Origin of the sequence: Nitrosospira sp. Nsp18, assembly GCF_900103145.1 — a bacterium.
In the GTDB taxonomy this organism is placed as follows: Bacteria; Pseudomonadota; Gammaproteobacteria; order Burkholderiales; family Nitrosomonadaceae; genus Nitrosospira.
Genome location: NZ_FMWY01000011.1, coordinates 1 through 57,055, shown reverse-complemented (window position 1 = coordinate 57,055; position 57,055 = coordinate 1). Strand labels below are relative to the sequence as shown.

Here is a 57,055-nt window from a genome sequence, read left to right as displayed (position 1 = left end):
GATATTTTCTATATTGAAGGCTACGCGGCCAGCGCCAGGAAAACCTTAAAAATTATCGTCAGGTTTCGCTACTGGCGCTTTTATGGTCTCGTTCCCGGGCTTCGATACGCTTCAGAAAAACGCCCATCACTTCCCGGTAAAGTACATCCTTGAGCACGCCGTCTTCGTTGCCGGCATCCACATTGGGATTGTCGTTGACTTCGATCACGTAGCAGCGGTTACCGGATTGCTTGATATCCACGCCATAGAAGCCATCACCAATGAGGTTGGCCGATTTGAGTGCAATTCCGACTACTTCTGGTGGTGTTTCGCCCAGCGGGATGGCTTGAGTGGAACCTTCGCTCATTTTGCGTTTCTGCACATCGCGCTTGATGACCTGCCAGTGTCCGGGGGGGAAGTAATATTTGGCAACGAATAATGGTTTCCGGTCGAGTATGCCGACTCGCCAGTCGAATGCGGTAGGCAGCCATTCCTGGGCAATAACGAGTACCGATTTGGCCAGCAGCTCGGTTATCCGGGGCAGCAGTTCGGCTTCTGTTTCGATTTTTACCACCCCGCGCGAGAATGAACTGTCCGGCTGCTTCAGTATGCAGGGGAGACCGAGCTCAGGGATGATTCGGGCGATGTTGTCCCGGTGCGCCAACAACGTTTTGGGGGTGGGTATATTGTGCCGAGCGAGGAGTTCAGCCAGATAGACCTTATTGTTGCACTTGAGGATGGATTCGGGATCGTCTATCACCACCAGCCTTTCCGCAAATGCCAGTCTCGAGAAGTAATAAGTATAGTGATTGACAAAGGTTGTATCGCGGATGAACAGCGCGTCGAATTGAGGCAACCGGCCGATATCGGCGCGGGTAATAAATTTTACGCGCATGCTCAATTCCTCTGCCGCATCCCTGAATTTTTGCAAAGCTTTTGCATTGGAAGGAGGTTCAGGATTATCCGGATCGTGAAGGATTGCGAGATCGAAGCGGGAAATGTGTTTCTTCTGCCATAGCCTGCGGCTTTTGACCTTGAAGTACTCAGTTGCTGCAAGCACCGCAAGCTCCTGGTGGCAGGCGGGAATATCGCTTGCGTCGATCGCCCGTATGCTGCGCAAGCTCCATTGGTTGCGATGGCGTTCGAAGCGGGCGGACAGGAGCGGCACCTGTAACAGATTGAAAAGCTGATGGCTGAGTCTGTTATAGCGACTATCTGTGGTGCGGCCGAAATAGATGTGGAGTTCGAAGTCGTTCATTGCCAGCGGTGCAAGCAAACGCTGAATCAAGGCGCTCAGATCCTCGGTAAGGTGGCGTATCAGATTCTGGGATTGCAAATCCTCGATTGCGCCGACCTTGGGCAGCGGTTTATGCCCACGGGCCTCTGCGAGCAGCGAAACATAATAGCCCGAGCCCTGGTAATGGTAGGATTTGCAAAGGTTGAAAACCCTGGCGGAGCGATTCAGGGAATGGTGGGTTTGGCCGGCGCCATGGTTTATGGCGAACCCTGGATCAGTCAAATATGTTCGCGCCGATATGATCGTTACACCTGGAATCTCGAGAGGCCAAGCATCGGGTTCCTCGACGACAATGAGTATGGACATGGAAAGTCTCTGATCTCCCGATGCTGTTTTGCATCGCATCACGTAATACTCCGAAAATCATATTTCCTGAAATTTACAGGGTAGGCTGACGTGCACTTTTGCTGGTTTCGCCAGGTGGAGTACCGGCGCTGCGCAAATTGACGAATTTGCTTAATGTATCAAACCAAAAGGGGGCCCCCATCGATACGGCAAGTATGGAAACCAGCAGGCCGAACAGCTTGTAAAACGCCCAGCCTGCGTAATCCCATGACAGCTCGGGGTTTCGAAAATGTCCGGCGTCGCTTGGGTTAAATGACCATCCTACCGGCAACTTGACGCTCTCTGCCGTTTTAAGAACCGCTTGCAAACCCGGAGTGTTATTTTTTGCATCGATGGGGGGCGATTGCGCGGGCTGAGATGCTGCCCCTTCCATAGGGGGAGCAGGCAACTCCAAGGCAGGCTGGGCCTTTACGGCATCCTGTGCCGCAGCGACCAGCGATGCGCGCAAAGCATTATCCTTTGAAAGCCGTTGAATGAGCATGACCGTATCGGCATTGGAAATAACAACTACCGCAGTCGCCAAAAAAAGCAGCACGCGCTGGGTCCAGCGCTTGTACCACCCACCAACCCTTTCCATGGCATTGTTGAACCAGCCTTCGAGATTTCTCCGGAATGCTTCCGCCTGGTGCTCGACAGCAGCGACTTCGCGCCGCGTTTTGTCTATAAGGACAAGAAGCGTTTCTTTTGTGTCTCCTTCGGGCAGCCTTTTCAGTCCTTCCTGAATATTGCCCAATGGATCAGGAGACTGGGCAGCGAAAGTACGGGCGAAGGCAAGCGCCTCTTTCAGAGTCGTGCCAGCTGTCAGAAGCAGCTTGGCCTCCTTGGGATTTTTTGCGGATGCAATCGCGGCGCGGCGCGCATCGAGCATTTTAATTGCAGCGTTTATGGTTTCAACGTTATTCCTCGCCTGTGTTGCAAGATGGGCAAGATCTGCGTCTGTTGGAGCGCTGCTGGCGGATTGGATGGCTTTGTCGTATGCCGCCTTTGCCTCGTCCGCAATAGCCTCCAAGGCTGCCCGGGCTCGTTCCTGAGCCGCCTTTGCCTGATTGACGGCTTCGGCGAACTGAGGATTAGCCGGCGTTGCGGCTGCTGCTTCGACGGCTTTTCCGTAGGCGTCGTCCGCGTTTTCTGCGATAGCCAGAAGATCGCCATACTTACCCGCGATAATCCCGCGTGCGCCAAGAATATCGAGCAAAGCCAGCGAGAAGTTCTGCCCCGACATATAGGAGGGCAAGCGGGTTATTTTGTTCGGATTGGAAGCATACTGCGAGATGCCGCCTATCAGTCCGTGGTTGTAGACTTGCTGCGCCAACCCGGTGAACTGCGGATCGTTGAGAAGATTTTTAATTCCCCCCATGAGGTTTCTTCCCCGCTTGTCAATGAGCGACGCGATTCCCTCATTAAGGGCCGTGCATATGAGGCTCAGGAGCAAGTAGACGAAAATGATACCGATTGCCACTTCCAGTATATTTGAGCCGAACATTTACGCCTCCGTCTACAGGAATCGTGTTATTCATGATTCAGTCTAGCAGAATAACGTTTATCCGCAGGCGCAAGGCCCGGCTTATGCGAATTGGAAATGAAATCGAGTCGGGAAGGTCATCAACGGCTGAGTTGGCGATGGGCGGCCTGGCTGATATTTGGGCAAATATTTTGTATGTTTGTTCCGAGTGAAAGCTCCCGCAAGACTCACCGGCAAGGCTTTATAAACATTATGAGATTTATCCTTCAGCGATAGAGCTACATAATACTAAGCAGCCCCCAAGTCGGAATAATATTGCAGCTTGATTCGCTCGATATAATTTCTCAAGTTGTCCTTCGTCAAGCCATGTTCCTTTAGTGGCGACTCGATCGGGCAGCCGAACGTATTGATGAGAAATCCGAAGGCACTCGCATCCAGGCTGGTCGGCTTATCTCCCAGGAAATATTTTTTCCCCCCGAGGCATGCTGACAGCGCATCAATATCCTGCATACCGAGTTCGAAAACCTCCTCGGCGTTATGCCGCCCCGTTCCATGCCCCAAAATCTGGCGCTGAATCCTGCGACGATAATAGATTGCCGCCACATCGCGAATAACAGGGGGCAGAACACTAAAAATCGCTTTCTTATTCACTTGCCAATTTGCGTCCGTATACTGCCATCTCGAATACATTGTGGCCCAGAACAGATGCTCTTCAAGCAACCGCTGCATTGCCAGCGACAGTGCCGATTCTGCCGGGGTTAAGTCCTCATCCAGATCTTTATATTGGGTTTTAAGGTGTCGTACGATAAAGCGCGAGTCCGCTAATTTGAGATCTCCATCTTCGATGTAAGGCACTTTACCTTTCGGCGCAAACAACGGGAGCGTCGCTTTAACAGCATATTTAATGTCCGCCATTCTTAAATAAGTTTCTGTTTTGCAGCAAAAATGGCTGAGATTCGGAATGCCCCACGTACGTTCCAATTGATAAAGTATTACCATCAGCGCTCCAAAGCGTCGTTTCAACTTGCAATTAACCAGTAACGAAAGCTTATCCTAATGTATTGCGAACTGCAAGTCACTATTGCTTATTTTACTCACGTATAATTTTCTCTGCGGGCAGCTATGAGACACGACTACACACTGCAAGGAATTGCAGCTTTTTATCGGCCGCGCTATCGCTCAGCCAATCCCATAATTCGATAGACCAATAGCCCGATCCCGACTTGTAGCAGGAAAGCAAAACCACTGGCGGATCATTGTCGCAACGCTTGTGTATCCGCTTGACCTCGATTGCCAGGGTCATAAGAAGTAGGATTTCACGGGGCACTATTTCGAACGAGGGGGTGATTGGGAAACTCCTGAAAATGCCTGGAATAACTATCTCCGCCTTCTTGCAACCGCGGCTTCAGCACGTGCCTCGCGTCGTTTTGGTTCTTGCTTCGCTTCTTTGACTACCCGCAATTCGTCTATCAGGTGTTCCACTCCAGGACCAGGTTTTTTTTTAGATTCTTTCGAACACGTTTCATTAGCGGTGGCGTCTTCAGAAAAATAATTACTCAAGTACTTATCGAACGGGATCTCGGTCATTGTATCCAACCGTTCCTGTTGCTTCAGCGACGCTTCGACCTGGGCATCAAAGCTTTTCTTTACCGAGGTCTCAAGTGGTGTATTCCGAAAATAACGTGCGTATTCATCCGATTTTTGCAACACCAGTTCAGTAATCGAAAGCTTCTGGTCCCGCATTGCCAACAGCATTCTTGCTGAAGAAGTCAGCTCGGAGTGACGAACAACTTCCCTCTGTTTGTGTAATGCCTGTGTATAGGGTTTATTGTCATTCCCTTTATCCAGAACCTCGCAAATCTCCTGCATTTCCTCGCACAACTTCAACCCCCATTCTTGCAGGGAGACTGCCTGTCCTTTGTCGGATAGCTTCAGCGTGGGATCTCTTCCCTGGTTGGCAACGGATAACGCATTATTATTAACCTCCTCATACTGCTTCAAGTCATGGCCCAAGTTTCCGCGAAATAAACAATACAGGCTAAGCGCTTCAAGAAACCGTGTCGTTTCGATCGAGATTCCCGCAGGTTCAAAAATATCAATATCGAGCGATCGGATTTCAATATATTCGATCCCTCTGCTTCTCAGGGCCTTGAGCGGTCTCTCATTGGGCCTTGTAGGCTGTTTCGGCCGTACCGAGGTGTAATATTCGTTCTCGATTTGTAGAAAATTAGTGTTTAATTGCTGATATTGATCACCTGCCTTTATGCCGATTTTTTCGTAATCCAGATAGGATTTCGTTGTCGCGCTGGCCAAATCCCTTATATATTCATCAAGGCTATTAAAGGAAATATGAAACATTGCCTGAACCGGATTTACATATCCAATCTCGCTCATCCTCAGTGAAGTTGCAAAATGTTTGTAATATGAGGTATCGTCAAATTTCTCCAAAGTATGGGAACAAGCAGAGTTACGGCTATCGACGAAACTTTTACTGACCGCAGGTGAAGAGCCAAACAGGTAAAGGATGAGCCAGCCATAGCGCTGCAGGTTTCTGATCATTTCCATATAAGCATTGGTGACGAATGATTGCAGGTCACCCGTATGCTTCTTGAACTGCTGGTATTCCGGCCAGAATTGTTCAGGAAGCGAGTAATTAAAATGGATCCCGGCGATTACCTGCATGCAACGGCCATAGCGGTAACCTAAACCGCGGCGATATATGTGCTTCATCATTCCTACGTTGGAGGAGCCATATCTGGCGATAGGAATTGCCGAGTCCCGTAAAGCACCGACAGGCATACTTGCTGCCAGCAATAATTCGTCATTAATATTTGCACAGACGTATTTATGCAAGTCCGTCAAAAAATTCAACGTTTCCTTTCCATCCGATAATGCTGGTGTGATCAACTCAAGCAAAGCCTCGGAATAATCCGTTGTTATGTGCGGATGGGTCAATGCGGCTCCTAGCTCAATCGGATGAGGAGACAGTGATATGAATCCCTTCCGGTCAATTCGGAGGCTTTCCTTTTCGATGCCTTTCAGCCCACCAATTAATAGCGGCTGAAGAGATTCGTGGATAGGTGCCTGGCGCTGGCTATGAGATAACGGTTTTGACATTTTATCCTCCGATATTACTTGCAATAAGCAAGTCAACGAAGCTTATCTTACTGTATTGCAAAGTGCAAGTAACTATACTATTATTAACTCACCAATTTTTCCTGCAGGCAAGTTATGAAGCAAGTTATGAAAGATGACAAGATGGCGGAAGGAAAAGTTGCCTTCGAAAGGTCATGCTGCCCCATTACCCATGCGCTGGATATTTTTGGTGATAAATGGACGCTGCTTATTGTCCGGGATTTGATTTTAGGCAAGAGCCGTTATCTGGAATTGATATCGTCAGCCGAAAAAATCGCTTCAAATATCCTTGCCGACAGGTTGAAAAAATTGGAAGCCACAGGTCTTATTACGCGGCGAGCCTATCAGCAGAAGCCGGTACGTTACGAGTATTCCCTGACCGAGAAGGGCGAAAGTCTGAGGCCTGTACTGGCAGCCATCATCTTATGGAGCCAGCAACATCATCCCGGCACTCAAATATTTCCCGCAGTTGAGCCACGCTAGCAGCCGCCGGGCTTGAGCCCTGTTGTTGCTCCTCATCATTGATGGCTTGCATTTCGGCACAAGCAACGGCAGCGTTGTTTTGATGACACACTCTGCCATTCCAGACAGGTTTCTGCTTCAACAAAATGATCAGGATTCGAATGAGCCAAGTCAGGCTCGAACTGGTAAAGTGTTATTATTAAATACTCCAAAGTTATTATGCCTGACCTGCCTATCCCCTGCTATCCGACAAACACAGTAGTCGGGATTTAATCCCTCTAAAACTTGCTGGAGCAAGCGCCGGTAGCAGGCTAGGTTTTGGCTGATTATCCGTTCGTGTGGAAGTTCCAATGAGAGAAATGTCTCGGGCAGCGACAGGATAAGCCTGAGCCTGCCCGCATTTCCTAAGAGGGTGAGCTTCAGCCTCCGCCTCCGCCCTTATCAACTCTAGCAACTTTGGCAGGCTGCCACAGTCTCATCAGTGAAATCCTATAGATCAGCAAACAGCGGTCCATGAGACGACTTATTTTAGCGACGTTGTTATTTTCTGCCGGGCTCGCCAATGCGGTAGAGGCAGTTTCCGCCGCTGCGCCGGTTGAGGTGCCCGACACCATGGCGGAGCGGGTTAAGCCCTGCGTTGCCTGCCACGGCCTCGAAGACAAGGTAGGGCGAGACGCGTACTATCCACGTATCGCAGGCAAGCCAAAAGGATATCTTTTTAACCAGTTGCGCAGTTTCCGGGATGGACTGCGTTATTACCAGCCCATGACCCTGCTGCTTGCAAATATGACGGACCAGTATCTGCTGGAAATGGCCGCCTACTTTTCGGGGCTTAAACAGCCTTTCCCGCCACCCGAGCGCATTGCTGCGTCATCGGCCCAAATCAAGCTCGCCCGGCAGCTTATCAATCAGGGAGACCCCGCACGACAGATTCCGGCTTGCATTCAATGCCATGGTAACGAACTGATGGGTACGGCGCCATTTATTCCGGGCTTGCTGGGTCTTCCGCGCATTTACATGATCGCCCAGTTCGGTGCCTGGCGAAATGGAGGACTGATACGCGGTCAGACTGCGGATTGCATGTCGGAAATCGCAAAGCAGCTTACTACCGAAGAGACGAACGCAGTTGCAGCATGGCTGGCCGCCCAGCCCATACCGGAGAATAGTGGGCCGGCTGGCACGCTTCCGGTTGAAATGGCACGGCGTTGCGGCAGCATCGTTCAAAGCGCTACTGGCCAATGAAACGCAGGATCGCTGTCGTGATAGCCCTACTCGCCGGTCTGGCGGGTCTCGCTGTTATGGGTACGTCGTTTACCCTGATCGGTGCGTCCCCTCCAGGAAAAGCAGCAAATACCCGGAAGACGATATTCACCGAGCAATCGCTGAGCCGCGGAGCCTACCTTGCGCGCGCAGGTAATTGCATGGGATGCCATACGGCCCAGAGTGGGTCGGCTTACGCAGGGGGGCGTAGTCTTTCCACACCCTTCGGCACATTCATCACGACCAATATCACCCCGGATAAGGAAACCGGGATCGGCCGCTGGAGCGAAGAAGATTTCTGGAAAGCGCTGCACGAGGGGAAGTCACGCGATGGACGGCCTTTATACCCCGCATTTCCTTATACCGAATATACAAAAATCACGCGCGAGGACTCTGATTCGATCTTCGCCCATCTGCAGACGCTTGCTCCCGTTGCGCAACGCAATGCGCCGAGCCAGATCAAGTTTCCCTACGATTATCAATTATTGTTGAGTGTCTGGCGCGCCGTATACTTCAAGCCCGGCGTCTATCAGCCCGAGCCGGGAAAAAGCGCCGAGTGGAATCGGGGCGCCTATCTGGTGCAGGGGCTCGGCCATTGCAACGCCTGCCATGCGGAGCGCAATCCGCTGGGCGCGACAGCCGGGGATGACGCGCTGGGAGGCGGGCAGATTATGGGTTCAAACTGGTATGCGCCGTCCCTTACCTCAGGCCTGGAAGCAGGTTTTGCCCATTGGCGAATCGATGAAATCGTCCAGTTGCTCACGACAGGTGTTTCACCGCAAGCGACCACATCGGGTCCCATGGCGCAGGTTGTCATGGAAAGCCTCCAGCATCTGACAAAAGAGGATGCACGTGCAATGGCCATCTATCTGCAGTCATTACCCGAGAGCAATTCACTTTCCCTGATTAAAGGTCCAGCCATGACAGAACAGGTCCAGGCCTGGTTTCGGCAAGGCGCCGCGATTTATGAGAAGCACTGCCAGGATTGCCACGGCGCGTCCGGTCAGGGCGCTCCAGGTGTTTATCCGCCTCTGGCGGGCAGCCGGAGTGTCACAATGACGCCCCCGATCAACGCGATTCGCAGCGTTCTCAATGGCGGTTATCCTCCAGCCACCATGGGTAACCCACGCCCTTACGGCATGCCGCCATTCGCCCAGACCCTGCATGATGGTGAGGTTGCGCTGGTATTGTCGTATATCCGCAACGCATGGGGTAACCATGCCAGCCTGGTCACGACAGCTCAAGTCGACAAGAGCCGGGAGGGCATAACACTGAAATGACGCCCGGATTTGCTTGGGGCGCCGCGATTGTGCTCTCAGTCTTGCTGAGGAAAGAACCGGACGCCTCCGATATTGCTCGCGCAGTGCTGCCGGGCAACGCCCTGAATACTGTTCATCCTGCCTGGAGTAGAGGCTCGTCCGCTGGATCGATGATTGGATCTCCCGGCGTTGGATCGGGATCATACGGGCGGGGATCCACCGGCTTGTCCGGGTCGAAGGGTTGGGGATCTTCCCGTGGTTTGTCGGGATCGGTGGGACGAGGGGGATCCTGTACTGGTTTGCCGGGATACGGCTCATGCCCATGGGGCCGACCGGTTCTATACGACCCGGTCTGAAAGTATTTTGTCATGGTGAGGCACTCTCTGGACATATCTCAATGATTGCCCCGCCTGCTGACAGGGCAATTCAGTAATCAGTAATCGCGAGTTATTTAACGGGAGCCGGCGCCCAGATCACGTTTTAATTGCCCGCGTATCTCTCCGCTCTTGTTCGCGTCGCTATGAACGTTAACATAGAGATTTCCTGCCTTGTAGGCATCGTATTGGGCGTCAGTCAACTTTGCATCACCGGGAACGGACCATTCGTTATCGGAACTCTTCTTGAGCGTGATGATGTCCGGCCCATTTTTGCCAACCGCTCCCTCATGAATATGCGCACCCGTTCCCTTTAAATCGGAGGTAGTTATCTTGCCTTTGACAGATCTGTCGTCATCGACCGTTATCGTGCCGCTGCCGGATGCGGAGGTCTGCACAGGGGGTACTTCCTGATCGCCGCTCAGATTGACCTTGATTTCGCCAGCGGTCGCGAATCCTGCGCCCCCAGCCAGTGTGCCGGCTATTAACGCAACAATGGCCAGGGTGGATCGCGTACGAAGAACTATGTTCATGGGTGCCTCCTTTAAGATGATTAATTATGGATTGTGATCGCTTTCTCAGCTGCTCAACTGGTTTACCTACCGGTTTTTATCTTTGCAGCCTGGTTTTGTTTGGAGGTGCACAGCATCAACACGTAATGCTATGCATGAATTAATGATGAGTCCGTACGGTAGCGCACGTACGGTAACGCGTCTCATTCCGAATATAGAGCGATTGAAGCGGTGATTCCCTGAAAGATGCCCGGACGGGTCGTTGAAGTGGGCAATTACTCCAGATAGTATTTTCCTGGACAGTACTTTTTGAGGATAGCTTTAATGCTTCTGCCACAATCCCGAATTATTGCCAACCACCGCAACCCTACTTGACCGGTATGGGATTATTGCGTGCTACCGGAACAGCGGTAATACTATTTTGTGGACTGCCTTCTATCAACTTATCGGAATAGGTTAAGTAAATGAGCGTGTTGCGCTTGGCATCCACGACGCGAACGATATGCAGGCGCTTGAATAAAATAGACATGCGTTCGGTAAATACATCTTCCTGCCTTGGGATCTTCTCGGGAAAATGGATCGATTCGGTTACTTGCCGACACGCAATGGACGCCTCTGCCCTGTCCTCTGCCAGACCTACCGTACCTTTTAGACCTCCCGTCCTGGCACGCGAAACGTAGCATGTTATGCCGTGAACCTTGGGGTCGTCATACGCTTCCATGACCACACGGTCATCCTTTCCCATCCACCGGAAAGCAGTGTCCACTTCACCGATGAGTTCGGCTTTTACGGACGTGCAAAACGCTATATACAGCAATGCCAGGGCGACCGTTTCCACGGTAAATCCAGTTTTCCGCATTTTTCCTCCTCACAGATTATTTTACGTTCGACACAATCTATCAAGCCAAGCCGCCGCCTGAGCATATCATGAGCTACAGGGACAACAGCGGGTTACAGTGAACCTTTGATCTTCATCAGCCTGATCCTTTAATGACGCAGGGCGAAGTTCGATAGCCTCTTTCGGCTTGCTTACTTGCCTGCCTATTTGCCTGACAGGGATGATTCGTTTCTATCACTGATGTCATTACATTCAAATCGCATACGTCTTCCCGGCAAGGCCTGCTGGAGGAGAGCGGCCGCGAAATATTGAGACGGGCAAGAGTATAAGATAACATGAGATCGGTGAGCGTCGATCTCCAGGGCCCTGCATGCATGATCCTTCATCCTGTTGTGCGTTGTACCGGAAAATGAAGCATTGCGTTGCTGCTTTCCTGAGGGTTAACTGGAAGCAGAGCTGTGCTTGAACGATATCATACCTGGCTTATCTCGACTTTATTACGATATAAGCCAATAACGGCCAGCACAATACGGCGAGTTATCGGCAGACTACTGTAGAGAAGAGCCCCAGATGAATATCAACATAAAACGAGTTTATGAGCCGCCCGCGAAAGAAGATGGGGTCCGCATCCTCGTCGACAGGCTTTGGCCTCGGGGATTGACAAAAGAGAAAGCAAGCGTCGATATCTGGCTAAAGGAAATTGCGCCAAGCACGGATCTTCGAAAGTGGTTTGCCCATGACCACGGTAAATGGACCGAGTTCAAGACGCGTTATCGGGCGGAACTCAAGGAAAACGATAAGCAGGTCGCGCTACTCAAAGAAGAGATAAAAAAAGGAAAGGTCACACTGATGTATGGCGCGAAAGACGAAGAGTACAATGAAGCCGTTGTCCTACAGGAGTTTCTGAAGAAACTCTGAAGGTACGGGTTTCAGATCGGGCGGCCAACTGATCGCTCTTGGATAACCCTCCAATTTATCTTCCCTTAATGTTTTGGACACCAGGTCACTGGCAAATCGCTTGGCTATAGCGGTCAACTGCCAATTGCCAACTCCTGAATTCAGGATTATCTATTCCAAGTCATCCGGTTTCGTTTGCCGGGGAGAGCGATCCGCCTCATTTCCCAAGCCCAGTTCGCGCGAAATGGTTCGCCAGGGCGGACGACAACGACCTGTTGACTATTCTAGCTGGGTCTTCGCTACTTGCCGGGACTATCTGAAATAGCGCATAAGGCAAGTCTCAAGGCTCCTCACGAGCTTTTTTCCAATGGCAGGCAGAAGAGTTAAGGCTGGTTGCCCTGTCAGGAAAGCGACGCATCGGGTAAAGCGGAAATATAACGAAGCGCGGTGGCGCTGGGGAGGAAACAATAAGCTGCGCCACGGCAGGTGACAAAACGGGAGAGTCCGGTAAGCTCGACGGGACGCTTCTGATTTTCCATGGGAATGAGAAAAGTTGCGCCTGAGGCCGAATTGTTCCCGACAACAGGATCTTTGGTATCGCGCAAGCCCGGCGCAAAGCTTCCCTTATTGCTCCAATCGGACATCAAAAATTCGAACTGATCCTTAAGACTTACGCCAATAAACAGACCCAATAGCCCGCGCTCGATTCCATCATCGGGATTGTCGGGATCGTAAGGAGGGCCATAGGGAAGGCCGCGGCGGATAATGCGATGCTTGAGGCCGCCGTTTCCGGCTACCACGGAGTGGCGCGGATTCATGCGGCGAATATGTGATCCCAACGGACAACGGTAGCCGCGAGCATCATCGAATGCATCCGGCACGCTGTCGCTGGGTACGTAGTCGAAGCTGTTGCGCTCATCCAGGGGGATTTGCTCATCCGCGGATAGAGGCGAAAGGGAAAGCGGAACGCCGTTTCGCCAGCGGCCGCAGAGCTTGGCAGCTATCAACTCCGGATCGAGGCCGGTTTGACGAGCCGATTCTGCCAAAAACTGCTCGAAGCCGTGACAATCCTGGGCCAGAATGCGAAAAGCTGCAAAGCTCCCGTTTCGCCCTAGCGCGGCAGGGACAGGCACGGGATAGGTAAAGTCAGCGTACTGGCTGGGGTAGCCGAGAAGGAATTCTCCAGCGGGCGCTTTTGGAAGTACGTCCGGCATCACCGGCGGAAGCCCGCCATCGATGGACGGTTGCGCGAAGCCATCACGATACCCGAAGTGTGCCTTGCTTTCAGGCAGGCTTCGGGCTTCCTGCACGGAAAGCTCGGACATTGCGCCGTGCGGATAAGCTGCCCTGAGCTGATCGGTGGCTTGTACCAGCACATCCTCCGTTTCGGCGAAGAGAAGCAGCAAGATATGTAGATCAGGACTGGCGAATGGGCTCTTCCAATGCTTTGGACTGCTTTCTCCTGTATCTCCTACCCTCTCGGCACGGGCTGCGGCGCCTGCCACAAATTCTTCCGGAAAGGATGCAAGCGAGGAGGCGGGGAGCCCAAGCGCGGCAAGGCCCGTGTAGGTAAGCCCGACATTGAGACAATATTGCGGTTTTACCGTCCAATCCGTGGCGGTAGCGAGCTTGGGCGCAACATCGGTGGTATCGGCATGGCCACCATTACTGCCATTGACCAATCCGCCCAAAAATCGTCGGGCAGGCTCCGCTTGTTCTACCTTCAAGGCAATTACACGTAGGACCGGCATCGCATAAGTGCGGAGGATGAAACCCTGGATGTCTTCATATGGCAAGTCAGGCATTGGAAGCAAGTCAGGCGTCGGAAAGGGAACTGAAAAATAGGAGGATTGTCAGAGGGCTACCTTCAGGTCTGACTCAGCGAAGCCTGTATATCCAGCACCGTTGCCTGTGGGTAGGCGCTGTAGAAAGGCGGAATCCCGCCCAGATCGTTAGCTTTTATGTAGTCCCGGAAAGCGCTGCGATTGCGCTGCACGGGCAGGGGCGGCGCGTCCTTCATGTGCTGGAGAAGCACGTTGAACACGTCGCCTATCTCGTCGATGAACTCATTGAGATAATCGTCGAACGAGCCATCGTATGTCGTAATTATCGCCAGCTTGGTATTATTTTCGAGGAATACGAAACGCGCGAAATGTACGATCTTGAGCTTATCCAGCGCCACCCAGATGGGATTTTTTTCTAGCGGCGCCGATTGGATTTTTTTTATTCGCTCATCGAGGATGTTGAAATCTTCAGGTGAACGGATAGTCATGACCAGGGTAAGGGGGCTTTGTACCGCTCTCGATGCGCCTGATATGGAGGTGTTCGCATCCGGCGGCAGCGCCGGGCCGATACACGGGTGGAATAGACTCATGGGGATTTCTCCTGAGATTGGCGATGTGCCTATGGCTAACTTTCGAGCCCGTCGTTTTGCTATTGTAGTCCAGCAGCAGGTCGGACTTGAAGAATCGAAGTGAAAAAGTGAATGAGTGAGGGCAGATTCGAGGATTTTGAAGGCCAATAGTTATTTCCTGTAGGTTGAAAAAGCGGCGAAATATGAACAGGCCAGGCGTTTGGCAGCTGATTTCCTTTAAATCCGACAGACTCCAGGGAAGTGAAACCGGAAAAATTCATAGCGGGGTAAACCGATTGGCGTGTAGTACCGTACCGTCAATACCTTCATTCATGCTCATCAAAAAAATATTGTTCCTTTGCAAAAATCGGCGAATAATAAACCCCAATGCAGAACTACAGGTTCTGAACGATGAATAAATTCCAAGTCATTTTCGCTGCCATTCTCCTGAATCTGTTTCTGGGAGATTCAGCTTGGTCGCAAGAGGAGAATCAGCCCAGGAGTGAAAACGTACAGGTTTTGAATCCCGTCAAGCAGATACTCGAACCCCATGATAAAAATATCAGGGTCGACGTACAGAATGATGGCGAGCAGATCATCATTGACGTCAGTTTTGTCGTTCCGGTTGCGCCCCAGAAGGCTTGGGCCGTACTGACCGATTTCGAAAACATACCCCAGTTTAATCCAGGTATTCTGTCCAGCAGGGTCACTGGCAGAATGGGCAACCACTGCCATGTTTTGCAAAAAAGTATCACGAAATACGGTTTCATTGTCTTTTCATTCGAATCAGTACGAGAAATAAAGCTGGTTCCCTTCGAGAGAATCCACGAACGCATGATTAGCGGCAATATGCGTAAAATGGAGGAGACCACGGAACTGCGGCCAGAACGAGGGCAAACGCGCATCATCTATCATGCGGTTCTTGTTCCCGGTGTATGGATGCCTGCCATGGTGGGGGATGTGTTCGTCAAACAGGAGGCGCGGGAGCAATTCCAGACATTAATCGATGAAATAATCAGACGAGAGCGCGTGAAAACCGTCAGCCGATAATGCAACGTCGCATTTGATATTGCACCATGGCGGAGCCGGCCTTTCCATCAGTAATGGAGTGGAAGCTGGAAGGCCAATATTATCTTTTTAAGAAAAGAGAATGAGAGGATCGGTCTGTCCGCTGGATATCCGGTAACTTGCCTCAAGGTCCGTCTCGCGCGTCGCTCGGTTCTCGGGGGGGTGGCTCGGCAGCAGACTCACGGCGCAAGCCCGGAATCTCGACCACGTTGTCCTTGTTTCTGCTGGGCGGCACATCGGACACGTTACCGTTTTTCCTGCTTTTGTGTAACAGGTAGGCTTGGAGCAGCAGTGAAATACCAAACCAGCCAGCGATCAACGCGAAAGGAACCACTATCAGCAGCGGTTGCACCAGCGCAAGCACGGCCAGAACCAGCAGCGCAGCGCCCCCGGACAGCATGATTTTCGCCTCCGCAGCGCCAAGGACAAGGCGATTGGTAATGGCTGCCCCCACGGTATTGCCTACACGGATCGCGCCGGCGGTAAGCCTTCCTGCGCTTCCGCTCTTGCCGCTACCCATCCCTGCGCGATGCGACTTGGGGGGAGGCTCGGGCTCCTCGACCGGATGGACACGGTTTTTTTCACTGAGCACGATTTCGGTGGCGTTGTCCAGATCCTGTAGATACATCTGCTCCATTTCATGTGCGAACCCCAGGTTTTCCACGGCAACATCCAATTCCCAATTGCCGAGCCAACTGGCCAGATTGAGGTTGCTTGATCCGACACGTGCCCACCGTCCGTCCGCAACGGCAGTCTTGGCATGCAACATCGATCCATTCCATTCAAATACACGCACCCCGGCTTCCAGCAGAGGACGATAACCGGCGCGCGATATCGGCCGCAAAAACTTGAGGTCGCCACTCGATCCCGGCACCAGCAAACGGACATCCACGCCATCCATCGCCGCGCCTCTCAGCGCTTGCACGTAGCTCGTGGTGCCAACGAAGTAGGCATCGGTAAGCCAGAGGGTTTTTTGCGCCAATACCGCTATCAGTTGTTCGAGACGATATAATCCAGCGGTGGCTGCGACATGACCCAGCACCCTCATATCGACCGTACCTTCTATAGGAATTGACTTCTGGTCCGGCAGTTCGTCGGCAGGGATTTCCGGCCCAACCTCAGCCCAAGCGCGGGAAAATGACTGTACCACATCGGCAACTACCGGGCCGCGCACTGCGATGCCCGTATCGCGCCATGGTGGAATATCCCGTTCGGGATAACCTGCCCACATCTGCCCAACGCATAATCCGCTGACAAACGCAACACGATTATCCACGGAAAGCGACTTTCGGTGAAGCCGGCTCACCCAGCCCAACGGGCTGTTGAAGCTCGGTGGATTGAAACAGCGCACTTCGACGCCGCCGTCGCTGAGGCGCCGCCAGTAGCTGCCCGACGTTTCGGTCAGGGCGCCCATCCAATCGTATAGCACTCTTACCCGGGAGCCTTCTTTTGCTTTTGCGATAAGCGCATCGGCAAACTGCTTGCCAATATTATCGTCACGAATAATATAATTTTCAAAATGAACGTTCTTTTCCGCCGAACGGATCGCTTCAAGCCATGCAGGGTAATTCTCTTTTGCATCCTTGAGGAGGCGGATGCTGTTGCCATGTACGAGTGGAGCTCCGGCCGCGCGGGAAAATGCTTGGACGGCCAGAATCCGTGCAGGTTGCGATGCTTCGCGCAAGTGTGCTTTCAGTTTTATGTTTGCCATATGTTATCGCATCATGCCCGCGTGTCGCGTCGCATCCTTTCTCCAATCCGTCCCAGGTTTATAAGTGACAGCTCGGGCATTACTCCTCAACTTCCTCGCCGAACTTGAAATCGACATAGCACCGCATAGCGGCGATCAAGGGCGTGAGCCCTTTTTGCCGGTTTCTTCCGGATCTCATATATGCTGTACAGTGCTCCGAACCTGGCTCCAGGCTATGACTGAGGTTAATTCCCTCTCTTTCTATAATAGGCCCGCCTTGCGACCAGTCGAGCGACGGTTCCCAGCGAACATGATTGATGACGCAGTGTGAATCAATTACGTGCACTTCCGTTGCACCATTTGCTTTCGCCGCCCAGTAATCGAGCAGTTCGTCTTTAAGCTCGGATACTTTCATACCTGTCTCCTTTGGGAATTTTTCGGTGGAATCGCAGGGGCTACAGCTTCTGCATATGGCTCGCGTAATCATTCCGGTTTGCCTGTCATTGACAGAATTCATGATCGAGTAAGAGCGCCATGATCCGATGCTCATTTCATTTGGAAGTATGAAATCGTCTTTGACGTATCATTGCTATACAGTCAAGTCGGCGGCGCTTCGAACGCGCTCGCGATGGCGGCGGTAATAAGGGTAATAAAAAGGGTAGTAAGGACCCGTTTATGTTCTAGTATACTGCGCGTACGCAATGACAAACGTTTGCAACCGCACAGACTTTAACACTCATTCACCTATGATTTTAGCGATACGCTGCTTTAAGCGGGATCACAAAACCAGCATTTTTTAACTTCAGGAGATCGCTAATGAAAGTACGGTCATTGCTTTATTTGGTAACGCTTTTACTGACAGTGCCTATGCTGTCGGGCTGCTGGCTGCTGGCAGCAGCGGGCGTAGGCGCTTATGGCGGTTACAAGGCAAATGAGGAGGGTTATACACTGCAGAATCCAGTCAAAAAGGAGAGGACCGAGAATCGGGAAGAGAAGAATTAAGCAAGAGTGGCCAAGCCGCAATACAGGTAGAAACAAACGCGCGGGAAGAATCACGATTTTCACGGAGTGTCTCAGGCTCCCCTCAACTGATATTTTGACGAATTTCGATGCGCCTTTGCTTCTTCGATTCTTCGATTCAAACTGCGTGCGACTTCTTGTCTGTTCGGCTCTGCCATTCCGCTACCCATGCTTCAAACTCGTCGGCTGCCATAGGCCAGGCATACAGATAACCCTGGCCTTCCTTGCATGAGACGCTTTGCAGAAATTCCGCCTGCGCTTTGGTCTCCACGCCCTCGGCAATAATGCGCAAGCCGAGGCTAAGGCCCATGGCCACAATCGCCGCCGCGATGGCTTTAGCGTCAACATTGCCCGGCAAGTCCCGTACGAAGGACTGATCGATTTTCAATCTAGCGACCGTAAACTGCCGCAGGTATGAGAGGCTCGAGTAGCCGGTGCCAAAGTCATCGATTGCGACCTTTACTCCAAGAGCGTCCAGTTCCCGTAATTTCCCCAGGGTAGGCTCCATCCCCTGCATCACTACGCTTTCGGTGAGTTCCAGCTCCAGGTTGCCGTGCGATAGTCCTGCATCCCTGAGTGCGCGCTCAACGGTAACGACAAAATCGGTTTGACGGAATTGGACCGCCGAAACGTTGACCGAGATACATATATCCAGTAACCCGCGATCGCGCCATATCCGGGCCTGCCCGCAGGCTTCGCGCAGCGCCCATTCTCCCATTGCGAGAATCAAGCCGCTGTCCTCTGCGACGGGAATGAATCGAATCGGCGAAATGAGCCCGCGCATAGGGTGCTGCCAGCGCATCAGCACCTCCGCGCCGATTATTCGCTCCGTCGCAAGCTCGATTTGCGGCTGGTACACCAAAAATATTTCGCCGCGTTCAGCTGCGCCCCGCAGATCGTGTTCAAGACTGACCCGTTCGATTGCCCGCACCGTCATGTCACGCGAGTAGAATTGATAACGGTTTCGGCCGGCTTCCTTAGCGGTGTACATCGAGGCATCTGCATTGCGTAACAGAATATTGGATTCCTTACCATTGTCCGGATAGATGCAAATGCCGATGCTTGCGGTCAACAGCAACTCATGCTCTTCAATCAGATATGGCTGCGATAATCCAAAAATAAGTTTTTCCGCAACGCGTGCCGCATCCTCTGTCGTTTCGATCTCGCTCAATAGGACAACAAATTCGTCGCCTCCGACCCGGCTTACCGTATCAACGCTACGAACTGAAGCTTGCATGCGTTCCGCCACAGCTTTAAGCAAATGATCGCCAATGTCGTGTCCAAGCGAATCGTTGATCGGCTTGAAACGGTCGAGATCCACGAATAGCAGGGCGAGCCGGCCAGAACGCCGTTCGGCGCGTTTAATCGCGACCTTCATCCGATCCGCCAGCAACGCGCGGTTAGGAAGCGCAGTGAGAGGATCGTAGTGAGCAAGTTGCATGATGCGCTGTTCGGATGCCTTACGTTCGGTGATATCTCGCGCGAGAACAATGAAGCGAGGCTCCAGCTCGGCACTCAGCTGCTTTCGGGAGACGGAGAGTTCAAACCACAACCTGCCTTTTTCTCCTGAAAGCTCCAGTTCTACTTGCTTGCCGGATGACAGCCCTTTTTTCTGAGCCTCCAGCAATGCTGACAGGACAATATCTGCTGCGCTCGGCGGAAGAACATCTGAAATTTTCTTGCCAAGCAAATCTTCAACAGGAGAACCAGGCAGGTAAGTGCGTGCGGAATGATAGGCATGGCAGCAGCCGTCGAGGTCTAGCTCGAATAGCAGATCGGGTATGGCATCCAGCGTGGCTTGCAACTGACTTTGCGCAGCAAGAATTTCGGCCTTTTGCCGCTCCTGCTCGGTTACATCGCGGATCATGGTGACGACGTAATGAACTTCGCCACTATTTCTGTGTACGCATTTGACATCCATGTTGGCCATCACAATCGAACCATCTTTGCGGAGGAAACGTTTGTTCGTTGCATAGCCTTCCGACTCTCCCCGCAGGACACGTTCCAGATCGGCAATGTCTTTTTTCATGTCCGCCGGATATGTCATCTCAGCCAGATTCTTTTCGGTGAGTTCCTCGCGGGAATAACCAAGCATTTCGCATAACTGGTTGTTGAATCGCAGCCAGCGCCTGGTTTCGGGAGAGATGATTGCCATACCGATAAATGGCAATTCGTAAAAATACTTGAGGAGGCGGTCTTGCTCGGCAGTGCGGACAATCAACTCCAGTTGATGAGCGCGTTGCTGCTGACGCCAGAGCAGCAGCAACATTACGCCTACCGTAGCCATCGCGATTAAAATTACCACGCTGACCCAGAATACCAGGGTCCATAATTGGGCAAGTACCTCACTATGATCGATTTTTGCGAGCAGCTGCCAGGCAGAGCCGGAAATTGGCCGGTAAACTGCGATGACCGGCTCCCCGCGATAATCGGTTCCACTCGCCGTTCCACGCTGGCCTTCTCGTGCTGCAATGGCGCCAGGCAAGTCTTCCCTCGCGGCTAACGATTGGCGTTGCAACGTGGCGCCCCCGGAGCTTCCGGTGTGGCGCAATTTATTAAGATAGGTGATATTTTCACCTGCTTTACGGATTAGCAGTGTCTCCGCGCTGGGGCTGCGACCGGGCCATTTTTCCACCAGCGGAACCAGGAATTGTTCGAGATCCGCGCGCAAAACGACGACTGCGACAGCCTCGTTGCTCATGCCATCGTGAACCAGAGGCACTACGATATCCAGCCGGGCTTCCCCACGTTCGTCCAGAAACAGGTCACTGCTCTGTATCTCGCGCGTCTGCAAGGCAGCAGTCAGTAATGTCCTGGTAATAGCAGGCAGTTTATGCGCATCGCCTAACGCCAGCAGAGGCTGTCCTTTTATATCCATCAGCAGTACAGACTCGTAGCTATAGGCCTGCCGAACCGCGTCCAACCGGCTGCGAATAAGCTGTTGCAGGCGCCCATCGGTATCGCGCTTCAGATTCACTATCCGCTCGACGAGCGCCTGACTCATCGCTAATGCTTCCGCATCCCCGTGTCGCTCGGCCAGCCAAAGCTCGATCTGTTCTGCTTTAAGGTCAACGATAGTTTGAAGATTCGCATATGCATCCCGCTCTATTTGTGGCTCATATATCTTGACGATGCCGATACTAACCAGGGGTGCGACCATGGCCATCGAGAAAAATATCAGCAATAACCGATTTAACGAGACGTTTCCGGAATCCGGTCCGGGTGACCCCGAAGGAATGACGTTGTTTCGACTCCACTTAAGCAGCAGATAAAACATGACACTACTGATCGCGACAAGAATCAGTTCTTTCGCGAGATAGGCACGGCTCCGCAAAACCGGATCATCATGGGAGAGCGAGATCAAATAGCCCGCAACGACAATCCAAAGCGTTGAAAAGGCGGCGTAAAGCAAAACGATGAGCCATGGGTTCCGACTCATCATATTACGGTTGAGCGAGAAAGGAACTTTATCATCGGATATTAAAAAAGCGGAAGCCACTCCAGAGAGAAGGGCCTTCCAGTTGATGATGTATGGCTCTTCTGATCATCTTGCCAACCATGGAATAATGGCAGAGCTTCTGCCTGCCGCTAGTTGAGCATAGAGTAAAGCGCTTTTCTGTGTGATGGCTAACAAAGCGCAGTATTAAAGAGCGCTCCGGGAATTCGCTGCTACTCAATGGATTTCTTCCCCATAGACCAGGAAGCATCATATAAGAGCGCGATGCAGAATCATACGGGTCAGGATGTTGTATAGGAATCAATCGCCTTCTTGATTTGGCTCAGCGCAAAAAATGGTATTAGAGTCGACAGTCCTTCGTCTTATCCAAACGGCCCATCTTAGCTATACTATGCTTACTGCCGCGGAGGAACATCATGAAAAACCGAAATGCCGTCATTGCCTTCATTTTATCCATGCCGTTTATCGCCTTTATTTTGCCGGGAAGCGCGTCCGCTGCTGAAAGTACCTGTCATAATATTCTTACGAATGGGTTCTATAGCGAGTATCCCCAAGCCGATGCTCGGCTGAGAGATCGATCGCTATACGCAGAATTATGTTCCTTGAATTTCGCGCAAGCATTGACCGCAGTCAAGCGCGCGCGTCAATCCGCCGATGATGGCTCGTTAGGTCTTTCATATGGGCTCTTCACTCTCGACGATGGTGGAACGAGCACCGGTGCGAACTCCGGGGCAGGCTCATCGGGCCTCGTCTTGAATGAGGAGCGATTCACGCAGTGGAAGAGCGGCTATTGCTCGAAGAATTCAACGGTGGATTCATCCCAGGCAGCGGAGTTTTTCATGCAGAGGTCCGCTGTCGGACATCCTGTCGCATCGAAGGCGGTGGAGGACTGGTCTACTTGCATGCAGAAGCGCGAAGGCCTGACATGCTGGGCTTCGCCAAACTTACCGCATAACGAAGAATTTCTGTTGAATGTCAAATGGACAAAGACTGGCTCCTCAAAACCGCAGGTACAGCCTGAAGTTCGGCATTCTTTCCTCACCCGAGGTGCTGTCTCAAAATTCGAAGGCGCCGAAGCCCGGAGGATCTTACCGGTTGGCTATAAGTTAGATGCGGGAACGTCGCAAATTCGGGTGGCACGTCCAGCGGATAAGGCAATATTTGCCAACCTCAAGATAAACGATGAGGGCGCGGAACATAGCTGCAGTGTTTTCATACCAAGTGACAGCGATTTTACACTTTCAGCACCCTTCGTTAACCGATTGAAGTTCAGGTATCCGGGTTAATAGTAGCAGTAGCGTTCGCTTGTCTCAGCATCGCCACGCCTTTGAGAACGTCCGCGAATTTTTGGGCACGGTAATCCGGAGCCACATCCCTATAGGATTTTGCGCCTTGGTTGGAATCAATGAAGATATTCTTGATTCCCAGTAACTTCGCTCCATAGATGTCTCGGAACATGTCATTACCCACCCAGATCACTTCAGCCGGTTTGAGGTTCATGTTGCCGAGCGTTCGTTGGAAAAGACGGGAGTCGGGTTTTCTGAAGCCATAATGGCTGGAGATAACGGTAGACTCGAAGTAGCCTTCCAGCCCGACGGCACGGATTTCAGGCTGCGCAAAACAGGACTGGGCATCCGAGATGAGGGCCAGGCGGTAGCTCATCCGCAATTCATTCAATACTTGCTTGACGCCGGGATATAGCTGAAGGCGATTGCAGGATATGCCGCGGTAAATATGGGAAATAACCTTCGCTACTTGCCCCCGGATGGGCGCTGACCGGATGCCTTCCTGCATGAGTAATTCGTTCCATATGGCTTCTACATCAATTTCAGGATATTCCTCCCCGCGCGCTTCCTTCTGCTGCTTCATGATTTGATAATAACGCTCCCTTACTTCCCAGCGGTGCAAATATACTCCCTGGTAGGTCAGATAGTGAGCAATCGCGCGGTAGATTTCCTCCATCGACTCATTGGTCTCGATATCGATCAGAGTGCCGTAGAGATCAAATAGAATGCCTTTTATCGTCATGATTACCTCAACGTTTTTTTGGCTTCATCCAGTAATTGGCGGCTATATTTCTTACCGATCCATGCATTGCGGGCGATGCGCAGGAGGGTGAGTCCCGAATAAAAGGGGATACGCCGGGTGATGGCGCCGAAAGCGGCGTCACGATCAGGAAAGTGACAGGCATACTCCCATAGAAAATGTCCGATAAACGGCTCGGCCAGCCATTTATCACCGGTTTTCTGCATGAAGAAATGCTGGAGTTCTCCGACCACTCTCCCAAGATCAAAAACCCTGTCCGCCGATTTCATCCGTTCCAGATCGATAACGATCACCCAGGGGCCGCCGCCAAACAGAATATTAGCTGGAGTGACATCGCTGTGAACAAGGACCTGCTGGTCTTCCCACATAAAGGTTTTCTCCCGCCACTGGTCCTTGAACCGGTAAAACTCCAAAGCTTCGTCCCGCTCGACACGTCGGGCATTGGTCAATTGTTCCATAATGCGATCAAAATATACACCGTCTTTGTTGAAGTCTACTTTGCTGTCGTGTGCAGTTCGGTTGTGCAGTGTTGCGAGAAAATAGGCGAGTGCAGCAAGTTTTTGAAAAAGAATATCGCGGGCGTTTTCGCGAATCGCCTTGACGATGAAGTCCGCAAGCGGCGTGCCGTAGCAGAATTCTTCTACCAATACCTTATTCAGATCGGCGTTTCGCCCCAGGGGGCGCGCGACGTAATGCGGATAGCCTTTAAAGCCGATGCTTCGGAGATAATTCAGGTTATTGAATTCTCGCTCCATTCGATGAAAGGCGACCTCCGGCCCGAAGCCGGCGACGCCGCCAAAAAATTTTCCGATAATGCGGGTGTGGCTGTGGCTGTCTTCGTAGAGGTAGACGTGGTTGGACGCCGGTAGTTGATATACACGGAAGTCGGGAGAATTTATGCCGACGTCCAGCAGAGGAATAATATCGTTGCGAAGGTATGTATAAAAAGGATCATTCGTCGAGAGATGACCGAGGTATTTCATGTCCTGTTGATCACAATAATCATTGAATTCTCAAGGTCATGCATACGTAAAACTTACAGTGATCCCTTCGCCATTCGCTATATAACCGGCCGAGGTTCAGGTATGCGTAACCAGCCAGCGACATTAGCCTCTGAATATAATATCGAATACCGCGACCATGAATTCAGGCTCTTCTGTTCTTGGTGAGTGCAGCTTTACGATCAACGCTTCCGGATCGGGAGTGCTCTGGAGGTATGGATCCTTGTCATTGTATGGATCGCCTTCGAAGTACATCTGCGTTACGAGGACGTCGTGGCGGCCCTTGACGTCAAAATGAATATGCGCCGGCCTGATGCCGGTGATTCCCGCGGGATAATGTATGGGTTTGATTGTTTTGAACTGATAGAGGCCATCGGGACCGGTGGTTACCGCGCCGAAACCCTGGAAATTCGGATCGAGCGGCGCCGGGTTCGTATCGTCGGGATGCGTATAGCGGCCGAAAGCATTGGCCTGCCATATTTCGATCTCCGCGCCTGCCACTGGGTTTCCTGCAGGATTCCGCACGCGCCCGGTAACCATAAGAAGCTGTCCCTTTGCACGCCCCGACCCGCCGGGTACCCGAGTCAGGTCTCCGCTGCGATCGGGTTTGCTCATGATCGGATAAAAGGGACCCAGGATCTGATCTTGTGTCCGGTTCAGAGCCGGTTGCGCAAAAACTGTAGTGAGCGATGGCAATATGCCTGTAGCGAATATTGCAGCCGATGCTTTCAATATCATGCGACGACTCAACATGACGCGATGATTTTGCATTCTCTTATCCGGATTCATGGTCGATATCCTCTTTCATAATGGCAAGCTGGAATTAGATGCGGTTTTGGTTTTCTGCCGCAGACCGATCCCTGAAGGGCAATATGTTCCGCACCGGAAACCTTCTTTTCTAATGAATTCTTCCATATAAAATCATGTTAGTACAGAATGAGTATACGCCTGCGCGATCGATGCGCCGGGTGAAATCGCTGCTCCCGATCCAGACATTAAATCAGCTTTTCCACTGCGTATTCTGATAATGATATTCAATATAGCTACAGCTTCGCTGGTGGATAACGGGGTCAGTGTTGAACCTGGGCATTTTTCAAGTGCAACAACCGGCGTTGCAGCGCATGCCCGGGCTTAGCCGAAGTTTAGATATTGCTGTCGTCGGCGGTGGACCGGCGGGTGCGATATGCGCGCTCATGCTCGCGCGCGGCGGCGCGCGCGTGGGTCTCGTACATTGGGGCGGTTATGCCGCAGGCGGCATCGAACTCGTGTCTGGCCACGCGCGTCACCTTATTGAACGCTACAGCCCCGATTTTTTTCAGAAGGCATCGCTCGGGGTAGAAGTCCACGAGACGATATCATTATGGGATACGCCCGAGCCCGTCACATTTAACGCAATGTTTAATCCATGGGGTGCCGGTATCGCAATAGAGCGCCCGCTTTTCGACCGGGCGCTGCGTGACGTGGCTTGCATGGCGGGCGTATTGATCATTGACGATGCCAAAATTGTGGGAATCGAGCGCAGCGGAGATCAGTGGCATCTCCTGATGCGCTCGGCCGCCGCAACCGTCGGGGATGAGGCCGGAAGTCATGCCTCTGCCAGTTTTCTAGTCCTTGCTACCGGCCGCGTGGCCGCACAGTTTGTTGACCGGTCACCCGTAGCCGAACCATCGGGGATTGCCTTGATGACGTTCTTACGAACGCCGGTTAGCGGGTCAGTTCCATCGCCCGGGAATACGCTTTATGTCGAGGGTATGGACAACGGTTGGTGGTATGCATTGCCCGCCGGGGACGGCAGTTACTTTGCCGGTTTCTGTACTGATCGCGATGAGGTTAAAAAAAGGCCTGCCTCCCTGAAGGAATTTTTTGTTCGCGAGCTTCGCAACACTCGGCTGCTCGCACCTCTACTGTCGGCTGCATCAGGAAAGATACAAATATCCGGCCGTATGGCTGGCGCCCAGGTGTTCGACAGGATGTCGGGAGAAGGCTGGATCGCTGTCGGTGATGCTGCTTATGCGCCAGATCCGCTCAGCGGAATGGGAATTGAATTAGCGATTGAATCCGCGCAGCTTGGGGCGCATGCGCTGCTGAAGGCTACGCAAGGATCAACGCAACCCCACGCACTCATGGGATTTGCGGAGTATGAAGATGCGATACGAGAGCGCGTGAGCCGACAGGAAAAGACAGCGGCATACCATTACGGCCGCCTTTGAAAACCTGGGGTACCCATCGGTATCGCCGGGTCATGATCAAGGCTGATCTTAACCCGGATGTTTCATAAATTGACGCGCGCCCTTGCTGGTCTTTTGTTTCGTATGAAAATTTCGTTCAGTCGGGCGTATGAATAACTACGCCACTCTTCACAAAATTTCCCTACAAAACAAAATCCTGCGCAATCATCACGCGAATTTATGAAACATCCGGGTTAGCCGATCTTTACCGCCAACATGGAAATTGAGCCGCCATCAAATCCTTCCACCGGGAAACTGATTTCCTCATCTTTCCGGCGTTGTGCAAGGACGTAGAGAAACGGAAGGTAATGCTCTGGGGTGGGTACCGATAACAATGCGTCCTGCCCCAGTTTGTCATACGCTATGAGAGAATCGACATCGCCCGAGCTTAACGCTTCACGTACGACATTCTCGAACCGGACAGCCCAATCGTATGGTTCTACATTGTGCTTTCCCCATGCATACGCGTGCAAATTATGTACGATATTCCCACTGCCCAGGATAAGCACTCCCTGATCGCGCAATGGCGCCAGGCGTCGGGCCGTGTCGTAATGCCAGGCCGCTTCCCGGGTTTCATCTATGCTCAATTGGACGATGGGAATATCGGCGTCGGGAAAAATGTGCATGAGAACTGACCAGGCGCCGTGATCAAGACCCCAGCTTGTGTCCATGACCGCAACTGGCATCAGCAAATCCGCGACTTCTGCAGCGAACTCAAGGGAACCCGGTGCGGGATACTGAACTTGATGAAGCTCCGGGGGAAATCCGCCAAAGTCGTGAATAGTCCGCGGATGCGCCATGGCTGTGATTGCTGTTTTCGGCACGTACCAGTGTGCCGAAATGCAGAGAATAGCTTTGGGTCTGTGGGTGAGCGAGGCGCCGATCGCGGACCACGCTGCAGTATATGAGTTGCGGGAGATCGCATTCATCGGGTTGCCGTGGCCCACAAACACTGCGGGCATCAATGCCATGGGGTAGGGCATGGGATTAAATGAATATAAGAAGAGAGGCCGGAAGTGTCTCGTGACTCATCGAAATTTTCCAGTCACGAGGCCATTGCATAACCCGGGGGTTTCAAGCGCAATTTGTGTTGTCGGCGATAGCTCGGCAACACCGTAGCCATGACGGGAATGCCTGAGCCGGGTGAAGATGCAGGACGCCAGCCAAGCTTTCAGTCAAGCGCTTTCTTTATAAAGTGTGATGCTCTCATGCTTTTTCCTTTCCGGTATTTTTTCGATATTTACCCAATGCTGGTGGCCACTCGATTGGAAATGTCTAAACATTTTTTGTCGGAAGGCTGCCGACCTGTGATCAAACAATGCAGAAGCTATGCCGAACACATCCTGATCATTACGTTTTTTCATTGTGCGCCCCTGAAGGGAATAAATAAAAAAGCTGAATAAACCATAATAAGTTTCCGAAGCGGTTGTTCGCCAAAAAGGGCGAAGGGCGTTTAAGGGCTTCCAATATTTTTTTGCCCGCTTTCGAAAAGCGTATACCGCTCCAGCTACGTCTTCAGCTTAAAACGAAACTTTTACAGTAATATGAAAGCTTCATTTCTCGAATTGCGCACATTGTCCGGGAACGGATCGGGTTTCGTTCGTGCGGAACCGAACGGAAGCTGCATTTGTGGCACAAGATTTTATAAGTTCGCGTTTTCGCAGAACTGATGAGAACGCCTGACATGAAAGTGGTGAGGTTGCTATCGTGTCGTCTGGTCTGTTGACGTTCTATTTGATCTTCGTAACCATCTATTTGATGGACAGGTGCTGCATGGAAACAATATGATGAATTTACTTTCCTTTATCTCAATGCAGAGCTAGCACGCCTTTTGCTTGTAGCGTGATATAAGTTTGCCGAATCTTTATCTAATTGCTATTCCTGAACATATCCGGCTATTATTTTGCCTATCCATTGAAACCTGGATTGCGTTCGCTATATCGAATTTTTGGATGTAACCCGGTTTATGAAAAACAGAATTGATTCCCGCTTTACCCCAGATTTCCGTGCCGCAGGCGACACGGATGAGCATCCCTGGTACCGGTCCCGCAGATTCAGCATCTTCAGCCTGGTATTTCTAATCAGCCTTGCTATAAGCCTGGCTTATGTTTACAGCCGACCAGCAATTTACGGTAGCGGCGCCACCTTGCTGACCTCGGCGATGACAGCCATAGACCGTGAAAGCAGCGAGGCGGATATTCAGCATGTCGCTATTCAGCGACAGATTTTTCTGCGGCACGAGCTTGCTGCAGAGACTGTGTCGCGACTCAAGGCGACATCAGCAGGCAAATCTCTGCAACGGCTGACTGCATCCGATATTCAGAATTTGTTGAATGTCGATCCCATCGCTGAAACCAATCTCGTTGAGATAAAGGCAGAAGGGCCCGATGCAAAGTTCTTGCCGCTGCTCATTAACACGTGGATAGATGTGTACCTGGATGCACGGACTGAAGAAGTCAAAAGATTGACAACCGATACCGAACATATTGTGGAGGACGAGGTAAAGCGGCTGGCTGATAAGGTTAGCTCTGCCCGGCTAGAGCTGGAGGCTTTCCGAAAAAACCACGATATCTCTTCCACGCAACGTGAGGAGAATGAAGCAGCAGCCCGCCTTAAAGGCCTGAACGATTCTTTCAACAAGGCCAGTGAGGATGAAGTGAAGGCGAGGGCCCACCTGAGTTCTATCCAGACCGCCATTGGCCGGGGAAAGGCGGTGGTTCCCGATGATGAGAAGGGCAGCCTGGTTGATCTTGAATCGCGTTTGCGGGATTTGCGCGAAAAGCTGGCGGAACTCGATAAAAAATTTACACGGGAGTATTTAAATCTGCAACCTGATTTGAGATCTATTCCAGAGCAAATCAAGGAACTGGAGATCGCAGTCAATAATAAACGTAAATACGGCGCAAGCGTGGCATTGACAGATGCCGAGATGGCGTATGCGGCCGCACAACAAACTGTTAGAGAAATTCGTGCTCAATTGAGTGAGCATAAACGGCAAGCATCAGCATTCACATCCAAATTTGCTGAGCACGATGCCTTGAAAACCGATCTGGAAGGTTTGGAGACACTTTATCGAGACGCGCAGGAGCGGTTGGTACAAGTCAAAACCGGCCGCAAAGATAAATATCCGCAGGTAACTGTCATTAGCAGGGCTTTTGAACCGGTGGAACCACTCAGGCCCAATTATAGCCGGGACGCTTTGATAGCCATTGTAGGGTCGCTATTGCTAGGGCTCTTTAGCGTATGGGTTTTCGAGTATTTGGCAACGCAAAAAAAAGAACAGCAGCCGCTTGTTGCGGTTTTTGGCGTGCAGGGCCATCCGGCCCCCTCTGCCCCATTAATCGAACATTCTCATGCCGCGCTCGGCGCCACGGCGGGCCAAATGGGGCAAAAAACAAACAATGCCTTGGCAGCCCCGGCGTGCCGGGAGCTTTCCAGTCATCAGCTAAGAATCTTGCTCAACGCTGCCAATCTAAAGGGAAAACAACTGATTGGCTTATTGCTCAGCGGATTGACTATCGATGAAGCCGCATCGTTGACGGCCGACCAGATCGATCTGGATGCCGCAGCCATCAATATGGCAGGAAGGTCGCCCAGAATCATTCCTCTGAGCAATTCCGTTAAATCGTCGCTCATGCAGTCAGGGGGTCATCCTGTATGGAACCCGGATGACCCAGGGACGCGCATCGATCTTTCCGCCGCATTAATCTGTGCGGCAGTGGACTCGGGTTTGCCTGATCCCCAGAAAATTACGGCCGAAGCAATCCGGCACAGCTATATCACCTATCTTGTACGCCAAGGTCTGCGGCTAGGGGACCTTGAGCAGGTCACGGGTCATTTGGAGCCTTCGGTCATTTCCAGCTACAGCGCGTATTCACCGCCGCAACAAGGCCGGGATATTTACGAGATTGAGCTACTTCACCCTGCGCTAATGACAACGTCGGGCGAAGCCCGACCTACAAACCAGCAGGGAGGAATTCACCCTCGAGGATAAAGCAACGCGCAGTAGCGCGGGTTTCACACGCCACGACGATCACCAGCAATCCGTAGGGCGGGTTTTACCCGCCATGACTGAGCGATGATCCGCAGGCGGGTTTCGTCTGCCGAGGAGAAGCGGGCGCATAAACCCTCTATCTACCTGGATGTAGAATGTCTAACGTCGAATACCCGGCCCTTACCAGTGGATGTCCCAACCCAATCGTAACGCGTCCAGCAATTCCCGGATCATGCCACCGTAACTGCCCCGTGATCATCGCAATGGTCGTCATGCGGGTGATGGAGGTGGCCATCGACAAGATAGTCCATGTGATCGCCATGCGGCACGGCTTCATGGCCGCAGTCAGGTCCATGTATATGTTCTTGCGCATGGCCCGCGCATTGATGTTCAGGCGTACAGCTTTCAGGATTGGCCGTGGTTATGTCTATCACATGCTCATCGAAATGGTTGCCGTGCGGGTGATGCAGATGCCCGTCATGCAGGTAATCGACATGCCCGTTGTGCACGATACCTGTGTGGCCGCATTCGGGTCCATGCGGATGAGTATGATTTTCATGCTGTGGCAGGATACAATTAGTCATTTTGCCGCTCTCCTCCAAAAAGAAATACGAAGCGCTAGAATACAAGTTTGACCCAATCTGCTACGTGCAGTTCCTGACGGTCCGGGTAACAAGGCAACGCAGGGCCAAAGCGAGCGCGAGCGATTGGGATTTTGTTTGGCCGGTTTTCGAGTGGTCCAATGGGAAACATTGTCCAGCAGGCGCCAGGGAAAGAGGGAAAATATGTTCAAAGAAGCACAGGAAAATCTCAGTATGGAAAAGACAGGGTATGACAAATACGGGCGTTTGAACGGTAAGCTGATAATAGTAGGTTTCGGCAGCATCGGGCAAGCCTTGCTCAGGCTATTGTTTCAACATCTTGAAATACGCCCTGAACAGGTCAGGATAATTTCCGCTGATGAGAGTGGCCGGGATATTGCGCGGCAATTCGGCGTGGAATTTATGCTTCATATGCTGACAGAAGAAAACTACCCTGCCGCAATCGGGCCGTGGCTGAACAAGGGAGATTTCCTGCTCAACCTGTCGGTGGACGTTTCCAGCCTTGCCTTGATCGAGCTGTGCTGGCAGCGCGGCTCACTATACCTTGATACTTGTATTGAGCCATGGTTGGGCGGGTATACCGACAAATCGATATCGGTATCGTTGCGCTCGAATTATGCATTGCGCGAAAAAGCCCTTGCGTTCGCACGCGAAAAGCGGGGAGGCCCCACGGCACTCGTAGCTCACGGCGCCAACCCTGGCCTTGCTTCTGCCTTTGTCAAACAGGCGTTGCTTAATATGGCCGCGGATACCGGCTTGACAATAAAGAGGCCGGTAAGCCCCGGAGATTGGGCCGAGCTGGCGTCTCGCCTTGAAATTAAAACGATCCACATCGCTGAGCGAGATACTCAGACTACCAACCAGCGTAAGCGTGACGATGAGTTTATCAATACCTGGTCGGTCGAAGGGTTCGTGGGCGAAAGTCTTCAGCCTTCAGAACTGGGGTGGGGAAGTCATGAGCGTCATTGGCCGCGGGACGGTGCACGGCATGGATTTGGTTGTGACGCCGCCATTTACCTTAACCAGCCCGGCGCTGCTACACGTGTGCGCAGCTGGGTTCCGCTCGGTGGCTCCTATCAGGGTTTTCTAATTACGCATAGCGAATCTATTTCCATCGCCGATCATCTTACGTTGAAAGAAAACGAAAAAGTAATTTATCGTCCCACGGTGCATTACGCGTACCTTCCTTGTGACGACGCCGTGCTTTCCATTCACGAATTGGCAGGCAGGAATTGGCGCTTGCAGTCCAACAAGCGAATCCTTCGTGATGAAATAGTGGACGGGGTGGATGAACTTGGCGTCCTGCTCATGGGTAACGCCAAGGGGGCCTACTGGTACGGCTCACGTTTGTCGATACAGGAAGCGCGGCGGCTAATGCCACACAACAATGCAACAAGCTTGCAGGTTGTGGCGGGAGTTCTGGCCGGCATGGCATGGGTGCTTCAAAATCCTGATGCGGGTGTGGTCGAGCCCGACGACATTGACCATGAGCTCACTTTGAAGATCGCACGGCCTTATCTCGGAGAAATTCTGGGTGTATATACCGATTGGACTCCTCTGTGCGATAGGGGATGGCTATTCAGTGAAGATGTGGATAGGAGTGATCCGTGGCAGTTCAAGAATATACGGGTGAGTTGAAACTTTCCACTCATGTAGCCGGAACAGGGGGTTACATCTAAAGACAAATCGTTTCTCTGCTGAAACTGAAGACCAATGGAATACGCGCCGCTGTGGCAGGATTCCTGCCTGAAATTGCGGAATACAGGAATGTGCGGAGTTCGAACCTGGCTTTACGGCGGGGTAATGCCGCGTTATAAACCCTATGCTTGTCGCCTTGCCAGCTTACGCCTAGTTCCGGTTCGATTGTTCCTGCTCGGACCTCGATCTGATAGCGGACATTTTTTCTTGCCGGTCGTTTTTTATGTCGTTTCCACGTTGCTGAGCCTTTGACTGAGAGTGCGTAAACTTTTTTTTCGTAAAAACCTCCGCTCCATGATCAAGCAAAGCAGTAACGGCGGTGGGTCCATCCGGGTCGTCATGTTTTTTCACTTTTTTCTCCTCACAAGAATCAGCAATAGAAAAAATTCAACCTTGTTCCACCTTCAACGCTGATGTAGGGCACATAAATACATTAGTCAGGGGCGATTTACTTTGGTTCCCGGCGGTGGTAACAGGTAGCGCGCGCTATAGCGGGTCCAAGCTGCTTGGAGAAGTGGTGGCAAGCCGATTTGTTGTTCACATTTCCTGTGGATAAGTTTGTTGATAACCTATGTGCATGATGACTAAGTGGTCTTTATATAACAATGTTTCTGTTTTTGGCGGTTTTTTAATCTTTACAGAACTGCATTTGTTATCAGCGGTTTGATCAAGCGGCTAGCGCTCAGGCGGGTTGGCCCAAGGCGATTTTGGGCAATCGTACCGACTGCGTATTGCTTGTGGCCGAATGTGGATTATTGCCGAAATGTCAAGAAAAAACTTTGCCGTTTTATGGCAGGGCTTATGTTGATTCCAGGAGTTTACATCCGGCGCGGGTTCGCGAAATTTATCTTTCGATGGGTCGAACGCGTGTGGTGAGGTGTTGAAATCGTAAGCCGCTGCTGCAGGGCATGGGCAACCGCGACTGCAACCTGGCTGTAACCTGGAGTTGCATGTCTTCCGGCGTTGCTACCGCCGGAAGACACCGGTTGCCGGTATCCCGCCCTGACCGCTCTACTTGAGTGGCCGCAAATACTTCGTTACGGCCAGTTCGCCGATCTGCCGGCCCATGGCAGCGCCCACCTCTGCGGAATTGCGGTAGTGCACGCCATCGTAAATGCGTGCATTATTTACTTCTTGCGTAAGATCATCAATTTTCGTCCAGCTTCGCGCTACGCCACCCGCCGCGTTACTGATGGTTGTCAGGAGGGGCATAGGTCCTTTTCCGATCTCCGCTTGCAGCACCGCGCCAACCGCCCCAGCAACGATGCAATGCGCGCATGGATATTCGGGGTGCATCGGTGTCTCAATGAAAGGCAGCCAGGACGGGTCTCGTTCCGTTGCGTCGTTTCCATCGATGTCCCCGTTACGGATCGCGGTGACCGGTCGCCAGAAGCCATAATGATACTTTGCATCAAACACGGCGATTAACGCATCGTGCGATGCTTGAGTCACAGCCGCGAACAAGCGTGCGTTCTGGGTAATGTCTCTTCCGTCAGCCTCGGCAACGGAGCGTACAACCCCATGGTAAATCGGCGGCATCACTTCTTCCCAGAAGAGGGCGATATTGGTTTGTTCGGTAGTACGGCGATCGCTGTGCTTACCGCCGAGCGTCTTGACCTCGTTGTAGTCGCGCGCCCATATCGCGCTGTCAAGCTGCGGGGGCGGGCCGGGACGGAACTGAGCAGGATTTATCATCAACCATGGTTTCATCTTCGCCCATTGGGGCGCTTCGGGTATTACGGTAGGCACATAGACGCCTGGAGAGGTGCGAGGCCGGTATGTTTCACCTGTCGTCGCCCCATCGCCAGCGCGCATGGCTAGAATCGCCGCCGCTGCTTCATTCCCTACTGTAATGCCTTCGGTCTTGGCCCGGCAATCGGCGATGGTAATCAGCGCCGCCTGGTAAGCAACGTCGATTTCCGCCAGCCGCGATGGTACGAGTTTCACCAGGGCGGCACGGTTTGCTGACGCAATAGCGGCGTCGACCGAGGCCCCTGGGGCCGCTTTAAGCTTGACGTCTCTGGCAGGATAGCGCCGGGTGATTGCATTCACCGCTTCGTATACGGAAGCGTGAACGATAGCCAGCGCGCGATCAACCGGCAGTGGTCCCAACCCGGAATCAACAAGAATATCACCGGCCTTGCGGTTCCATTCGGTAACCGTATCGGCTTTTGCCACTGGACCGGCAAGCATCACCGCCACGGCAATGGGTAACAAAATATTCCAGTGTGTCTTGACACTCCGAACCATATTTTCTCCAAGGCGAGTTAAACAATGCATATAATTTTGGTAGACTGGGCTTCGATCCCCTCTTACTCGAGCATCTCGAAACAGGGGTTGCCGCCACAAGCTCGGCGGGGTTGAACCAGTTTTTCGCCTCGATTGAGAGTCGGAGATGCGATATACGCACCGGTGGGCGCAACGTGCCCTAACGCAAGGGCTCAATGGATTGATGGGGTCTGCAGTTACTAACAGTTTCTTATTATAACCTGCTGAGGAGCTTGAGCTATGGACTTGGAATGGAAAATAATTGACGAACATCATCAAGAGGTATTTATAGACCAGCACGTCAGAGGCCTCCTATGGATCACGGCCGCAGGTTTTTCATTCTGGCACAGCTACCCTAATCCGGCAGTTGATCTTTCGCGTGTCAAGACGGTGGAAGAAGCGAGAAAAGCCGTGGAAACTGCGCTTCGTCTGGAGGAGTATGAAAATCCGGCCAACCTAATGAAATAGCTGGAGTGGCTGGGTTAACCAAAGGCGAGTTGACATGAGCAAAGAGAAAAAGCTTTAAAGCTCGAAAGACCATATGTAGCAGTTACTAAGCCATAAAGTCTCTCACAATGCTTTGAGGAAGGATGTTTTTGGCAGCGGTGGGAGAAGTTTTATTGTCCACAATTGCTGTGGATAAGTTTGTTGATAACCTCTTCACAGGTTGGGTAAGTCACGTACCCGTAACAGTATTTTCTTACCTGGTTATTTTTTGAACGTTTGAATACTGGTTTAAAATCAATTAGATATCTCAAGAGCTAAGCCTCATGCGAGTTTGAAGGGGATGATTTTGGGAATTTGTGCGATTATTATGACAGTGTGGATTACTTCAGAATGTCAAGGGAAATCTCCATCAAGTCGATAGGGTTTTCTTGAAATAATCGCGGGAGTTGAACCGCCGTCTATTGCAACTCCCTTCTTCTATCAATGCTGGATATTCGCCGGTTTCTGTAACCAGAACTGATACATGCCTTTAAACGTGTCGCGATTCTCGAGCTCAAAGGTGTGCCATTTATCCAGGTCGGTTTGGGATATATCCTCGGGAAAACGCTCTCTATATCGTTTGGAAACGTCGGATTCGAGTGAAAATCCGAGAAATGCGAGGTCCAGTTCCCGCAGGTTTTCTTTGAGCTGAGGCAGCGTATAGTGATGCTCTTGAACGTGAAATAGCAAATCACGGCACTCGCTCATCGTATAAAAGTCCCTGGCGGACAAAACTTTTCGGAATCGTAACGCATTTTCGGGAGACATCATGTCCTGCCGGCAGCGCCGGATATCTTCCGCATTCGGTGCATATCCCTTTTCGGCAATATAAAGCCTCGCATCAGTTTCATTTTGCCTGGCAAATGCGCTGTAGAAGCCCAAACGCATGAATCCGCCGGGGCGTAGTAAAGCAAGCAGTTCTCGCCACCCTGCCAGTGGGTTTGCAAGGTGATGAAGCACGCCGACCGATTCGATGAGGTCAAACATTCGGCCGCGCATTTCAGGTGAACCGAGCGTGCAACTGAGGGTGCTTAAGCTGGTAATGTCGGCCTGCGCATATTCAATGTTTCCCAAACCCAGCTCCTCGGTCTTTCTCCTTGCATAACACAGGCTCGTTAAACTCAAGTCCACGGCAAGGACGCTAGCATTGCCATATCGCTGGGCTGTTGCAATCGAATGTTGACCCGTTCCGCATCCGGCTATCAGAATATCGATTCCTGCGTCAGCCTCATCAAGCCGGCTCATCGGAGTGAACATTGAAAAAGAAAATCGGTTGCGCAGATAGCGATTAACCGAAATGGTTTCCCGGCATGAGGGCAGTTTGACCCATCTTGGATACGGGTTTTCCTCATACTGCTTCTGCACCTGGCGGGACATATCGTCAACGATAGGCGTCAGATGTGGGATGAGCGAGCGAAGCCGCAGCTCTTCCAGCGGTTCCCGTATTTGTTGCACTAGCAGCGCAGCCAGGGCATTGGGCAAGGAACGATCCAGCAGCGGATGTACAAGGGCGGACTGTATATCGGCCAGCTGTACAAGGGCCTCGGAGGAGCTCACTGAAATCAGCGGGAAATACGCCGCCACAGCAACCAGCCATAACGGGGAAACCGGTAGCGAGTCTGCTAAAGCGGCAGCAAGGCGATCCTTCAGCCGTTGCGCCAGTTCTAATTCCTCGCCTGAACAGGCAAAAATGTATTCGTTGATAAAGCACTGTCGAGCCAGCGCGCAATAAAAAACCAGCGCTTTCCCTTCCGGTACATTCGGAAAAGCATCGGAAAAAACGACGGATGAATTAACGGTGGCCTCCTTGCGATCTTGCTCGTGGATGGCGGCACGCAGCATGGCATATCTTGCCATGGTTAAAAACCGCTCCAGTTCCATATCGCATACCGGCGTAGTCTCCAGCAAGCACTGCAGCAAGAGGTCGTTGCAGACGCTGGCAAAGCCGGACATGCTATCCGGACTATAGGAACCGAGTTGCCCACTAGAGCCGTTGGAATCGCGGATTTCGAACAGCTCTTGCGGCGACAGGGGGCTAGGCCAGGCGCTATTCGCCCGGTTTATGCATTGCCTGATGCCCGGATTCAACTTGATGAGCGATACAGCCGGGTTTCCGAGTTCAGCCGGGCGGCTCCATGCCTCAGATAGGGCTCTGGTGACAAAAGCACGGATGCCGGGAATCTCATGAGTAAGGTAGACATTTCCTATGCACTGAGCAAATCCACTTTTTATTTCCGGGTTTTCGCTAATTCGTAGCGCACACTGATAATTGATTACCGCCTCGTCCAGCTTCCCTTGCTCTTTCAGCGCATTTCCCACATTACTATATGCCTCGGCATAATCCGGTTTGCGAGCGAGCGCATTGCGATAGCTCGCAACTGCTTCATCCAGTCTGCCCAGTTCGCTAAGCGCATTTCCCAGATTGCTGTGCGCCTCGGCAAAGTCCGGCCTGAAAATGAACGCTTTTTGGAAACAGGCGACGGCGTCTTCGGGATTGCCCCGTTCGACCAGCATATTCCCCAAATTGTTGTGCGCCTCGGCGGAGTCCGGTTTGAGCATGAGCGCTCTGCGATAGCTTGCGATCGCTTCATTCGGCTTGCCTTGTTCTCTCAGAGCGTTCCCAAGATTAGTGTGTATCTCAGCGAAATCCCGATTGAAGGTCAGCGCTTTTCGATAACTGGCAATCGCTTCGTCCAGTTTGCCCTGTTCCTTGAGTAAATTTCCCAGGTTGACGTATACCTCCACCATGTCCGGCTTGAGCCTGAGCGCGGTGCGATAACTGGCAACTGCATCGTCCATCCTGCCTTGCTGCTTAAGGGCGTTCCCCAGATTACCATGGGCCTCTGCATAGTCCGGTTTGAATACGAGCGCTTTGCCGATAAGCTCGATGGCGATCTCGGTTTTTCCCATTTGTCTTGCTATTAATCCCATGAAATGCAGCGCACCGGGGTGATCTGGCGCTACCTGGAGTATTCGCTGATAGACGGCCTGAGCTTGAGGCAGGTCTCCGCCTTGATGATATTGAATCCCTGCCTGGAGGTATTCCGAAATGGACGGAGCGGATGGAGCGGAGGAGGCGGATGAAGTCCCGGCTTTATGCTTCTGGCAGCAGTGTTTGTACTTCCGGCCGCTATTGCATGGGCACGGGTCATTGCGGGAAATCTTTTTCATACGCTCAATCGTCATTCATAATCGATTCGAAATAAAACCGGGGCACAGATGGCACCGGCCCTGGAATCGCGATACAAATATTGGCGACGTGCAAAAGGCCAATTGGCTAATCGTATCTCCTGCAATACCTTGAGCTCAGGCAATAGCATGATGGTAGCCGGTAGATTCAAGATCGGCACCGTAAACAGAAAGCCATGAGCCGATTTTTTCACCTTGAAATTTTCATTACCTGGTCTATCCTGAAATGCACTTAGACCGTATTTTTCCCTTTTTCCAAGCGGCAACGTTTACGGGAGTGCATAAAACATGAAAGCTATCCGCAACTGTAAAGTCCGAAACTTTGTCTTGGCCGCAACCCTGGGCGTCAGCCTCGGTTTCGTGCCGACGGCTTTTGCCGGCTTCCGTTCCTTCATCGTTGTCCCCAACCAACCGGTGGTCGATATCGGAACCTTAGGCGGGATAGATGCGTTTGCTCGCGGCATCAACGATGCCGGGCAGGTGGTGGGTTGGTCCAGAACGTCTGGCGGAAATACGCATGCTTTCATTACCGGTTCCGATGGCGCAGGCATCAAAGACCTTGGCACCTTGGGTGGAAGCGACAGCTGGGCCTATGGCATCAATGCTGCCGGACAGGTTGTGGGACGTTCCCTCATAACCGGGGATAAAGCTTACCATGCTTTTATCACCGGCCCCAATGGGGTTGGCATGACTGATCTCGGCACCTTGGGTGGGAGCACCAGTTGGGCCTATGGCATTAACACCGCTGGGCAAGCGGTAGGAATCTCCCTGACGAGCGGTGATAAATCCTTCCGTGCTTTTACTACCGATGCGAAGGGTGGGAACATGACTGACCTGGGTACGCTGGGAGGAGATTACAGCGCGGCCCATGGCATCAACAGCGCCGGACAGGTAGTGGGCGACTCATTTACGAATAGCGGGGATCAACGTGCGTTCATCACTGATGCCAATGGTGCGGGCATGACGGATCTCGGCACCCTGGGCGGAGATACCTTTGCATATGGCGTCAACGATACAGGGCAGGCAGTAGGGCAGACGAATTCACATGCTTTTATTTCCGGCGCCAATGGTACGGGCTTGACCGACCTCGGCACGCTGGGCGGAGATGAAAGTGTGGCATACGGGGTCAATAACGCCGGGCAAGTGGCAGGTGTCGCCCAAGTTCCCCTGCTGCCGGAGGAATCGGTCAGCGATTTTCATGCTTTTGTCACAGGTACAAATGGAAGTAGTATGACTGATCTTAATTCACTAGCAAACCTGCCCGGCGACCCTTTGACGGAGTCATACGGCGTCAACAACCTTGGGCAGTTTATTGCAGGCGGCTTTATCGCCACTATTCCGGAGCCCGAGTCTTATGCCTTGATGCTTGCTGGCCTAATCCTGCTAGGGGTTGTGGTGCGCCGCAAGCAGAATGCCAGGCCGCTTGCTTCAGGACTTTATAATACGCAAACTGGATGAACTGACCCTGCTATGAGAAGAGGGCGCAGATACCCGGAACTTGGGCTGATTAATCAATAAGTAGTTGGTGGAGGCAAAAACACGAAAAAAACCCAATCCTCTTTTACTGAGTAGAAGAGCGTGCAGCAACGCCCTATGTACGGTAACAGACAGTTAGAGCTAGAGCTTCAGGTTATCTTGTATACGCGGCGGTTTCCAGTGCCGTACTTACCAAAAGGATAATCGAAATGAAAAAATTAAAACTATTTACGGTGATTGTGATGCTCGCTGGAGTTGCGGGCTGCCTATCGATAGATACCAGCAAGTCTGGACCACAAGGTCCAAAGGGAGATCCTGGAACCTCCACGGAAAAAGTTATTGTCGTTCCCGAAAAGGACTATTAAAAAGCGCCTTCAGTGAATAAATCGCTGGCGCTTCCGTGACGTCACGGAAGCGCCAGCGGTTGAGTAACTGTCGGTTATTCTGTTCTATCTCTCACCAATCAACGCCTGCCTGCCGTGCTCGCTCGAACGCGAGTTCTTTTCACGCCTTGGTTCTTCGTCAGATTACGTTAAGCTACCTGACTTGCCAATTATCTACTCAAAACGGCCTGAGGAGACCGTCTCAGGCTGAATTCAGTCGTCGTCAGCAACTACTGATGGGCGGTTTTGATTGACCAGCCTCGCTCAAGCTATTAGTATATGCACCTCTCCAATTCCCCGATAGCTCAGTCGGTAGAGCGACGGACTGTTAATCCGCAGGTCCCAGGTTCGAGCCCTGGTCGGGGAGCCAATAACAGCAAGGGTTTCAGAGAGTTTCGCAGTTTGATTTTGGTCCGCAAAACCGGTAGCGGTCCGCAAAATTGCGAAAAGTATGCTACTTGGTTGGCGTGACGATCTGCCCCAGGCGCACGTAATGCTCGGTCATTGTGACCGACGAATGGCCTAGCTGGCGCTGGGCTTCCATGAGTCCATCGCTGTCCGCTTTTTCCGTTCCGGCTTTTGCCCGTAGATCCCGGAATTGAAAACCCCGAATTCTGGCCGCAAGATCTGCCTGGCCTGCTTTTTCCGCAGCAGCTGCTGCTTTTATCCGGGCTCGTTCAAAACCGTTATCCAGTCCGGAGGCGGTAAATGCATATCCCCCCTTTGAAATGACGAGTGCCAGGTTACGCACAGCCTGCCCACGTTTTCGTTTCAAGAATTCCTCTATCAGCAGGCCCAGTTCGTTGAGCGCGCCGGCGTCATCTTTCAACCTTACGCGCACAATCTTTTCTGCTTGGCCATCCTTTTCAGACTTTCCCTGTTTGACCACCAGCATGCTGTCGCGTATGTCCGTTTCGCGCATCTTGAGCGTATCAGCCGGACGCTGCCCAGTGAGATACGCCAGGTCCATCGCGCTCGCGGCTGTGCCCTTTGACCGATCTATGCGTTCCTCCTTGTAACGGTGTTTTGCCGCCTCCGGCTCATCACTATCCTCGCGCATGGCATTCTTTGATGATGCTGCCAACCTGCCTGAGGTGTTCCTTTGGCATGAAGAACAACATGTGCCAGTGCGGTGTGCCATCGTGCTGAGGCTCCGCAACGCGGAAGCCATAAAGGTGTATTCCCTTACGGGCAAGCTTGGCCCGTATTTGCGTCCATAGCTTTGCTAGATACGCTTGCGCATGGCTGGGTGTTATCGTCTCATCATATTTCGGGTTCTGCTTTCCTGATGCGGATAACCGGGCATGCATGCGCGAAGGGCAGGTAATGGTATAGAACACGCCGGTTAACTGATAGTGAACTGAAGGTAGGGCCCTGGTTGGCCGGGTAGTGGGCTTAAAGTGAGCGAGAGTGAACGTAGGTTGACTACCTACACAAGAATACCCCATGAAAGAGTTCCCTTTTCAGGTAGCCCTCATGCGCCGCTACAAGATAGGTCTGGTAAGCGAGGTGTCCCCTGAAGGAACTCAGGTTGAGGTAGATGCAGGAGGCTCTTCAGGTGCTGGCTTCTCCTTATAGAAGAGGGACCGCCTTACATCTTCGTAATGACCTATTCCGTTAAATATAAACCTAAAGGTTATGGGTAATAGAGTAAGGAACGCGGCTTTTAACCCCAACAGTACCATCTTCACATCCTCTCCCGCCTCGGCCAACCCCTTTATTCTCACCAGTAGGACCACTGTTATAATTGCCAATAGGAGAGACCAGGATGCGCAATGGAAGTTGAGGTTAGCCCTCATAACAAAATAGTGGAATAACTTTGGAGAGGTGCTTATGCTCCTGATGCGCTCCATCCGGGATAACTCGGCTTCCTTTAAGAGTTTCGCTCGTTGTTCTGATAAGAAGCCATAGGACTTAACGCTCCCGGTCTTTACCCAACTTGCAAGAAGAGTGGATGCAACTCCAGTCACAATCGCCGCAACCCACCAAGTTATCGAATATTCTTCTCCCAATTGCTGCTCCTGTCCGAGTGATTAAGTGAAGATAGCAATGGTAAAGCTCAAACTGTTGTGTAGGTGAAACAGACCAAAATAATTTAGTAAAAAAGTGCCTGAGGTACCCTACGTCACGGCGTTCGGTTTATCCCCCCGGTACCCTGTCTTGATCTATGAATTGGTCCTAGTCTGGCCCTCCTGGTCTCTTTCTGGCCTCGTCCTGGTCAAGAACCAGGACAAGCTATGATATAACCTTTTGATTTATAATGATGTGTGCCGGATAATGAATCCTTTTAATCCGAATTGGTGCCTATCGGCGCCCTGTTGTTATCCATTAAAGCCCTAGTGCTGGACTGGACTTGCTGATTTACTTAGCTTGTCTGCCTCGCATTAGGGCTTTTTTGCGAACCATCAGACCACCTATAGTCCACCATCAGGAATACCGCTAGAACTCATCAGGAAGCCTTACAGAGAAGTGGCCCCAAGAATTTGAACAAACCCATAAGTGGAAAATCTGCTACCTTTTGATGGTCCCTGCGGGACTTTGATATGGAGCAGAGAAATGGCAAAAAGAGCAAGACGGACGCACTCAGCGGCGTTCAAAGCCAAAGTGGCACTGGCAGCGCTGGCTGGTGACAAGACGCTGGCCGAACTGGCGCAGCGGTTTGAAGTTCACCCCAACCAGATTACCGAGTGGAAACGGCAACTGAGCGAACGGGCTGCCGACGTGTTTGGCGGAGGCGACACTGCGGCGGAGCCACCCGTTGATTTGAAGGTGTTGCACGCCAAGATTGGGCAACTGACGCTGGAGAATGATTTTTTAGAAGGCGCGCTCACCAAGGTGGGATTGTTGAGCGCAAAGCGATGATAGACGTTCACCACGCACTTTCAATCAGCCGTCAGACCCAGTTGGCCGGCATCAGCCGGGGCAGCGTGTATTATCTGCCTAAACCAGTCAGTGCCATAGATATGGTGCTCATGCGCCGCATTGACGAGCTGCACCTGGAACACCCATTCATGGGCGCGCGCATGCTGCGCGACCAACTCAATCGAGCGGGGTACGATGTTGGACGCAAGCACGTGGGCACATTGATGAAGCGCATGGGCATTGAGGCACTTTACAGAAAACCGGGTACCAGCAAGAAACGCCCCGGCCATGAAATTTATCCCTACCTGCTGCGTAACCTCACCATCAACCGGGCCAACCAGGTCTGGGCGCTCGATTCGACCTACATTCCAATGGCCAAAGGATTCATCTACCTTACCGCCGTCGTGGATTGGGCCTCGCGCCGAGTATTGGCAGCAAAGGTCGCGATCACGCTGGAAGCCTGCCATGCCGTCGATGTGCTGCAAGAGGCGTTCAATCGCCATGGCAAGCCGGAGATCGTGAATACTGATCAAGGCAGCCAGTTCACCGCGCAGGAGTTCGTGCAGACCGTCAAGGAACAGGGTTGCAACCTCAGCATGGACGGGCGCGGAGCCTGGAGGGACAATGTGTTGTCGAGCGCCTATGGAAATCGGTGAAATACGAGCGGGTGTACTTGCATGCCTATGACTCGATCGCTGAAGCCAGAGTATCCATTATGCAATACATGGACTGGTACAACCGATCCAGGCCACATTCGAGCCTGGGCAAGAAAACACCTGATGAGGCTTATGCCGTGATGCTGCCGACGGTTGAACTGGCAGCGTGAGAACCAGCAGAGATTCCACTTAAAAAATGCAGGTTGCTGTTCAAACAAACGGAGCCACTTCTGTCTAACGGTCGGAACGCTTCTTATCAATCGCCCCTAACTTTTATATTCTTTGGATCGAGGAAGTCAGTACGGCAGTCTTGCTTTCCAAGACGAACTAAAAGAGTACGACATGGTATGCTCGACGAGCCACTATATGAACTGTTGATAACGCCCGGGCTGAAAGGGGGGCAATAATTTCAAGAGCCAGCGCTTGCATGGACTACCCTATAAAACCGAGCGGAGATGACGCCGGCAAGCCTTGGGTACGTTGAGGTATTCAAAAATCGGAGGCCGCGACAGTCGACCTTGGGTTACAAGAAGGCACAATCATGAGCAGCGAGCAGCACATGCGAGAAGCCCTGGCGCTGGCCCGGGCCAATATCAAGGCCGGGGGTCGGCCTTTCGGTGCGGTGCTGGTATACCAAGGGCAGGTGATCGCCCAAGCGGTAAACGAGATTCATAGTACGCAGGATCCGACCTGTCACGCTGAAATGCAGGCGATCCGCCAAGCCAGCCGTGTGCTGGGCCGTCCCGATCTGGATGGCTGCGAAATCTACGCCAGCGGTCACCCATGCCCCATGTGCCTGGCCGCAATGCACCTGTGCGGTATCCATCGGGCATGGTTCGCCTATTCCAACGATGAGGGCGAACCGTATGGACTGTCGACTGCTGACGTCTATGCACAGATGGCTCGCCCTCCCTTGCAGCAGGAAGTGGTGCTGCGACCGTTGAAGCCTGCAGACGAAGAGGGCTTGTACGCGCAGTGGCAGGCAAAGCAGGCCGACCGCACTTCGTAAACGAGCGACTCCCGATCGAGAGCCAATAGGGTCAGACTTAGTCTGACCCTATTGGTATTTAATGCTGCGATTCTTCAGTTATTAGAAAAATTTGAACAACTGATGTTATTCCACCCAGAAAGTATGGGAATATACTTTTTTTTGCCGATGGCCCTGCTCATCCTCTTCTTCATCGCCTTCGTCGCCCTGGTAGCGATAGCCCCGCACCAGTTCATGCAAATACTACTAGCTCGCATGGTTCGGCATGGGGCTATCTGTCATCTATACGCTACTGGCGGGCCTCTTCTCGTAATTCCGCATAGCTTTCAGCTTAGCAAGCTAGATGTGCCCCAACAAAACCAAAATAAGCACTATTAACAGCACGAATCCGATACCGCCACTCGGTCCATAACCCCAGCCGCTGCTGTAACCCCATGTTGGAATCGCACCCACCAGGGCAAGTATCAGCACAATCATAAGAATCGTTCCGAGAGTCATTTTAATTCTCCTCGTTTTGATTTGAGGTTTTATTATGCTCTTTTGACGAGTTTTATCTGTTCGGTGGCATACAAAATACGATCCAAGCGATAATGAAGGGTTGGAGTATGGGCGTGACAGGAAGGGGTTGGCGTTTACGCAGAAGCGGTTGAGCGTGGCCGCCCAAGTCGATAAAGACACACTTCTATCAAACTTAGTAATCCAGCTTTTGAAGAGGCTTATCCTGTTAAATCGATGCTACTTACTACAAATAAAAAACCCGCTGCGTAGCGGGTTTCATTGTTCCAGGTGAGCAATACTTACTCCCTAGAAATACTCTATAACCTTTCTAAGCAGTATCAGGCTTATTATGAACAGCCACGGTATGGCAGATTAAATGCACCTTATCAACTATTGCATTCCGATCTTAAGAGCCCTGCCATACCACTTCCGCTTCGGCGTTCGGCAGCTTCGAAGCTGACATTGACCAAATCGGCACGCCAATCTGTTGTTGTCGATGTTAGCTTCGCTGCTTCCGTTTTTTCTACTGTGCCGCCGATCCTGCTACTTCATAGTCTCCGAGCAAAGTACTTTAGTCTATGACGTTCAAGGTGCCCGATAAATGGACATTCAAAGGATGAAGCTGGCAGTAGATTGTAAACGCACCGCTCTTTTTCGCTACCAAAGTGATATCTTTTGTTTCTCCGGCCTTGAGTACTTCTTTAATTCCATATTCGTCGATGGAAAAACCCTCGCTGATGGGAGATTTGTTCTCTACGGTAATCGTTACCTTGGTATTTTTTTTCACAGCCAAAGTCTCGGGCGCGTTGATAACGTTGAACGCGCGAATATTCTTGACTGTCACACCTTCTATATTGAGCTCAGGAATTGTGGTGTCATAAGCATTGATAACTACCTTGAATTTTTGCTCGTTTGCTTGCGCGGTTCCTACTAACAGCAACCCCAAAGCTAGACTCGCAAACATCGTTATGGTTTTTTTCATAATCACTTTCCTTTACTATACGTTACGTTTTAATGAAATAGCAGCCGCTCTTGCTTAACGGTACTTACAATTCTCGACATCCCTGGCCAAAGGAAAAAACACCTTGAACGCGACCAGCTTAACGATTAGCGATCTACTCATCGTTAGAATTGTAATTCTGCCTATGTTTTTATTCCGGAGTTCGCCCCGCGCGAATCCGGGCTTAATACTAAAGGGGATAATCAAGGATGTCAATCGCAAGCTTTCCCTCAAGTCCAAGTTTAAGATAGGTTTTCTGGCTGATTCGATCAAGCCGTGTCATTCGAGCTTGTCCAGTTTCGACATTGCTGCTTTCTGGTTGCATTCAGCATTTCATGGCACGCTGAACCGTAATTTTGGGCGTAACAGTAACCAGTAATTACGGTAATATTGTCGATCAAAAACCGGGTAAACCATGGCTGATAGCGGTTTAGTAATCATTAGCGTCATAATCCTGACTGGATTGCTTTGTCTGGCTATATGGGTTCTCAGGAAAATAGCGCGCGGAGAAATCGACGTAAGCGTTAACACCGCACTGGCGGCATTGCTGGTGGTTGCATTGCTGGTGCCTTTGGGATTGAATTTTTCCGCTCATCTGATATTCGGCAAGATGAATCATTCAAGTATTGACGAAACCGCCGAACACCCCGCACACCCCGCACACCCCGAACACCCCGAACACCTCGAACACCCCGAACAGTCAGAACACTCGGCATTCGAGACTGAACACCATTGAAGTTAACTGAGGACGTCAATCTGCATTGGCGAGGTCTGGAAACAATGGGAACTTAATATGCCTCGCGATACGAAGATTTGGCCACTGCTGACAGGCACGTATCGCTACGAGAAGACAATCTCGACACGCAACCGCGGCCATGGCAGGTTTATCGATGCGCCGATTCTTGCCTATTTGGTCGAAACGCCAAATGGACGCATCCTCTATGATGTCGGTTGCGACTATCGCAAGCTTGCTGATCCAGCGTTGCGCACAAAATATTTCGAGCCCATGCGTCATTCATTCGAGCCGCCTGCCATGGAGGAAGGGCAACGTATCCCTCGCTATCTGGCACGGTTGGGGCTCGGGCCATCCGATATCGATGTCGTGTTTATCGGGCATTTGCATTTCGACCACGCAGGCGGCCTTTGCGACCTGCCGGGTTGCGAGGTGCATGTTCAGGCTGAGGAAGTGGCGGCAGCGCGCACCGGACAGGATAGCAGCGTGTTTACCGATGAGCTGGCGAGTGCGGGACAATGGGAGATAATGACTGGAGAGTATATGCTGACCCCTGGCGTGCAAGCGGTTGCCAGCCCCGGGCACACTGCCGGACATATGTCGCTGTTCATCGAACTGCAAAAAGGGCAGCCGGTCATTTTGTGTGGAGATGCAGCAGATCTAGTGGAAAACCTGGATGAGGAAATCGCTCCGGGCTACTGCTGGCAGGATAACGAAGCCCTGGCGCTCGCGAGCATTCGTAAGCTAAAGGCGCTCGCGCGCGCAGAAAACGCACAGCTTTGGCCCAATCACGATATGGATTTTTTCCTGGGCTTGCCAAGATTTCCGGCATGGAAGGACTGAACCGCCAGCCAGGCTAGAACGGCATGTTTCGTGATGGTTTCGTTGGGGGTAGAACCTAATTGGAATTAGGATTTAGCTTGGCAGCGTCTACAATTTGCCCTTCGCGGGCGGCAAATTCACGTTGTGCCTGTTCTGATGCCATTTGCCGGTGAGCCGCGGCTTCTTTTATGCTTTCTTCCGCGTTTGCTTCGTATTTACGAACCAAAGCAGAAGTATGCGATTTCAAATCTTGGGCTCGACGGCCATAGAGATAGCCTTTCTCTTCGTAGTGCTCAAGTAATTTCTTTTGCTCCTTCGCCTTCGCCTGCATTTCTCTCGCTGTATTTTCAAAATACTGCGTCAGAGCATCATGGTCGCTGCGCGTTCTGGCATTCTGGGAAGCTTTTCTGATATTGGTGTTCTGCAGGGCTTCATGAGGGCTCATCTGCGCGCAGGCGGCCAATAAGCTGAGGGATAAGGCTGCCAATAAATTTCTTGTTCTCATGCCGCGCTCTCCTTTAGAATCGAGCGAGTGCTCCAAAAGTGGCGAAGCAAGGGCTACAATAAATTATTTGTCTGGGAAAAATTGTATGGAATGAGCGTGAATTTGTCAACTATTTTATGTGTAAAGTATATCAAGATAGCGTATAGTGATAGATGCGTTATAACAATTTTTTCGATTTCTTAAAGCAGAGGGGGCAAGGAGGTATAACCAAATGGTTAATAAAATGGGTGCGCGTCAAAAGCAGTTACTCAAGCTATTGCGTGGAAACAGAACCGGCATGAGTGTGGATGAGCTTTCGAAAGGGCTTGAAATTACCCGAAATGCCGTGCGACAGCACCTCGCATCCCTGGAAGCGGCAGGATTAATTGCGGCAGGTGCTACGCGCCCATCTGGAGGAGGCCGTCCTCAGCAACTTTATGTTCTCACCGAGCTTGGCCAGGAAAGTTTTCCCCGTCAATATTCGTGGCTTGCGCAACTGGTGCTGGCGTCGGTTCAGCGTGAAGAAGGTGCGGAAAACATGGGTAAGCGGTTGAATGATATTGGCGCAGGTATAGCGCGGCAGATACGAAGCCAGTACCCGGAACTGACTACGCAACAGGAAAAGGTTGAAAAGCTTGCCGAGGTAATGGATCAGCTCGGTTACAACGCGAGAAATGCGACATTGCCGGGTGGCGAGCCGGTTATTGAAGCCGATAATTGTGTCTTTCATCAGATGGCGGTAAAAGATCTGGAAATCTGCCACCTGGATAAAGGCCTGATGGAAACGTTTACCGATACCAAGGTTGAGCACCACGAATGCATGGCTCGCGGTGGTGATCTTTGTAGATTCAGATTTTTGCCTAAAAAGGAGTAGCTTCTACTCCTTTTTTTTTGCCTTTCTCTTTCTTTTCTCTTCTGCCTGAGGGTTCAGTGCATCATCCCGCAAGCGGCAGCAATAAAGCGGATTCCACCAGCACATCGACACCCGTTTCACCCATTATCGCTCGCGCAGGGATATTCTCCCCAGCACGCCACCTCGCCACTGCTTTATGCTTCGATGCGCCACTCACCAGAAAAATTATCTGACGCGAACGGCTTAGCCGCGCGGCACTGAGCGATACCCGCTGGGGCGGCCGCTTGGGCGAATTGAAAATCGCCAGTGTATCGGGAGAATCCGGAGCAGTGCCCCATTCGTTACCGGGGAACAGGCTTGCAGTATGGCCATCTTCCCCGAGCCCAAGCAAGGTCAGATCGAACATGTCAACGCCCCGTAGGGTTTGTGCATATTCATTAGCTGCTTTATCCGCACGAATCTCGCTCGGTATTGCATGTACCTGGCTTGGGGGAATGGGCACATGATTAAGCCATGCTTCCCCGGCCATACAAAAATTCAACTCTTCCACCGTAGGCGGCATGCAGCGCTCATCGCCAAAATAGATGTGCCAGGCAGTCCAATCCGTAGGGGCCGATCGCAATCGCTGATAAATTCCGCGCGGGGTTTCACCGCCAGCCAGTACGAGATTGAAACGTCCGCGTTCCTGTATCGCCATCGAGGCACCGTCGAGAATGGCGCCTAGCGCTGCTTCCTGTAAAGCTGACAGATCGTCGAATGAATGCCAGCGGTATTTTTCAGAATTGACGGTGCTCATGGTGGTAATTACCCGTGCTAATTAATCTTGTAAACAGCTTAAACGGTAGAGCTGACTATGCTAACACACTAATCCGGTCTGATTGCCATCCGGCCACTGCCCAGGAATAATACCGCGAGACCCGAAAATAAATAAAAACCCTGTAATTCCAGCGCCCAGCCACCTGAAGTCGTCAAAGTAAACAGCTGGCTGCGGTGTGCCAGAAAAAGTGCAAACATCATATTGCCGAAAACAAGTAAACCGCCGAGGCGTGAAAAAATTCCCAGGATTATCATTAGGGGTGCGATAACCTCACCCAGATAAACCCCATAAGCCAGGGCCTGAGGTAGATTATTGCCAGTGAGTTGCTTGCTGATGAAATCGAGAGAGCCTGGATTGAGTATCTTGTGTACGCCATGGAAAAGTATCAGCGTTCCTACCGTAACGCGGAGGATCAATTTACCGAGGTTATCATTGTGAAACGGATTGCGCACTATCATGTCTCCGGTGACTTCAAAAGCAGATAACGAAATAAAGCGCCCGCCGGACGTCCGGATCGTTCATCGATTTCATCAGTTTAAAGCAACCCCGGCGTCGGAAACCACCGACATAGGTCGATCAGGTTTTCAAGATTTCCGTGCTCGCCGATAGTGCAACACTCGCGTTATTCGCATCGGTAAAGATGGGTGGAGGTTGGGGGCTAAGGATCAATAGGGTGGAATGGGGTGGGGGCAATGCCAACGCAGTGCGCCAGGCTGGCGGGATTGCTCGGCCTAGCGAAAAATCCTCAGTTATCCTGTCGAAACCCACTAGTGAGATTCATTTACGACCCTAAATTTTTGTACGCTGGATGCGGCAGCGTAATTTTTTTCTTTAAATTTTAAGGCGATCTGCCGGTGAGTGGCAGCTTCCTTCGCATCCGCCTTCGCGGCTTTTTCATACTTGCGTATTAACGCGGTGGTATGCGCTTGCAGATCCTGAGCTTTTTTCCCGTAGAGATAGCTTTTTTCCTCGTAATGCTCAAGTAACAGTTTTAATTCTCTCGTCTTTGCCTGTGCCTTCCTGGCTTCATCTTCATAGTATTTGGCCACAATCTCATGCCGCTTTCTGGCCTCATCTTCATAGTATTTCGCTATGGCTTCGTGGTCGCTTCCGGCTGGGGCATCCTGCTCGGGCGGGATATCGGAATTATCGACGGTTGCTGTTACGGGCGAACTCAATGAGGCCAGCAAGCCAAGCAGGGACAACGCGGCAAAAATATTTATCGTTTTCATTTCGATGCGTTCTAATATCCGTATTTTACTGACGTAAGAACTGAAGTTTAGACGAAACTTACCGCAGAATATTCCTTGACTCAAAGTCTACCTGATGGGCATGGCTTCGTCAACTTCAGTATGTTTAAAGTACCCGACTTTGCACATATACGGATGTATGTTATGGACGAACTCATGAGATGGAGCCTCACATTCATTGCGCTGGCGCCACCCTGATGAAAGAGAACTCAGAATTGTACCTTTGAGAAGAACCGGTTGATGTTAGAGAATCTTGGGATGTCCATGGCTTATAATACTCTCGGTTTTCCTTGCAATATGCCGGGAACATCCGTATCATTTATAAAATTTGCGTAACATTTAATTCGAGGAATTTTAATGGCCAATAGTGCACAAGCCAGAAAACGTGCGAGACAAAATGTCAGCCAGCGCGACCGTAATACGAGCCTGCGCTCGGAATTGCGCACCGCAATCAAGCATGTGAGAAAAGCTATCGAGTCTACCGACAAAACCATTGCACAGGCTGCGTTCGCGGCTTCCATCGGTACTATAGATTCCATTGCGGACAAGGGTATCATCCACAAGAATAAGGCAGCTCGCCATAAAAGCCGGCTATCGGCCGCCATTAAGACGATGGCGTCCTAGACGATGGCCTCCTGATCGTTCGACAGCATAAAAAAAGCCCGGGTTTCCGGGCTTTTTTGTTATGCGGTAGCATAGGGGCGCACTTGTGGGTGAAAGTCCCACCGTAAGTCGATCACAGCAAACGAAGTAGAGCTAGAGCGCAACACCATGCCACCGGATACGCAAGAATCTGCGTCTTGAGCAGGAAAGGATCGGTTTTAGCTGGGTGAAGTCCGCGTTATCGGTGCTCATACAGATACAGCGGGGCTGATGTATAGAAAATCAGCCGTCCTCGATCCTCAGTCGTGTCAGGGAATTTCCGGATTGCGATTCTTGAGGACATCCATTAGCGGCGATACCAGGTCCATCGGTATCGGAAAAATAATGGTATTGGATTTATCACTCGCGATGTTTGTGAGCGTCTGGAGATAGCGCAACTGCATTGCCCCGGTTTGCTGGGAAAGAATTTGCGCCGCTTGCATCAATTTGTCCGATGCCTGCAATTCGCCTTCGGCATGAATCACTTTTGCGCGACGCTCACGCTCTGCCTCCGCCTGCCTGGCAATGGCTCTTATCATGGATTCATCAATATCCACATGTTTTATCTCGACGTTGGATACCTTGATGCCCCAGGCATCGGTCTGAATATCCAGCACCTTCTGAATATCCAAATTGAGCTTCTCACGTTCCGCCAGCATTTCATCCAGCTCATGCTTGCCCAGCACGGAACGCAGAGTAGTCTGTGCAAACTGACTGGTGGCGGCAAGGAAATTTTCCACCTGGATGATGGATTTTTGTGGATCGACTACCCGAAAATACACCACGGCGTTGACCTTTACCGAAACGTTGTCGCGCGAAATCACGTCTTGGCTGGGGACATCCATGACCACAGTACGCAGGTCGACTCGCACCATTTTCTGAATGCCGGGGATTATTATGATCAGGCCGGGGCCTTTGACTGTTTGAAAGCGGCCAAGCAGAAAGATCACCCCACGCTCATATTCCCGTAATATGCGAAATGCCGAGAAAAGCACTGCGATAAGGATGATAATGAGTGTACTAAAAAAACCAAAATTGGCGAACATGGAAATCTCCTTTGGTTATTTCTCTGGACTATTTCTCTGCCGGGACCACATGTAAAACCAGACCGTGGATTTCTGTTACGCGCACTTTCTGTCCTCGGGCCAGAGGTTGCTCACTATGCGCGCTCCACAACTCGCCATGAACGCGCACCATGCCTTCGCCGGAAGTATCCTCCAGCATCTCGCCCACGGCGCCGATCATCGCTTCATGGCCGCTGACGATGGGGTTGTGCCGTGATTTCAGCGCCATGCCGGCGACGGAAATCAGAAATAGTGCGCTAGCCACGGATATCCCTGCGATCATGGGCCAGGGAATGCCGTAGCCGGGAAGGTCGGTGTCGATCAGCATCAACGAGCCGGCTATAAAAGCAATCATCCCGCCAACGCCAAGTGCGCCGAAGCTCGGTAAAAAGGCTTCTGCCGTGATGAACGCGATGCCGAGCAGAATCAAGGCGAGTCCGGCATAGCTGACCGGCAATAACTGGAATGCGTACAGGGCAAGCAAGAGGCAGATGGCGCCCGCCACGCCGGGTAATACAAAACCTGGATTGGAAAACTCGAAGAACAATCCGTAAATGCCGATAAGCATCAGTATGTAGGCGACGCTGGGATTGGTAATGACGGCGAGTAGTCTTGTACGCCAATCGGGCTCGACAGCTTGTATTGTGGCTGAAAGGGTATCAAGGGTCAGGTTCTGCCCGAGTATGGTCACTTCCCGGCCATTCAGCTGCCTTAACAGATCTGGCACGTCAGCAGCGACATAATCGATGACCTTGAGATTCAGGGCGTCGGCTGCTGATAAGCTTACGGCTTCATGCACAGCGCGTTCCGCCCATTCAACGTTGCGCTTTCGCATCTGCGCAAGCGCGCGTATATAAGCCGCGGCATCGTGGATTATTTTGCGCGACATTGCGTCTTTTTTGGGCATCCTGTCTTCTGTCGCTATATCCCGGCCGCCGGTCTCGTCTGCCTGATTTGCGGATGAGTTTTGAGACGGTTTGGGCCTGGTTTCAGGCCCAGGCTCTGGTTTCGGCTCAGGCTCAGGCAGACCGCCAATCTGTACCGGGGTCGCCGCACCCAGATTTGTACCGGGTGCCATCGCTGCGATGTGGCTGGCATAAAGGATATAGGTCCCGGCACTTGCTGCCCGGGCTCCGCTCGGCGCCACGAAGGCCGCTACCGGCACGGGTGAGGCAAGAATGCCGCGTATGATCTGCCGCATCGAAGAATCGAGGCCGCCCGGCGTATCCAGTTGCAATACGACAAGTAGCGCACCCTCGGCGGCTGCACGCTCCAGGCTGCGCTGGACGAAATCAGCGCTGGCTGGCGCAATAGGACCTTCTACCGTCGTTACCACCACCGGCGCAGCCGGAACGAACGTCGGCAACAGGAGCAGTATTGCTGCGATACCACTACGCAGCGTGAGGACGAACAGTTTCATCCTGTCACTATAGACTGTTCCAACCCCGGCTGCATTTCAGCCGGAAAAATGCGACTCGCGACGGTTTATTTAGATATCCTGCGACTTGCAATCACCATTGTTTTGGCGCATAAAGCGATTTTCATATTTTAAGAAATGGTGTTCATGAAGAAACCCACGAGCCGAATTCTCATCATCAATGACGAGAACCTGATACTGAAGGAATTCATCAAGGGATTGAATGGCGCCGCCAAGTCCCTGGAAAACCCGTTGGGCATCACTTTTGCCGGCGTTACCACTGCACGCGAAGCACTGCAAGCGATCCAGGATGACGGCGATATTCAATCGGTACTGGTGGACGATACGCTTTATACGTTGAAAAATGGTGAGAAGGGTTCCCGCAACCTGCAAATGACCGCATTGAAGCTGGTGCAGGAAATTACCCGTTTTCGCCCTGAGCTGGATATCTATATTTTAATTGCCCAGGAGAAAGAGGATGAAGTGGTGGATGCCCTCTTTACCGAAACGGTTGATGGCTATTTCTACCGCGAAGAGCGCGATTATCGTGGGATGTACCGCATCCTTAATGCTCAGCTTCAGGAAAAAGCACGCACACCTTTTTATGATCAGCTCAAAAATTACGTATTGATGGCTAAGGATGCCTGGCATACGCCGGGTCATTCCTCAGGCGATTCGCTACGCGACAGCCCCTGGGCCAGCGATTTTTATCAGTTTATCGGTGAGCATATTTTTCGTGCCGATCTATCGGTCTCGGTACCGATGCTCGATTCGCTGATGGAACCAACCGGCGTCATTGCTGAAGCGCAAAAGGTTGCGGCAAAGGCCTTTGGCGCGCGGAGAACCTTCTTTGCCACTAACGGCACCTCTACTGCCAATAAGGTGATATTCCAGACGTTGCTCGCCCCGGGCGAGAAGCTGTTGCTCGATCGGAACTGCCACAAGTCCGTGCACCATGGAGTCGTATTATCCGGCGCTCATCCGATTTATCTCGACTCATCTGTCAACAAGAAATTCAGTGTTTATGGACCGGTACCGAAACAGACTCTGTTCAATGCCATCGAAGAACATTCCGATGCGCAGGCGCTTATTCTTACCAGTTGCACTTATGATGGGCTCCGTTATGATTTGCCGCCCATCATCAAGGCAGCGCATGCGAAAGGTATAAAAGTTATCATCGACGAAGCCTGGTACGGTTTCGCCCGTTTTCATCCGGCTTTCCGTCCGACCGCGCTTGAGGCGGGCGCCGATTATGCGACGCAGAGTACGCACAAAGTACTGTCGGCTTTTTCTCAGTCCAGCATGATTCATATCAATGATCCCAGCTTCAACGAGCATCTGTTTCGCGAGAATTTCAACATGCATACTTCCACCAGTCCGCAGTACAGCATGATTGCCAGCCTCGACGTTGCCCGTAAGCAGGCGACGCTGGAAGGGTACAAGCTGTTGTCGCGTACTTTGGAATTGGCGCAGGAAGTGCGCGAGCAGATCAATTCAACCGGCGTCTTTCGCGTGCTGGAACTTGTCGATCTGATGCCTGATGAGGTAAAGCATGACAATATCCAGCTCGACAGCACCAAGGTCACCGTGGACATTTCCCGCTGTGGCTTTACCGTGGAGGATTTGATCCGGGAATTGTTCGAGCGTTATAATATCCAAGTGGAGAAGTCTACATTTAATACTCTTACTCTGCTTCTTACCATTGGTACTACCCGGAGTAAAGTGTCGCGCCTTTATGATGCACTGATGCGAATCGCGCGTGAGGGTCGCGCGCCAAGAAGGCTCTATCATATTCCGGAGATCCCCGGTTTTACCAATCTTAAATATCTGCCGCGTGATGCGTTCTACTGCGGTGGCGAACTGATGCCTTTGCTGGATGAGCAGGAGCGTATAAATAACGATCTGGATGGCAAGGTTTGCGCAGATCAAATTACTCCCTACCCGCCGGGTATCCCGGTGCTGGTGCCGGGGCAGACTATTACGCACGAGGTTGTGCACTACCTTATCAGCATGCTGCGCTCCCAGAAACGGGTTGAAGTGCATGGAATCGTTTACGACGGCTACTTGCCATGTTTGAGGCTGCTTACCGCTGCTGCGCGTTGCGCCATAGAAAAAGGTTACCGAAACAGTTTTGCAGTTAACGTTGTGCCATAAGGAAAGGAATTCATTTTAGTGCATCGAAGATGATTT

At 51.8% G+C, this 57,055-nt stretch carries 50 protein-coding genes, 1 tRNA gene and 2 pseudogenes; 22 read left to right on the top strand and 31 right to left on the bottom strand.

Annotation, left to right across the window (positions count from 1 at the left end; translation table 11 throughout):
• Positions 1–58: 58 nt before the first annotated feature.
• From BLS94_RS07010 to gshA, 4 genes are all read right to left on the bottom strand, one after another.
• The gene (locus BLS94_RS07010) at positions 59–1,582 is read right to left on the bottom strand and encodes a RimK family protein (protein WP_090958953.1); all 1,524 of its coding nucleotides are present in this window, start codon (positions 1,580–1,582) and stop codon (positions 59–61) included.
• A gap of 73 nt (positions 1,583–1,655) precedes the next feature.
• The gene (locus BLS94_RS07005) at positions 1,656–3,104 is read right to left on the bottom strand and encodes a hypothetical protein (RefSeq protein WP_090958951.1); all 1,449 of its coding nucleotides are present in this window, start codon (positions 3,102–3,104) and stop codon (positions 1,656–1,658) included.
• 267 nt (positions 3,105–3,371) lie between these two features.
• The gene (locus BLS94_RS07000) at positions 3,372–4,082 is read right to left on the bottom strand and encodes a glutathione S-transferase family protein (RefSeq protein ID WP_090958947.1); all 711 of its coding nucleotides are present in this window, start codon (positions 4,080–4,082) and stop codon (positions 3,372–3,374) included.
• Positions 4,083–4,460: 378 nt separating this feature from the next.
• Positions 4,461–6,200, bottom strand: a complete 1,740-nt coding sequence (gene gshA, locus BLS94_RS06990) for a glutamate--cysteine ligase (protein WP_090958941.1) — start codon at positions 6,198–6,200, stop codon at positions 4,461–4,463.
• Between the two features lie 114 nt (positions 6,201–6,314).
• On the opposite strand from gshA, the gene BLS94_RS06985 reads away from it, so the two are divergent.
• The 3 genes from BLS94_RS06985 to BLS94_RS06975 all read left to right on the top strand — a co-directional run bounded on the left by BLS94_RS06985 (position 6,315) and on the right by BLS94_RS06975 (position 9,220).
• Positions 6,315–6,701, top strand: a complete 387-nt coding sequence (locus tag BLS94_RS06985) for a winged helix-turn-helix transcriptional regulator (protein ID WP_256325316.1) — start codon at positions 6,315–6,317, stop codon at positions 6,699–6,701.
• 492 nt (positions 6,702–7,193) lie between these two features.
• On the top strand, positions 7,194–7,922 hold the full coding sequence (locus tag BLS94_RS06980) for a c-type cytochrome (RefSeq protein ID WP_176767818.1): 729 nt from the start codon (positions 7,194–7,196) through the stop codon (positions 7,920–7,922).
• Positions 7,919–9,220, top strand: a complete 1,302-nt coding sequence (locus BLS94_RS06975) for a c-type cytochrome (protein ID WP_090958938.1) — start codon at positions 7,919–7,921, stop codon at positions 9,218–9,220. The genes BLS94_RS06980 and BLS94_RS06975 overlap by 4 nt, the downstream gene beginning before the upstream one ends.
• A gap of 112 nt (positions 9,221–9,332) precedes the next feature.
• On the opposite strand, the gene BLS94_RS14540 is transcribed toward BLS94_RS06975, so the two are convergent.
• The 3 genes from BLS94_RS14540 to BLS94_RS06965 form a co-directional block, all read right to left on the bottom strand.
• On the bottom strand, positions 9,333–9,569 hold the full coding sequence (locus BLS94_RS14540) for a hypothetical protein (protein WP_143021661.1): 237 nt from the start codon (positions 9,567–9,569) through the stop codon (positions 9,333–9,335).
• An 81-nt stretch (positions 9,570–9,650) separates the two neighbouring features.
• Complete coding sequence (locus BLS94_RS06970) at positions 9,651–10,106, bottom strand: CHRD domain-containing protein (protein WP_090958935.1); 456 nt, start codon at positions 10,104–10,106, stop codon at positions 9,651–9,653.
• Positions 10,107–10,452: 346 nt separating this feature from the next.
• On the bottom strand, positions 10,453–10,944 hold the full coding sequence (locus BLS94_RS06965) for a CreA family protein (RefSeq protein WP_083570018.1): 492 nt from the start codon (positions 10,942–10,944) through the stop codon (positions 10,453–10,455).
• Between the two features lie 549 nt (positions 10,945–11,493).
• Here BLS94_RS06965 and BLS94_RS06960 point away from each other — a divergent pair.
• The gene (locus BLS94_RS06960; protein ID WP_090958931.1) at positions 11,494–11,841 is read left to right on the top strand and encodes a DUF488 domain-containing protein; all 348 of its coding nucleotides are present in this window, start codon (positions 11,494–11,496) and stop codon (positions 11,839–11,841) included.
• A gap of 380 nt (positions 11,842–12,221) precedes the next feature.
• On the opposite strand, the gene BLS94_RS06955 is transcribed toward BLS94_RS06960, so the two are convergent.
• A complete protein-coding gene (locus BLS94_RS06955) occupies positions 12,222–13,625 on the bottom strand; it encodes a Dyp-type peroxidase (protein WP_090958928.1) in 1,404 nt (467 codons plus the stop codon).
• A gap of 62 nt (positions 13,626–13,687) precedes the next feature.
• Positions 13,688–14,194 carry a hypothetical protein gene (locus BLS94_RS06950; RefSeq protein ID WP_090958926.1) on the bottom strand — a complete coding sequence of 169 codons (507 nt, stop codon included), beginning with the start codon at positions 14,192–14,194 and terminating at the stop codon, positions 13,688–13,690.
• A 390-nt stretch (positions 14,195–14,584) separates the two neighbouring features.
• Here BLS94_RS06950 and BLS94_RS06940 point away from each other — a divergent pair, with 390 nt between their 5' ends.
• Positions 14,585–15,223 carry an SRPBCC family protein gene (locus tag BLS94_RS06940; RefSeq protein WP_090958920.1) on the top strand — a complete coding sequence of 213 codons (639 nt, stop codon included), beginning with the start codon at positions 14,585–14,587 and terminating at the stop codon, positions 15,221–15,223.
• A gap of 142 nt (positions 15,224–15,365) precedes the next feature.
• On the opposite strand, the gene BLS94_RS06935 is transcribed toward BLS94_RS06940, so the two are convergent.
• Together BLS94_RS06935 and BLS94_RS06930 are read right to left on the bottom strand one after the other, a co-directional pair.
• The gene (locus BLS94_RS06935; protein WP_090958916.1) at positions 15,366–16,952 is read right to left on the bottom strand and encodes a phospholipase D-like domain-containing protein; all 1,587 of its coding nucleotides are present in this window, start codon (positions 16,950–16,952) and stop codon (positions 15,366–15,368) included.
• A gap of 79 nt (positions 16,953–17,031) precedes the next feature.
• The gene (locus BLS94_RS06930) at positions 17,032–17,346 is read right to left on the bottom strand and encodes a phage protein NinX family protein (protein WP_072768528.1); all 315 of its coding nucleotides are present in this window, start codon (positions 17,344–17,346) and stop codon (positions 17,032–17,034) included.
• Positions 17,347–17,747: 401 nt separating this feature from the next.
• Between BLS94_RS06930 and BLS94_RS06925 the strand changes: the two genes are divergently transcribed.
• The gene (locus BLS94_RS06925) at positions 17,748–17,933 is read left to right on the top strand and encodes a hypothetical protein (protein ID WP_072768527.1); all 186 of its coding nucleotides are present in this window, start codon (positions 17,748–17,750) and stop codon (positions 17,931–17,933) included.
• A 136-nt stretch (positions 17,934–18,069) separates the two neighbouring features.
• On the opposite strand, the gene BLS94_RS06920 is transcribed toward BLS94_RS06925, so the two are convergent.
• On the bottom strand, positions 18,070–21,393 hold the full coding sequence (locus tag BLS94_RS06920; protein WP_090959023.1) for a bifunctional diguanylate cyclase/phosphodiesterase: 3,324 nt from the start codon (positions 21,391–21,393) through the stop codon (positions 18,070–18,072).
• A 431-nt stretch (positions 21,394–21,824) separates the two neighbouring features.
• Between BLS94_RS06920 and BLS94_RS06915 the strand changes: the two genes are divergently transcribed.
• Entirely contained in the window at positions 21,825–22,694 is an 870-nt protein-coding gene (locus BLS94_RS06915; RefSeq protein ID WP_072768526.1) for a hypothetical protein, read from the top strand.
• On the opposite strand, the gene BLS94_RS06910 is transcribed toward BLS94_RS06915, so the two are convergent.
• From BLS94_RS06910 to BLS94_RS06900, 3 genes are all read right to left on the bottom strand, one after another.
• Positions 22,678–23,436, bottom strand: coding sequence for an HAD family hydrolase (locus tag BLS94_RS06910; RefSeq protein ID WP_090958913.1), 759 nt, complete (start codon positions 23,434–23,436; stop codon positions 22,678–22,680). The two genes, BLS94_RS06915 and BLS94_RS06910, sit on opposite strands and share 17 nt — an antisense overlap.
• Before the next feature lie 2 nt (positions 23,437–23,438).
• Positions 23,439–24,437: an aminoglycoside phosphotransferase family protein gene (locus tag BLS94_RS06905; protein WP_090958910.1), complete on the bottom strand. Its 999-nt coding sequence runs from the start codon at positions 24,435–24,437 to the stop codon at positions 23,439–23,441.
• 123 nt (positions 24,438–24,560) lie between these two features.
• The gene (locus BLS94_RS06900) at positions 24,561–25,226 is read right to left on the bottom strand and encodes a dioxygenase family protein (protein ID WP_218124755.1); all 666 of its coding nucleotides are present in this window, start codon (positions 25,224–25,226) and stop codon (positions 24,561–24,563) included.
• 305 nt (positions 25,227–25,531) lie between these two features.
• Here BLS94_RS06900 and BLS94_RS06895 point away from each other — a divergent pair, with 305 nt between their 5' ends.
• Positions 25,532–26,665 carry an NAD(P)/FAD-dependent oxidoreductase gene (locus BLS94_RS06895; RefSeq protein ID WP_143021660.1) on the top strand — a complete coding sequence of 378 codons (1,134 nt, stop codon included), beginning with the start codon at positions 25,532–25,534 and terminating at the stop codon, positions 26,663–26,665.
• Between the two features lie 212 nt (positions 26,666–26,877).
• Here the strand turns inward: BLS94_RS06895 and ygiD are convergent, their stop codons facing one another.
• Entirely contained in the window at positions 26,878–27,666 is a 789-nt protein-coding gene (ygiD, locus tag BLS94_RS06890) for a 4,5-DOPA-extradiol-dioxygenase (protein WP_176767817.1), read from the bottom strand.
• Between the two features lie 192 nt (positions 27,667–27,858).
• Positions 27,859–28,047: a hypothetical protein gene (locus BLS94_RS14535; protein ID WP_143021659.1), complete on the bottom strand. Its 189-nt coding sequence runs from the start codon at positions 28,045–28,047 to the stop codon at positions 27,859–27,861.
• Positions 28,048–28,649: 602 nt separating this feature from the next.
• Between BLS94_RS14535 and BLS94_RS06880 the strand changes: the two genes are divergently transcribed.
• The 3 genes from BLS94_RS06880 to BLS94_RS06870 all read left to right on the top strand — a co-directional run bounded on the left by BLS94_RS06880 (position 28,650) and on the right by BLS94_RS06870 (position 32,917).
• Entirely contained in the window at positions 28,650–30,677 is a 2,028-nt protein-coding gene (locus BLS94_RS06880) for a GumC family protein (protein ID WP_090958897.1), read from the top strand.
• Positions 30,678–30,832: 155 nt separating this feature from the next.
• On the top strand, positions 30,833–31,312 hold the full coding sequence (locus tag BLS94_RS14855) for a hypothetical protein (protein WP_176767816.1): 480 nt from the start codon (positions 30,833–30,835) through the stop codon (positions 31,310–31,312).
• A gap of 150 nt (positions 31,313–31,462) precedes the next feature.
• A complete protein-coding gene (locus tag BLS94_RS06870; RefSeq protein ID WP_256325315.1) occupies positions 31,463–32,917 on the top strand; it encodes a homospermidine synthase in 1,455 nt (484 codons plus the stop codon).
• 1,071 nt (positions 32,918–33,988) lie between these two features.
• Here BLS94_RS06870 and BLS94_RS06860 read toward each other — a convergent pair.
• The gene (locus BLS94_RS06860) at positions 33,989–35,227 is read right to left on the bottom strand and encodes a vanadium-dependent haloperoxidase (protein WP_090958890.1); all 1,239 of its coding nucleotides are present in this window, start codon (positions 35,225–35,227) and stop codon (positions 33,989–33,991) included.
• A gap of 258 nt (positions 35,228–35,485) precedes the next feature.
• Here BLS94_RS06860 and BLS94_RS06855 point away from each other — a divergent pair, with 258 nt between their 5' ends.
• Positions 35,486–35,713: a hypothetical protein gene (locus tag BLS94_RS06855; protein ID WP_072768516.1), complete on the top strand. Its 228-nt coding sequence runs from the start codon at positions 35,486–35,488 to the stop codon at positions 35,711–35,713.
• 459 nt (positions 35,714–36,172) lie between these two features.
• Here BLS94_RS06855 and BLS94_RS06850 read toward each other — a convergent pair whose 3' ends face one another.
• Positions 36,173–38,902, bottom strand: coding sequence for a tetratricopeptide repeat protein (locus BLS94_RS06850; protein WP_090959013.1), 2,730 nt, complete (start codon positions 38,900–38,902; stop codon positions 36,173–36,175).
• A 306-nt stretch (positions 38,903–39,208) separates the two neighbouring features.
• Between BLS94_RS06850 and BLS94_RS06840 the strand changes: the two genes are divergently transcribed.
• From BLS94_RS06840 to BLS94_RS06835, 3 genes are all read left to right on the top strand, one after another.
• Positions 39,209–40,378 carry a PEP-CTERM sorting domain-containing protein gene (locus tag BLS94_RS06840; RefSeq protein ID WP_090958884.1) on the top strand — a complete coding sequence of 390 codons (1,170 nt, stop codon included), beginning with the start codon at positions 39,209–39,211 and terminating at the stop codon, positions 40,376–40,378.
• A gap of 227 nt (positions 40,379–40,605) precedes the next feature.
• A complete protein-coding gene (locus tag BLS94_RS14850; RefSeq protein WP_176767815.1) occupies positions 40,606–40,761 on the top strand; it encodes a hypothetical protein in 156 nt (51 codons plus the stop codon).
• A 312-nt stretch (positions 40,762–41,073) separates the two neighbouring features.
• Positions 41,074–41,149, top strand: a tRNA-Asn gene (locus BLS94_RS06835).
• An 84-nt stretch (positions 41,150–41,233) separates the two neighbouring features.
• On the opposite strand, the gene BLS94_RS15205 is transcribed toward BLS94_RS06835, so the two are convergent.
• The 3 genes from BLS94_RS15205 to BLS94_RS06820 all read right to left on the bottom strand — a co-directional run bounded on the left by BLS94_RS15205 (position 41,234) and on the right by BLS94_RS06820 (position 42,791).
• Positions 41,234–41,863 carry a tyrosine-type recombinase/integrase gene (locus BLS94_RS15205; protein WP_256325314.1) on the bottom strand — a complete coding sequence of 210 codons (630 nt, stop codon included), beginning with the start codon at positions 41,861–41,863 and terminating at the stop codon, positions 41,234–41,236.
• Entirely contained in the window at positions 41,826–42,227 is a 402-nt protein-coding gene (locus tag BLS94_RS15200; protein WP_090958878.1) for a replication endonuclease, read from the bottom strand. The genes BLS94_RS15205 and BLS94_RS15200 overlap by 38 nt, the downstream gene beginning before the upstream one ends.
• Positions 42,228–42,305: 78 nt before the next feature.
• A complete protein-coding gene (locus tag BLS94_RS06820; RefSeq protein WP_090958874.1) occupies positions 42,306–42,791 on the bottom strand; it encodes a hypothetical protein in 486 nt (161 codons plus the stop codon).
• Between the two features lie 544 nt (positions 42,792–43,335).
• On the opposite strand from BLS94_RS06820, the pseudogene BLS94_RS06815 reads away from it, so the two are divergent.
• Together BLS94_RS06815 and BLS94_RS06810 are read left to right on the top strand one after the other, a co-directional pair.
• A pseudogene (locus tag BLS94_RS06815) lies at positions 43,336–44,467 on the top strand (IS3 family transposase).
• Between the two features lie 371 nt (positions 44,468–44,838).
• Entirely contained in the window at positions 44,839–45,306 is a 468-nt protein-coding gene (locus tag BLS94_RS06810; RefSeq protein WP_090958871.1) for a nucleoside deaminase, read from the top strand.
• Between the two features lie 318 nt (positions 45,307–45,624).
• On the opposite strand, the gene BLS94_RS06805 is transcribed toward BLS94_RS06810, so the two are convergent.
• A complete protein-coding gene (locus BLS94_RS06805; protein WP_072768382.1) occupies positions 45,625–45,783 on the bottom strand; it encodes a DUF3309 domain-containing protein in 159 nt (52 codons plus the stop codon).
• Positions 45,784–46,354: 571 nt separating this feature from the next.
• Positions 46,355–46,765, bottom strand: coding sequence for a nitrosocyanin (locus BLS94_RS06800; protein ID WP_090958868.1), 411 nt, complete (start codon positions 46,763–46,765; stop codon positions 46,355–46,357).
• Positions 46,766–47,198: 433 nt separating this feature from the next.
• Between BLS94_RS06800 and BLS94_RS06790 the strand changes: the two genes are divergently transcribed.
• Both BLS94_RS06790 and BLS94_RS06785 read left to right on the top strand, forming a co-directional pair.
• A complete protein-coding gene (locus BLS94_RS06790) occupies positions 47,199–47,519 on the top strand; it encodes a hypothetical protein (protein WP_090958862.1) in 321 nt (106 codons plus the stop codon).
• 57 nt (positions 47,520–47,576) lie between these two features.
• Complete coding sequence (locus BLS94_RS06785) at positions 47,577–48,359, top strand: N-acyl homoserine lactonase family protein (protein ID WP_090958859.1); 783 nt, start codon at positions 47,577–47,579, stop codon at positions 48,357–48,359.
• A gap of 55 nt (positions 48,360–48,414) precedes the next feature.
• On the opposite strand, the gene BLS94_RS06780 is transcribed toward BLS94_RS06785, so the two are convergent.
• On the bottom strand, positions 48,415–48,843 hold the full coding sequence (locus tag BLS94_RS06780; RefSeq protein WP_090958856.1) for a hypothetical protein: 429 nt from the start codon (positions 48,841–48,843) through the stop codon (positions 48,415–48,417).
• Positions 48,844–49,054: 211 nt separating this feature from the next.
• Here BLS94_RS06780 and BLS94_RS06775 point away from each other — a divergent pair, with 211 nt between their 5' ends.
• Positions 49,055–49,696 (top strand): helix-turn-helix transcriptional regulator, encoded by a 642-nt coding sequence (locus tag BLS94_RS06775; protein WP_072768376.1) that lies wholly within the window; start codon positions 49,055–49,057, stop codon positions 49,694–49,696.
• 61 nt (positions 49,697–49,757) lie between these two features.
• On the opposite strand, the gene pgl is transcribed toward BLS94_RS06775, so the two are convergent.
• The 4 genes and pseudogenes from pgl to BLS94_RS06755 all read right to left on the bottom strand — a co-directional run bounded on the left by pgl (position 49,758) and on the right by BLS94_RS06755 (position 51,724).
• Complete coding sequence (gene pgl, locus BLS94_RS06770) at positions 49,758–50,471, bottom strand: 6-phosphogluconolactonase (protein WP_090958853.1); 714 nt, start codon at positions 50,469–50,471, stop codon at positions 49,758–49,760.
• A gap of 68 nt (positions 50,472–50,539) precedes the next feature.
• On the bottom strand, positions 50,540–50,950 hold the full coding sequence (locus tag BLS94_RS06765) for a DoxX family protein (protein WP_072768374.1): 411 nt from the start codon (positions 50,948–50,950) through the stop codon (positions 50,540–50,542).
• Between the two features lie 13 nt (positions 50,951–50,963).
• Positions 50,964–51,032: pseudogene (locus BLS94_RS15420) on the bottom strand (DUF1641 domain-containing protein); the annotation flags it as partial.
• A gap of 227 nt (positions 51,033–51,259) precedes the next feature.
• Positions 51,260–51,724, bottom strand: coding sequence for a hypothetical protein (locus BLS94_RS06755; RefSeq protein ID WP_090958851.1), 465 nt, complete (start codon positions 51,722–51,724; stop codon positions 51,260–51,262).
• A gap of 375 nt (positions 51,725–52,099) precedes the next feature.
• Between BLS94_RS06755 and rpsT the strand changes: the two genes are divergently transcribed.
• Complete coding sequence (rpsT, locus tag BLS94_RS06750) at positions 52,100–52,366, top strand: 30S ribosomal protein S20 (protein WP_072768372.1); 267 nt, start codon at positions 52,100–52,102, stop codon at positions 52,364–52,366.
• Between the two features lie 287 nt (positions 52,367–52,653).
• On the opposite strand, the gene BLS94_RS06745 is transcribed toward rpsT, so the two are convergent.
• Positions 52,654–53,430 (bottom strand): slipin family protein, encoded by a 777-nt coding sequence (locus BLS94_RS06745; RefSeq protein ID WP_072768371.1) that lies wholly within the window; start codon positions 53,428–53,430, stop codon positions 52,654–52,656.
• 28 nt (positions 53,431–53,458) lie between these two features.
• Positions 53,459–54,868, bottom strand: a complete 1,410-nt coding sequence (locus tag BLS94_RS06740) for an NfeD family protein (protein ID WP_090958848.1) — start codon at positions 54,866–54,868, stop codon at positions 53,459–53,461.
• A gap of 144 nt (positions 54,869–55,012) precedes the next feature.
• Between BLS94_RS06740 and BLS94_RS06735 the strand changes: the two genes are divergently transcribed.
• Positions 55,013–57,019: an aminotransferase class I/II-fold pyridoxal phosphate-dependent enzyme gene (locus BLS94_RS06735; RefSeq protein ID WP_090959010.1), complete on the top strand. Its 2,007-nt coding sequence runs from the start codon at positions 55,013–55,015 to the stop codon at positions 57,017–57,019.
• The last annotated feature ends 36 nt before the right edge of the window (positions 57,020–57,055 follow it).

What these genes read in the sequence shown, in the direction of transcription:
- BLS94_RS06745 (WP_072768371.1), bottom strand. Translation starts at nt 53,430, where the DNA reads ATGTTCGCCAATTTTGGTTTTTTTAGTACACTCATTATCATCCTTATC.
- BLS94_RS06970 (WP_090958935.1), bottom strand. Translation starts at nt 10,106, where the DNA reads ATGAACATAGTTCTTCGTACGCGATCCACCCTGGCCATTGTTGCGTTA.
- BLS94_RS07005 (WP_090958951.1), bottom strand. Translation starts at nt 3,104, where the DNA reads ATGTTCGGCTCAAATATACTGGAAGTGGCAATCGGTATCATTTTCGTC.
- BLS94_RS06790 (WP_090958862.1), top strand. Translation starts at nt 47,199, where the DNA reads ATGGCTGATAGCGGTTTAGTAATCATTAGCGTCATAATCCTGACTGGA.
- BLS94_RS06840 (WP_090958884.1), top strand. Translation starts at nt 39,209, where the DNA reads ATGAAAGCTATCCGCAACTGTAAAGTCCGAAACTTTGTCTTGGCCGCA.
- BLS94_RS06960 (WP_090958931.1), top strand. Translation starts at nt 11,494, where the DNA reads ATGAATATCAACATAAAACGAGTTTATGAGCCGCCCGCGAAAGAAGAT.
- BLS94_RS06810 (WP_090958871.1), top strand. Translation starts at nt 44,839, where the DNA reads ATGAGCAGCGAGCAGCACATGCGAGAAGCCCTGGCGCTGGCCCGGGCC.
- BLS94_RS06980 (WP_176767818.1), top strand. Translation starts at nt 7,194, where the DNA reads ATGAGACGACTTATTTTAGCGACGTTGTTATTTTCTGCCGGGCTCGCC.
- BLS94_RS06735 (WP_090959010.1), top strand. Translation starts at nt 55,013, where the DNA reads ATGAAGAAACCCACGAGCCGAATTCTCATCATCAATGACGAGAACCTG.
- BLS94_RS06930 (WP_072768528.1), bottom strand. Translation starts at nt 17,346, where the DNA reads ATGAAAGTATCCGAGCTTAAAGACGAACTGCTCGATTACTGGGCGGCG.
- BLS94_RS06925 (WP_072768527.1), top strand. Translation starts at nt 17,748, where the DNA reads ATGAAAGTACGGTCATTGCTTTATTTGGTAACGCTTTTACTGACAGTG.
- BLS94_RS14850 (WP_176767815.1), top strand. Translation starts at nt 40,606, where the DNA reads ATGAAAAAATTAAAACTATTTACGGTGATTGTGATGCTCGCTGGAGTT.
- rpsT (WP_072768372.1), top strand. Translation starts at nt 52,100, where the DNA reads ATGGCCAATAGTGCACAAGCCAGAAAACGTGCGAGACAAAATGTCAGC.
- BLS94_RS06955 (WP_090958928.1), bottom strand. Translation starts at nt 13,625, where the DNA reads ATGCCTGACTTGCCATATGAAGACATCCAGGGTTTCATCCTCCGCACT.
- BLS94_RS06910 (WP_090958913.1), bottom strand. Translation starts at nt 23,436, where the DNA reads ATGACGATAAAAGGCATTCTATTTGATCTCTACGGCACTCTGATCGAT.
- BLS94_RS06920 (WP_090959023.1), bottom strand. Translation starts at nt 21,393, where the DNA reads ATGATGAGTCGGAACCCATGGCTCATCGTTTTGCTTTACGCCGCCTTT.
- BLS94_RS14540 (WP_143021661.1), bottom strand. Translation starts at nt 9,569, where the DNA reads ATGACAAAATACTTTCAGACCGGGTCGTATAGAACCGGTCGGCCCCAT.
- BLS94_RS06860 (WP_090958890.1), bottom strand. Translation starts at nt 35,227, where the DNA reads ATGGTTCGGAGTGTCAAGACACACTGGAATATTTTGTTACCCATTGCC.
- BLS94_RS06755 (WP_090958851.1), bottom strand. Translation starts at nt 51,724, where the DNA reads ATGAAAACGATAAATATTTTTGCCGCGTTGTCCCTGCTTGGCTTGCTG.
- BLS94_RS06740 (WP_090958848.1), bottom strand. Translation starts at nt 54,868, where the DNA reads ATGAAACTGTTCGTCCTCACGCTGCGTAGTGGTATCGCAGCAATACTG.
- BLS94_RS06880 (WP_090958897.1), top strand. Translation starts at nt 28,650, where the DNA reads ATGAAAAACAGAATTGATTCCCGCTTTACCCCAGATTTCCGTGCCGCA.
- BLS94_RS06935 (WP_090958916.1), bottom strand. Translation starts at nt 16,952, where the DNA reads ATGGCAAACATAAAACTGAAAGCACACTTGCGCGAAGCATCGCAACCT.
- ygiD (WP_176767817.1), bottom strand. Translation starts at nt 27,666, where the DNA reads ATGCCCTACCCCATGGCATTGATGCCCGCAGTGTTTGTGGGCCACGGC.
- pgl (WP_090958853.1), bottom strand. Translation starts at nt 50,471, where the DNA reads ATGAGCACCGTCAATTCTGAAAAATACCGCTGGCATTCATTCGACGAT.
- BLS94_RS06850 (WP_090959013.1), bottom strand. Translation starts at nt 38,902, where the DNA reads ATGAAAAAGATTTCCCGCAATGACCCGTGCCCATGCAATAGCGGCCGG.
- BLS94_RS06915 (WP_072768526.1), top strand. Translation starts at nt 21,825, where the DNA reads ATGAAAAACCGAAATGCCGTCATTGCCTTCATTTTATCCATGCCGTTT.
- BLS94_RS07000 (WP_090958947.1), bottom strand. Translation starts at nt 4,082, where the DNA reads ATGGTAATACTTTATCAATTGGAACGTACGTGGGGCATTCCGAATCTC.
- BLS94_RS06785 (WP_090958859.1), top strand. Translation starts at nt 47,577, where the DNA reads ATGCCTCGCGATACGAAGATTTGGCCACTGCTGACAGGCACGTATCGC.
- BLS94_RS06800 (WP_090958868.1), bottom strand. Translation starts at nt 46,765, where the DNA reads ATGAAAAAAACCATAACGATGTTTGCGAGTCTAGCTTTGGGGTTGCTG.
- BLS94_RS06765 (WP_072768374.1), bottom strand. Translation starts at nt 50,950, where the DNA reads ATGATAGTGCGCAATCCGTTTCACAATGATAACCTCGGTAAATTGATC.
- BLS94_RS06870 (WP_256325315.1), top strand. Translation starts at nt 31,463, where the DNA reads ATGTTCAAAGAAGCACAGGAAAATCTCAGTATGGAAAAGACAGGGTAT.
- BLS94_RS06965 (WP_083570018.1), bottom strand. Translation starts at nt 10,944, where the DNA reads ATGCGGAAAACTGGATTTACCGTGGAAACGGTCGCCCTGGCATTGCTG.
- BLS94_RS14855 (WP_176767816.1), top strand. Translation starts at nt 30,833, where the DNA reads ATGTCTAACGTCGAATACCCGGCCCTTACCAGTGGATGTCCCAACCCA.
- BLS94_RS15200 (WP_090958878.1), bottom strand. Translation starts at nt 42,227, where the DNA reads ATGGGGTATTCTTGTGTAGGTAGTCAACCTACGTTCACTCTCGCTCAC.
- BLS94_RS06905 (WP_090958910.1), bottom strand. Translation starts at nt 24,437, where the DNA reads ATGAAATACCTCGGTCATCTCTCGACGAATGATCCTTTTTATACATAC.
- BLS94_RS14535 (WP_143021659.1), bottom strand. Translation starts at nt 28,047, where the DNA reads ATGAAAAAACGTAATGATCAGGATGTGTTCGGCATAGCTTCTGCATTG.
- BLS94_RS06985 (WP_256325316.1), top strand. Translation starts at nt 6,315, where the DNA reads ATGAAGCAAGTTATGAAAGATGACAAGATGGCGGAAGGAAAAGTTGCC.
- BLS94_RS06780 (WP_090958856.1), bottom strand. Translation starts at nt 48,843, where the DNA reads ATGAGAACAAGAAATTTATTGGCAGCCTTATCCCTCAGCTTATTGGCC.
- BLS94_RS06900 (WP_218124755.1), bottom strand. Translation starts at nt 25,226, where the DNA reads ATGCAAAATCATCGCGTCATGTTGAGTCGTCGCATGATATTGAAAGCA.
- BLS94_RS06975 (WP_090958938.1), top strand. Translation starts at nt 7,919, where the DNA reads ATGAAACGCAGGATCGCTGTCGTGATAGCCCTACTCGCCGGTCTGGCG.
- BLS94_RS06805 (WP_072768382.1), bottom strand. Translation starts at nt 45,783, where the DNA reads ATGACTCTCGGAACGATTCTTATGATTGTGCTGATACTTGCCCTGGTG.
- BLS94_RS06940 (WP_090958920.1), top strand. Translation starts at nt 14,585, where the DNA reads ATGAATAAATTCCAAGTCATTTTCGCTGCCATTCTCCTGAATCTGTTT.
- BLS94_RS06855 (WP_072768516.1), top strand. Translation starts at nt 35,486, where the DNA reads ATGGACTTGGAATGGAAAATAATTGACGAACATCATCAAGAGGTATTT.
- BLS94_RS06775 (WP_072768376.1), top strand. Translation starts at nt 49,055, where the DNA reads ATGGTTAATAAAATGGGTGCGCGTCAAAAGCAGTTACTCAAGCTATTG.
- BLS94_RS06950 (WP_090958926.1), bottom strand. Translation starts at nt 14,194, where the DNA reads ATGAGTCTATTCCACCCGTGTATCGGCCCGGCGCTGCCGCCGGATGCG.
- gshA (WP_090958941.1), bottom strand. Translation starts at nt 6,200, where the DNA reads ATGTCAAAACCGTTATCTCATAGCCAGCGCCAGGCACCTATCCACGAA.
- BLS94_RS07010 (WP_090958953.1), bottom strand. Translation starts at nt 1,582, where the DNA reads ATGTCCATACTCATTGTCGTCGAGGAACCCGATGCTTGGCCTCTCGAG.